Origin of the sequence: Bacillus sp. JJ675 (genome assembly GCF_036963165.1) — a bacterium.
Lineage (GTDB): Bacteria > Bacillota > Bacilli > Bacillales > Bacillaceae > Bacillus > Bacillus glycinifermentans.
In genome coordinates, this window is the sequence record NZ_JBALMR010000049.1 from 1 (window position 1) to 42,138 (window position 42,138).

Sequence of the window (42,138 nt, forward strand, 5' to 3'; positions counted from 1 at the left end):
CAAATGGATATCCATTTGGCCACCTATATCATCCGATAGTTGAAAACAGAGAAGTTCGTGTTCTTCCGGAAATTTTGACATTTCATTGGGGACTGACGGGAAGAACAGGGTCAGGGAAGTCAACGCTGCTGAATCAGATTTTTAAGAGTTTCACGGATGAATTTATCAATAAAGAAAAGGCACCGGGATTCTCTTTCATTGATCCAGCCTTAGAGACAGCAGAAATTATTTTGAATCACTTATTACTGGCAGAGAAGAATGGAAGTAAGATCAACTGGGATAAGGTTCACTGGATTAATTTTAAAGATTCAAAACATCCTCCTGCTATGAACCTTCTTCATCAAATGCCTGGGGAATCTGATGAATTTGTCAGCGATCAGATTATGCGCATTATTCGAGAAAATAATTTTTCGGTTGCGCCACAAGCAGAGCGCTTATTAAAGAAGTGCATTCAAACCTTGGTTGCTGACAAAAGCAAAAAACACACCATTTTAGGTGTCCGCCCGTTGTTACTTCGACCAAAATTTTTGAGAGCTGTATTAGCAAGATTAGAGCGCGATCCTAAAAATCAGGATTTAATTTCATTTTGGTACGATGAAGCTCCAGATTTAATTGATACGTCTAAACATGCCATTTTAAACAGACTAGATATTTTTTATTCAAATGATTTTTTGCGTCGGATATTCGGGCAAAGTTCATTTGCTTTCCCGGTTAGACAGTGGATGGATGAGGGTCATATAATTTTGTTCAACTTTTCTGGAATGAGCGAAGAGGAGATAGGGCTTATAGGTAGCTATTTGACTTACCTCTATTATCGTATAGCAGATAGGAGACCAGCAAAGCCCTTGATGCATCAGTTTTGTATAGATGAAGTTCAAAGAGTCCGAGCGTCCATCTTACCTGAAATTATAGCTGAAATGAGAAAAAAAGGGTTGTCACTTGGAGTTAGCACGCAAACAATGGATAAGTTAGATGTGCCACTGCAAAAAGCTTTAAAAAATATTGCGGGAAACATGTTTGTTTGTGAGCAAGGGCAAGAAGGAGCTAAAGTAGCAGCCGAGATTTTTAAAGTCGGTACACCTTCCGGAAAGGATGTCTACACTTTTTCAGAAGCTTTTCTAAAAAACTTGCCAGCTCGTAGAACAGCGATAAAAACTAAAGATATTATTGATGGTAGAGAGCAAACCGTTTTTGCCGTTGTAGATGTACCGCCGTTAGATCGTTATAAGCCGGATGGAACGGTAGCTCCATACGATGACCCTGCAGAGTTGGCGATTTCTACTAAATGGACAATGGGAAAAGCTAAGGAGTTAGAGAGCAAGAATGGTTTGTCCATTCCAGAAATCGATCGTCACATCCAATCGTATTTAAACGATGGTGGAGATGATGAAGATCAAAACGAATCCTTTATAGAAAACGATAATGAAGATTCAGAATTAAAAGAAAAAGAAGATGCAAGTCAGAAAGAAATATTCGATCTGTTCTCAGAAGAACAGGAAAGGATTTCAAAAACGGAGGAAACTCCGGAAAAGGATGCGGAGAGTGATAAGAACAAGTTGGATAAGGAATGGAGTTTCATGAATGAATAATAGGGATATGAACAATGCTCCTTTACCACCACAAGTAAAGAAAAAGGGGCGTAAAATGAGGTACGTTACACTTCGCGAAGAGGATCGTCAATTACTTTTGCACTTGCACAGTTTCATCTATCTGCATAGGGGATTTATCGAAAAATATATTTTTCAGACTTATGAGAATGTAGATAGCGTTTATAGAAGATTAAGGACTTTAGAGGAGGCTGGATATATTAAGTCGTTTATGCTGCCGATTAGTGATTTCGATCACCGGCCAAGTAAAGTATATACGCTTACTATGTTTGGAGCTGAAATCGTAGAGCAAATGCGGGGCGTTGTCCACTGGAATAGAAGGTGGACAACGCAAGTGCCCCCTTGGTATCAGCACCAACTAATGATAGCTGAAATTGTAAAGTCCTATGAGCTAAAAGCAGAGACCGCGGGCCTTGAATTTAAAGAGTGGGTGACTGAGGCCCGAGCCTTCTATGAATTTCGGGACATCAATGAAAGCAAAAAAAATCATAACAGCCGGATTCGTCCTGATGGAATTCTGGTAATCGGTAAGCCGAACAGCGATCAAAATTTAGGTATTATGATCGAAATGGAACGCAGCTATGCAACAAGAGAAAAAACATTGCGAAAAATGGAGCAGTTTAATGAGTTTTTCTCCAGAAAAGAAGAGTTGCTTCCCAAATACGACAAGAAAGTGGGGTTTGAACATCCTGTAAAGGCATGGAAGGTTCTGTTTATTGGAAGTAATGATGCAAAAGCAAAAAAAATTTTGCGAGACTTGAAAGGGGAAGAAAATCATGCTGAAGTATCTGTGATGGTTACAACCCGACAGGAAGCAAATATGGATCCATACGGTGATATATACCGTTACTTGTCAGACCCTGAGACGAAAAGAAAAATGTAGAAGGGGAGGGCTAAAATTCATTGCTATTTGTGATTCGAAGAATAATAGGAACCTTATTAGGAATTGTTGTTTTGATGTTTTTGGGTCGTTTCATTTTCGCGACATTCCCTGAATTGGTTCCGTTATGGGAAGAAGCAAAATCTTATGCTGTTTATCTATTCAATTTGTCAGTTTCCAAAATTGGTATTGTTGGTACGGTCATTCTGATTGTCGCTGCTGTGTCAGCTGCAGGTGTAGCTGGTGTAAGAAGATAAAAAGGGAGGTAGTGCCTTAGTGAAAGTGCAGCTTTCAAAAGAAGAAAAAAAGTTAAGGCGTCAAAAGAAAATTCAGGCCATAAAACAACGTCTGAGCAATTTGAAAACAAAGGATAAAAAAGAAAAAGCTGAAAAAGCTTATCGTCCTCCTGGATACATTGCTAGGAAAGCAGGGGCCAGCGTCTTTTGGATAATTTTTATTGGCATGTTTCTCTTTCTATTCGTTCTCGTTACAGTCAACACATCATCAAAGGCGCGTCAGGGGCAAGATATAGTAGAACAAACGGAGAACCCTTCTGTTAAACCGGAAGCCATTCAATTTGCTGAAAACTTTACAAAACAATATTTTACTTGGGAGAAGGGTGATCAGGCTAGTAAAGACCGCGAGGAACGTTTACAGAGTTATTTAGTGAAAGGGATAGATAAGCAAGCTGGACTTGATCTTGATTCAACAGAATATGGATCACAATTCAATAAAGCCGAAGTCTATAAAGTCCAAGATGTTGGTGATAACAAAGCTTATATCACCTTTAAAGTGGATGCTACCTTTATAAAGACATGGCAGGAGGAAATTGAGAAAAAGAAAAAAGATGGGAAAAAAGAAAAGAAGGTAAAGGAAAAGGTCAACAAGTCTGAGGAAAAACCTTTCTCTAAATATTTTGTTGTACCGGTTATGTATGACAACCAACGGTATGCAGTATTTGAGCTTCCTCAGTTTACTCAAATTGAAAATAATGGTCAGTTGGAAGTAAAGAAGACAGAAAAATTACAGTCTGTCTCAGATAGCAAGGTGGAAAAAAATATTCAGGAATTTTTAGGTACATTCTTTAGCAGTTATGCCTCTGATCCGAAGGACAAATTGTTTTATATCTTGGAAGACAAATCGGTTTCTAACGGGCTAAACGGCGCTTTGAACTATGTAGAGGTAGAAAGTGCAGATGTCTATAAAGGGGCGGACAAAGGCCAATATAGAGCTTTTGCTAATGTGGTTTTTGAAGATCCTGATACAAAAACAAAGTTCACAAGCGAATATGATTTGTTGATAGAACAGCGAGAAAACCGTTTTGTGGTTACTAAATTAAATAAACAATGAGGAGGTTCCTTATATGTTTGATCTCAATGGAGCATTTGAGTGGGTACAAGGGCAAGCAAAAATAGTGATTTACATCGTTCTGATTCTCGTGTTAGTTACAATGGTGTGGAAAAGAGCATGGATTGCAATGGTTCTATATATCATTGGAGTTAGCGCCGCAGTTATCTTTATCCTAGAGCCAGATCTTCTGGAAAATATAGCGAATTGGCTCGCGGAAACAACTAGTGTAGGAGGCTGATTTTTCAGCCTCTTTCTGAAAGGAGAAAACGAATGAACAACAAAATAAAATCGTTTGTCCTTAATGACTTTTTGAAATTTGAGAGAAAAATATATGGACTACCTGGGGTGAATTTTGGGCGGCCGATTCAGTTTAAAACAATTTTGTACTTTTTAGGTTTTGGCTTTGCTGAAGTTGTTTTATATTTCATACCGATTATAGGTATCCCTTTACGATCACTTCCTTTTGCAATTCTGTTAGTGATCCCAGGAGGTTTGGCATACTTGCTTTCTGACGTTGGGACAGAAAATCGGCAGCCGATTTCTTTTTTTCGATCGTACTTCTCTTATCAAATCAGGCGGTTGAAAAAAGTGACGTACTATCGAGGAAAAGAATTAAAGAAAATAAGAACTTATACATTTGGCCATTATTTAACTATAAAAGATTATGAAAACAACAAATATGAAGAAAAAAGAAAAAATAGTTTCAAATTTCGAAATCATCTAACTTATAAGTGACTAACAGGAGGGATAATGTGAAGCAACTGGCTGATTTTCCAACCAAACATATCGAAGGGAATTTAGCGTTTGGTCGTGATGATACAGTTTGGGCTTATTTTGAAGTTGAAGGATTTGGATACGATTTTCGTGACAATGAACAGAAAAAAGCTCCTTTTGTAAACCAGATGGCGTTTTTGACAAAAAATCAATTCGATTTGCATTTTTTAACTATTCCATTTCAAACAGATACAACTAAAATCATTGATCAGACTATCAAGGAAGTCAAAAGGAAAGATTTTGAGTTAAAACCTTATGGATTGAAATATTTAGAGGCCTTAAAAAAGGCGATTTTGCAAAGCTCAATAAAAAAAGATAGCAGTCAATACCATAGTTATATTGGTATTCAGCTTGATCCCAAAAAAAATAAGTATCAAGATGGAAATCAGGCAACACAAATGTTATCTACGATCAAGCGTTTTTTAGAAGGCCTGAACTCCCCGGTTTATAAAGCTGTTGGTTTAGATCCGTATGACATTTTAAAGAGTGAAATCGAGGCGTATATGGATCAAGCCAAAACCTTAGAAACTGAAATCAGCTCCACCTTTTCATCACCTGTTAGAGCATTAAGTGCTGCAGAAACCTTATTTTTGACTGAATATAGTTTCTCAATTTCCGGAAGTGAGATAGAGTTTAAAAACCGACAAACCGGTACGGAAGTAGAAGGAACAGATCATAATGGTAATTCGTATCAAGCAATCCGTCCGGATAAAAAAGCCTTTTATAATTTGCAGACAGCAGAAGTTGAGGAATACGATCATAAAACTTTGAGGCTGCGAAAGCTAGTGGATAATGAGATTAAGGAGCAATTTGTGCAATATCTTGTTATTGATAGCATGGATTCAGTTAATTATCACCCTGGATTTGAATGGCTTTATCGGATCCAAACAGATCTCAAATTCCCAGTGGCGGTGTCTATCAGGGCTTTTCATAAATCAAACAAATCAATCCGAAAAGACTTAAGCAATGTTCAATTAGAATATCAGGATCAAAAAAAGGAAGCTGCAAAAGTGAAGGCGCGAGTAGATAAAAGTGTAGAGTCATCTGAAAGAGGCGCTATTCAAATGGAAGAGGTTTTTAAGAAAAATGGTCATCCTGCTTATAATTGCTCATTTGTTTTACGAATTACAGCTGCAACTATTCAAGAACTAAAGGAACGGGTAGAAAAAGTACGGACAGAATTAGGAAAAAAAGGTATTACCCTTCAAACCCCTTATGGCGATTCAATTGCTTACTTCATGGAATTTATTCCAGGGGCGAGACGTTATACCACAGACTATTTCCAAACAGTCTCTCCAGGAGTTTTGGCATCCTTGATGTTTGGAGCAACAACAAATATTGGAGATAACCGCGGTTTCTTGATCGGATTCACTAAAAAATTAAAAAAACCCGTTTTTATTCAGCCTGACCTTGCGGCAAAGGCGTATGAAAACGTCAAAAATATCTTCGATTCTCTTTCTGTAATGGTGGCTGGGGAAACTGGAAAAGGAAAGTCAGTCTTCATGAACCTTTTTGCGGTTTTGAGTGCGTTAATCGTTGGTTCGCAAGTCTTGATTATAGATCCAAAAGGGGACAGAAAAGAATGGAAAAATGGTCTTCCTTTTATTCCGAAACAATTTATCTCTATATGGACGTTAGGAGAAAGTGAGGCTGACGCTGGTTGTCTTGATCCATTTAGAACTAGCACTGATATTGGGGAAGCAAAAGATATTTGCATGGATATTCTAACCTATCTTACAAATGTTGATTTAGATGATGATCGTTATTCTTTATTAAGTGATGCCATAGAAGTTGCCGGAGACCATCACGATCCTTGTATCGGTGTGGTAATTAATGAGCTGCGCAACATATATGAAAACAAACCGGACTATATGAGCGATGAAAGACATAGAGCGTTAGAAAGGTTGCTAGGTACACTTGAATCACTGAAGAAAGATCAACTTGCAGCACTTCTTTTTGGAGAGGTGGGGCAAGATTATAGAACATTGAGTGTCGATAAGCCTATACAAGTTTTAATGGTTCAAAATCTTCAGTTGCCGGAGGATAAAAAAGGAAAGATCAGAGCACCACAAAAAATATCTGAAGCATTGCTTATTTCAATCACTGCTTTCACAAAACAATATATGTTCAAACTTGATCGTAAAGGTAAGCATAAACTCATTTTACAAGATGAAGCCAAGGCTATTGAGAAAAGTGAAATGGGGGCAGAATTGATAGATTTTATTGAGCGTAAGGGCCGCCATTATAATACAACACTTTTAAAAGGTACCCAAAGAGCAACAGACTATGATGATGCCACAAATATTGGGATGAAACTTTGTTTCCAACTGTATCAAGGTACTGAAGCTGAAAATATGTTGAAATTTTACAATCTCCCTATTACCCCAAATAACGTAAATACACTTCAAACTTTACGTCGGGGGGAAGCGCTCTTTCAGGACATTTATGGGCGTTCAGCTGTTATTCAAGTCAACACCATTTTTGACGAGTTATTGAATGCTTTTGACAGCTCTACAGCCGATGAAAAGGAAAGAGAATGGGAAAGGGAGCGCGAGCGACAAACAACTACCGTGGGGGTATAAGGTATGAAAAAAGCATTCGTTTGTTTATGTTTACTGATCATGGGCATGGTCTTAGCTGCTTGCAGTTCTTCAGTCAACGGAGCAAATAAAGAAGAGTTAAAAAAGGCAGACCAGGCCGCCTATAATTTTATCGTGGCACAAGTTGAAGGTGATCATAAACTTTTCAAAAAAGTTTTAATAAAAGATGCCCAAGGAATTTTAGAAGCAGGGAGGCATGCTAATCCTGGTTTTGAAAAAGAAATGGGAGAGCGTTATCAGATTAAACGGTATAGCCGGCATTTTGACGAAAACAAGCTTTATTACTATTTGAGATTTTACCGACCGAATCATGGAGAGGACGATTATATGAACGTTCTTTTGGTCAAAGATGACGATGGTAACTGGAAGAGCACTGATATCAGGGGAATTGATGAATCGGAAATGAAAAAAGCGATGGGGGATGAAGAGCCGGTAACAGTGCACAAATATAAAGGGGATGGGGCGGATGAGTAAGAAAAAACTCATTCTCCTCATTTCCCTCATTTTTCTCCTTATCCCTATTACTGTTTCTGCAGCAGAGGATAATGAGAATAAAAAATCACAGTCTATTTCTGGAACCTTGGTGGAAAAAGACTATTCAAAACTAGAAGATGGTGAGGAAGCAAATTATTATCTGGATGTCAGCGCAAAAACAGGCGATGAAGAAGATAAAAATGCTGTTGAGAACTTCTTTGATACAGCAAAAAGTTGGGTAACAGGTGACGCGATTAAGGATGGCATCAGTGCTCAATTCTATGAATTTATTAATTTAACCGCAAATCTTATTTTTGAATGGAATAAGATGGCGACCAACATTATGATTGGGTTTCTAAATTTTGCATTTGAAACAGAAATAATTGATAACTGGATTGATGTATTAGATGACATGATGGGAAGCTTAACAGGCATAAACAATTTAAGATTTACGGAGAATGGGCTCTTTGGAAGTTTTATAGGCTTTATCACTGTATTTGCTGCGCTTGCGACAGTGTTTCAAATTGTTTTCAAAAGAGCGTTGATAGGAGCTTTTGGGACATTAGCCAAAACCGTTTTAGTTTTAGGGCTTTCTCTTATTTTGTTTACAAATTACGCACCATTCATGAAAGGAATGAATCTTCTTTCAAACACAATTAGTCAAAGTTTGTTAACAGGGTCATCAAATAGTGTCACTGAGGATCATCGTTCACCTGATGAGTTACGTGAGGATGTTTCTAAGAACCTTTGGGATATGTTTATCGTTCGCCCATATTTAATTATGCAGTATGGAGAAGAAGATATTGATAAAGTAGGGGTGGACCGTGTAAACAAACTTTTGAAAATGCCTAAAGGAGAAAAAAGACAAAAATATATAGAGCAAATGGAAATCAGTGAAAATGGGAACAAAATGATGACTTATGATAAAGTTCCCGACCGGTTCGTTTTTTCTTTTATCTATTCTCCAATCAATGCAATTGTTAGCATTCCGATTTACTTATTAGCATTAGCGTTAATCGTGTTTCAAATTTGGTTTTTATTAATGGGATTTGTTGCGCCGTTCGCTCTTGTTTGGGCTGCTTTTCCTGGACAGATTGGCGTACTTAAAAAATACGCGATTGAACTTTCTTTCCCATTGATCTGCAAGGTGTTTGCAACGGTGGCAACACTCTTTATCTTCGTTCTCGGCTTTATGGTTTATAATATCGGTTCGGCTGGGAACATCAGTCAGTATCTTATTATTGTATTCATGCAGTTTGTTATGCTGGTTCTACTTTTCTTACTTCGTAAACGTATATCCGGCATCTTCAAAGCTGGAAAGAACTTTGCCTTGGATAGATTACGAGAAGATGTGAATAGCTTAAAAGAGTCTATATCTGATCTTGGTAAAGGGCTTGTCAATGTAGGTGTTGCTGCAACAACTGGCGGTAGTTCTGCCGCGGCTACGGCAGCAGCAGGTGAAATCCTGGATAAATCAAGCAAAGTAGAAGTGGATGATAATAATGATTATGCTGATCAAGAAAACGATGGTTCTGTTCCTCTTACAACTATTGCTGGTTTGGCTGCTGGAAATACAGCAACGGCGGCAGATGCTGCAAAAGTGGCTACCGCAGCTGCTTCAAATGCAGAGGATAATAGTGAAGATGAGGATGAAGATGGATCAAAACCTTTAGCAAAGGCAACAGATATAGATCAACAAAAGGAAAATGAAGAAGAAAGTGAAAAACCTCATTTACGTCTCGTTCATAATGCAAATGAGGAGGACGAAGAAGAAATAGGTGAGGCGAATGAGGCAGACTTTTCAGAAGGTCCGGTAAATGATGAAACTATCCCATTAGTTAGTATGGACGATTACATGGACAGTTCATCTGCGGAAACGGCTGCAACTGCTGAAGATGAAGGAAAAGACCCTTCTGTCTCAAATTGGGAAGGGGACCAACCACTAGTCTCTATGTACGATTTCCTTGACGAAACTAATAAAAGTGAAGTAGAGGAATCTGAATTAGGGGTAGAAGCAGAAGAAGAGTCAAAATCTGAAGACGCATCAAAGCTGTTGGCTTCTATAAATCAAGAAGAATATAAATCAGCTGATGAGCCGGTTACAGAGCCCCCATCAGAAAATGCAGACAGTCATCAGTTAGAAGAAGATATGGGCGATGTTCGTTATAAAGGGGGAGCATCCCATTGATTTCAAAACTCAATGAAAAAACGAGGCGTATAATCGCGATATGCATGGTGATCACGATGCCTGTCATAATTATAACGGCTCTTGTCTTAGGAATCATGAGTGATGCAGACAAGAAAAAAAATAATGAAAATGCCACAGCAACCAACCAAAAAATTCACCAATATAAAGAAGAACGAGATAAAGCTGAAACAGAGAAGAGTCCCGATCAAACGGACTCTTCTTCACAAAGTAATCAGGAGATTTATATACCAACTGAGAAACAGAAAAAGGGTGCGCAGCGTGTGGCAGAGGACTTTTTAAGGGCTTATCATTCGTTCGATATAGATAATCCTGAAGAATATTTGGAGAAGGCTAAGCCATATATGACAGAAGAGTTATATTCTTTTTATAAACAATATCCTAAGCGCGGCACCTTGGAACAACAAAAAGTTAAGGTTAAAGAAGTGTCTGGGATGCCGGCAGATTTTCAAGAAAATGTTCAGGTTTGGAACATTGAAATTAAAAGCGAAAACACAGATTCTGATGGAAAAAAAACTGAACAACTTACTCCTTACACTGTTCAAGTTATTAAAGAGGAAGGTGAATGGAAGGTAAATGGGGTGAGGATTGATGGGTGACAGCGCTGACCTTCTATTAGAAGAGTCTATAGAAGAGCCTGTGAAAAAGAAATCGAAAAAGAAATATATTATCCTCGGATTCTTGTCTCTATCTCCTTTTATTTTTATTGCCATAATCCTGATGGGGTTCGCCTTAATGTTTTTGTTAATGATCGGCGGGGTTCAGGAAAAAGAAGAAGAGGGGATTATTGGGGGAAATATATCTGAAATTGGAGAGAAAGAGATCCCGGCAGAGTATATCCCTATTTATCAGGCTGCGGCTAAAAAGTATGGTGTACCATGGAACCTGTTAGCTGCTCATCATCGGGTGGAAACCCGATTTTCAACTATAAAAAAAATGGTTTCGCCCGTGGGTGCAGTCGGTCACATGCAATTTATGGTTTTGACGTGGATCGGCTGGGGATATGGTGGTGATAGACTGGGGAATGCAAATATACCCAAAGGAATTTTAACTGATCCAAAAATGATAAAAAAATATGGCGGTTACGGTGTTGATGCAAACGGTGACGGGAAAGCCGATCCCTGGGATTTAGAGGATGCTGTCTTTTCTGCCGCCAATTATTTAGCTAAAAACGGAGCAGCTGAAGGAAATTTAAGAAAAGCTGTATATGCTTATAACCATAGTGAACAATATGTTCAGGAGGTACTTAAATTTGCAAAAATGTATGCCGATGGAGATTATCAAAAAGTTTCTAAAATCACCGCGGGAAAAAGTGGATTTGCTCGCCCTTTAAACACTAAGGTTACTTCTGGATTTGGTCGTAGAGTTGATCCCATTACAGGTGCTGCAGGAGAATTTCATAAAGGAATAGACTTTGCTTGCACTAAAGGTCAAGCCATACCCGCCGCGAAAGATGGAAAAGTGGTCTATTCCGGATGGCAGAATCCGAACAATAAAAAAGAAGGATATGGATTATTTGTATGGGTTGATCATGGAGGGGGATATAAAACCACATATGCCCATATGTCTAAATCAAGTGTGAAAGTTGGAGATACTGTAAAAATGGGAGATAAAGTCGGAGAATGCGGGAGTACGGGAAGTTCTACTGGAAACCATTTGCACTTTGAAATCTTCCAAAATGGCAATAGGGTAGATCCCTCACCCTTTGTTGGTCTCAAGTGAGAGTTTTAAAGCAGAAGATGAACGAGAGCCGGTGCCGGGTGGCCGCCGGCTTTTTCGTGACCAGGAACGACCCTCCGCGGGCGACAGCTGCAGGAATCTGGCGGCAGATACCGGCGATCGATGAGAAAACGTTAGGCGTTTATGGTCCGCCTGCAAAAGCGAACAGCTGAAGATGAGAGAAAACGGCTCCGGCCGAAAGGCGGGCGCGTTGCAGATACGAACCTTCATTTTGCAGATTCAGGGATCGCGTCTCAGCAACCCGATCTGGCCGATCGGAGATCCGCCGGCTTTTTTGTGACCGGAATCGCCCTGCCGCGTGCGTCAGCAGCCAGAAATCTACGGTGGATCCCAGCAGTCGATTGGAGGAGTTCACAGCCTGCCTGTGGAAGCGTGGCGGTTAAAGAAGAACGGAAGCCGGTGCTGAGTGCGGCAGCCGACTTTTTTTCGTGGTCAGGAATACAGCCTGCCGTGGGAGTCAGTTGTAGGAATACCCTGTCGCTCCCCGTCAATTCAAAAACGATGACGGTTACGGATTTCTCACAAAAGAATAGCGTTGTATAGAAGCTCTCAGACGAAATTATCTTTTGTTTCGTGTACAAGTACCTGTGTAATTGCAAATTTCAGCTCTTGTATAACGTTTGAAAAAACGAAGGAGGGAAGGAGGAGAATTTTTTATAAAAACATTTGATTTATTAGTTTCTAAATGTTATAATACAATTGAGAGGAGGGATAGAAAAAGGTAGTTTGTCCGAAGTTTAAAGCGTAGCAATCAAAACTTCATTCAAAACCATAAGGGGGGATGTGAATTTGAGAATTTTAGCTGCTGACTTGTTCATTCAAGAAAATGACGATTTGAAGCTTTTGGAGTTTATTGAAGAGCCTAAAGATATTAATGAGCCGAATGATAGGGCCTATCAATTAAGAAAAGCTTATTGTTCATTGATAGTAGTTAGACTTCTCAGAATGAATCAACATGGGAAAGTAGAAAATGAATTTGTTCATTTTCCATTTAGATGGCACAACAAACTTGATATTTAGCTAAGCAGGGGGACTCCCCCTCTTGGCTATTAAAATGGGGTGGTGAAGATCGACACAATAATTTGTCCAAAGTGTAAAAAAGCAATGAGGTTGTGTGATCAAAAAAATAAAAAAGATGAAGATGGAAAAGAGGCTGTAATTTTCATTTTAGATTGTAAGTGTAATCATGTGGATGTAAGAATACATTACCTGTCAGTTTAAAAAGGGGGGAGCAATTATCACTGGAAAAACACATATGGCTGGCGGTTTGGTGGCTGGTATCACGCTCTCTTATATGACAAATTTGGATCCTGCTACATTGACAGCTGCAGGTGTTGTCGGAGGTCTTCTTCCGGACATTTGCCATAGTGGATCCAAAATAGGACGCAAGTTTCCTGTATTATCTCGTACTGTAAATTTAATGTTCGGGCATCGCACCTTTACCCATAGCTTATTGTTTTTGCTGATAATGGCGGTGGTCCTGATTAAATTTGTATCGAATGAGGCAATAACAGTCGGTATTCTCGCGGGAATGGTGAGTCATTTTATCTTAGATGCAGCAACGAAAAATGGTATTAAGTTGTTTTATCCATTCAAAATGACAGTACGCTTTCCTGTCACCACAACAACTGGAGGAATGGTTGAATATATCGTTTTAACGTTTTTAGTGCTTTTTATAGTCTGTTTTGGTCAAAGCGTTATTGCGCCTTATTTGTGATAAGGTGAAAAAAACAAATGAAGGCGGGGAAAGTCTGATGCGAATAGAATGGAGGTTTTTTCATGAAAAGTACTGGTATTGTTCGGCAAGTAGATGAATTGGGTAGAATTGTCATACCAAAAGAGTTGAGAAGGGTGCTGAATATTACTGACAAAGATCCTATGGAGATTTTCGTTGAAGACGAAAATCATTTTGCGTAAATTTAAGCAGAGCAAAGCTTGCGTTATAACTGGAGAGGTATCCGATCAAAATATGACTCTTTCAGGAGGAATCGTGTTAAGCATAGAAGGAGCAAAAATTTTGTTAGAGGATTTAATAGCTGTCGAGTTAAATAAAAAGCCTCTCAATAAAGATAGAAAAAAGTAATAATCTGCGTTTATGGCCATCTGTGGGATACGGCAGCCAAAGGTGAATTGAAGCAAACATTAAACGGAGGATAGATGGTGTTTCGTGGTCAGGAAGTGCTCGGGTGGGCGCCAACTGCAGACATCCGAAGGCGTCCCGCCGACGATGAGAATAGACACCCTTTATCAATAGAAGATGGAAAATTTGCACAATTTATTTATGTGTTAGTTTCAAAATGTTATATTTTAATTGGAAGGAGGTAAGGTATATAAAACAGCTGGAGAAAAAACTGAAAACAGCCAGCTCAGAACGCGTAGCGATCAAAATTTCACACAAAAGGAGAGAAAAGAATATGAGTCTTACCCTCAAAGACATCCTGACTTTTGAAAATATTAACGGTGAGAAATTAACGGATAAGGAATATAAGTTTATTGCTCGGCTTAGGGATTCTTCAATTAAAGAAGGAGACACCGAATTTGCAAATCTGCTTGATGATTTTTTAAGGATACAGGCTAAAAACAAATCAGGTGGCTATGCCATTGCTCAGAAAATTTTACGCTCAATTGATGAAGAGCCTCAACCTCTTTTAACTTTAGTTTAATTACCGCTAGAGAAAGCGTGCAATTATGCGCTTTCTCTTTAAAAACTATGGTTTGGTTTTGAATCCTGAAAAATGCGAGGGAAGTAAAGTGGGAAAATCAATTTTTCTTTCTGAAAAAGACAAGTTACAGCTGCAAATGTGGGGTATTGTTCAAAGAGAGATTGGCGATATTGACGATGCAGGATGCGATTGGTATACGAACGGTGATCATACGTATATCGGATCCCCAGATTGGCATGTTTCTGCAAATCCTGAAATCGCCAACCTGATTAATTCGATTTATGCACTTGATGGAAGAGATGCCAAATGGGTTGAGGAAGGTGATTCTAAATGATGCCTTTATCAGTTCGACTGAAGCATACCGTTAAATCTATGAGGGATGAAGCAATCAGTCTCGAGGATGCAGCGAAACATCTAAATGCATCAGTGGATGAAATTATTCTTTCAGTGAGTGAATCGGACGATTTAAAAATTATTGCTGGCGCTATAATTGCAAAACGGGATAAAACAAGTATTTGGACAGCGATTGGAGCAGTCGGAGTATTGATTACATTTCTTATGTTTCTGCCGGCTATGATGGGGTGAGTCTATGTCAGGGGGAGATAAGATGGAACAGACTGAAATTATTTCTGAATCTATGGTCGAGTACAGCTGCAATGAGTGCGGGAAGACAATTTTAGATATGAAAGTACGTGCTCAAGAGTGCTGCCCTGTCTGTGGGGTCCTCATGAGATGCGAAGAGGAATTTGTATGAATCGGTGGATGTTGTCCCGGGAATGGCCCGGCCGTGAGGCTGCTGGACACCGAAAACAGCATGGTTGATCGATGTGAAGGCCAAGCGTTCATGGTCCGTTTATTAGGGAAAGGGGATTGAAGATAAAATGAAGCCGGTGCTGATCTGAGAGCGACCGGCTTTTTCGTGTCCGGGATCCGTTCAGGCATAGGATAGCTGCTAGACAACTGACGGCGGGCTCCGGCGATCGGTACTAAAAAACGCTATGCGTTCACGGTCTTTTACACGTCTTCCAAGGCCACCCAAATGATCTCCTTAAACTGAATGACGATACCATCGATCAGTAATGTTCCATTGATCGGATCGACAGAGTCGATAACGCCGCAAGCTGAATCTGTCGTCCAGTTCCGCCAGTATCGAATCTCACAATCTAGGCCGGTCCTGTATGCATATTGTATTTTCGACTCAAAGTCTGACCACTGTTCTGCATCGATCGCCGGTTTCTGGACAAAGGCATAATCCATTTCGGATTTAAGCTGCTGGAGTTGCTCCGTATGCTCCGGTAAGAAGATTGACGTCCATTTCTTAGTTCCTCTATCGCGCGGTGTCATTTCATGATACCCTCCTTTGATCCTATTCGTCTGCTATGTCGAAAGTATATCACGAACGAATGTTCCCGTACAATCACTTCAAGGTTTATTTGAAGGCAGCAAAGCAGCGGAACCTTTTCCTTTCGTGTTTTCTTTTCTTCAAATGTTGGGTATAATAAAACTAGAAAAGATGTATAAATGAAAACCCCGTTAGTGTTCCAGCACTAACGGGGATGCAATAGACGGTTCCCTGCAAGGGGGATCGGTATAGGCAGAGAAATAATCCACCAGAGCCGTTAACTCAAGGGTGGATTATTTTTTTTGGTTATACGACAGTACCGCGACAAACAAACTTGCAAAAGCCACGGAGTACATTAATGCTTCAGCTACTGTCATACAGCACCACCCCCTTTCTGCTGGGAGTGTGCCGACCACCCTTGAGAAATCCATTCTATTGCCCTTTCATTATACTACTTGCATTGCTCTTACGTCTATATAGACGTATAATAAATGCTGATTAGGACAAGCCCAAAAAGGATGAATGAAAGATGAATGAACCTCGTTTTCCCCTTTCTGAAATTTTTACAGCAAGTACAGGATCTAAGTATAAAGGAATTCCTTATAGTACCTTAAAGGATGATTTAAACCGGTACCATAAATTTAAAGAGCAGATTGAAAAAGGACTGGTAAAGAAAGAAGGGAATGTGTGGTTAATAACCAAACAGGCTTTAGAAGAAGTATATGGGGATGATTGATAGTCTTCCAGGATCTTTTGTCACGGGCGCCAGTTGCCGGAAGTCTGGAGGGGCCTGGCGATCGATGAGAAAACGCCAAGCGTTCACAGTCCGCCCACGGAAGCGCGATAGCTGAAAATGAACAAGAGCTGGTGACGATCGGAGGGCAGCTATTTTTTCATACCCAATACCGTGCCGTTGCGTGCGCCAGCTACAGGGTGTTCCCCGCCGGTTTCAGATAAAAAATTTAAAAAAATCTATTTTAATATTAGTTTCTAATTGTTATAATTTAATTGAAGAAGGGAGGTAAGAACAAAACGATTAGCTTGGTAAATCAAACTACCGGCATACGCGTAGCGATCAAAATTTCACACAAAAGGAGAGAAATTTTTAAATGAAATATACAGAAAAACAAAAAGAGGTAATCGAAAGTATGGTAACGGGATTTAGGAGAGTACACAACAAAGAAAAACGACTTGAATTGCTATGGTGGTATGATTTTGCATCAGGTATCAAAAATATAGAAGTAACTAAACAGATTATGAAAGATTTAAATGCAATATAGTGTTGTAAGTTACAGCTGAAGAAGAACGGAAGCCGGCCGCTGATAAGAAGGCGACCGGCTTTTTTATGACTAGGAACGTCCCACGGTGGTATCCAACTGAAGGAAACCTGGCGGCGGTCCCCGCCAATTAGGACTAAAACAAGACAAGAAGCGTACAAAAAAACTTTCTGATAAAACATCTTCCCCTGTGAAAGTTCGTATGTATTAATACAAGCAAAGAGCACCCGTCTAATTATGCGGGTGCTCTTATTGAGTTTATTTCCGTTTGTGGTCGTATTTGCTTGCTAAAGTGATTTGAAACACACCGAAGATCAACGTAAGGACTAACACGGCCGTAAAGATGTGTTTAGCGGGCAACAGGAAGTAAGCAAGTACAAAAGAAATCAAAAGGATCACATAACCGATATTAAAGGCTTTTTTAAAAGTCAGTTAGATCTCCCCCCTTTTTAAAGCATATCACAGCCATTGGAATTTTATAACTATGGATGTGGGGAGAATAGACACTCAAAACAGGCACGAGAATATACATTCTCGTGCCTGTTTGATATACTTTTCAAAAGAGATCATTCGAAAACTGGCCAAATGAGGTTCGAAAACTCGCACGAGAAAATTTAGAGGTGGAAGTAATGAAAAATGTGATTCCGTTTCAGCCATCTAAAAGTCTCCTTGATGAATATGCTGAAGCGATATCTGGAAAAGCAGATAAGACGGTAGAGGATTATATTCGCGCTGTTCGTGAGTTTACTCAATGGATTGCTGAGCGGCCGGGGAGTGCAGGTGTGTTTCGTCCTGAACAATTTACAAAAACAGCAATGGAAATGTACTTGAGAGAGATGGAAGAGCAAGGATATAGTGTGCGCTATCGTAATAAAGTCAAATCGGCAGCTTCTAGCTTTGCCAATTGGCTTATAGAAGAAAAAGGACAGCTTCAGCGTAATCCTACTAAGGGCGTGTCCATTCCACCAGAACCTTTAATGGCTCCCCGGGAGCTCACTGAAGATCAGCGTTATGTGTTGCGTAATCTTGTGGAACGGCATGCTGACCTTCGAGGGCAAGCTATTTTTGCATTAGGGTATTGGGCGGGCCTACGGGTAAGTGATGTGTCATGGCAGCTGATGGAGGATACACATATCGGCCCCAAAATTGGATGGATACGAACTGGCCATAAAGGTCGTAAATACCGTGAAATTGATGTGGTAAATGAAGTTCGACGCTCCTTGGCAACATATATTGAAAATGGACGGAAACATACATCAAGCCCATATGTATTTACCTCTCAGCGTGCTGACCGGCTAACAGAATCCGGTATTGAACGTTGGTTTCGAAATTTAAAATCATTGGCTACCAAAGACGAATGGGAATTGATTAAAGATGTGGCTTTTCACGATTTACGGCACGATTTTGCGCATAGGGCTCGTGAATCCGGATGGACTCTTGAAGAAGTTGCATATTACCTGGGCCACATTACGAAAAAAGGAACTCCGGCTATTGCAACCACTGCGCGATATACTCAGGTAAGCCGAAAGCAACTAAAAGATAAGCTGCGACTTATTAAATAAATATATTTACGGTTTAAGTGTCGCAGCTGATAAAAAAAATAAGATCTTCCTTTATGGATCCCACATGACCACCTCCTATACTTATTAAAACAAAAGAACAGGCTGAAGGAGAACTGTTACGATGCTAATTGAAAGTCGTCCGTTTTTTTATAATCAACCCGCGGACGGGCGTCAGCTGAAGGGAATTTGTCGGTGGGCTCCCGGCGATCGATGAGAAAACGCGAGGCGTTCATGGCCCGCCTGCGGAAGCGTACAGCTGAAGATGAGAGAAAACAAAACGGATCCGGCCGAAAGACGGACGCAATTGCAGATACGAACCTTCATTTTGCAGATTCGGGGATCGCGCCTCAGCAACCCGATCTGGGCGATCGGAGATCCGCCGGCGGCCCGCGGTGATCGATGAGAAAACGCGAGGCGTTCACAGCTCGCCTACCATGGCCAACAGCTGAAGATGAACGAAAGCTGGTGTCGCTCGGAGGTCAGCCGGCCTTTTCGCGGCTAGGAACGCCCTGACGCGGGTGACAGCTGAAGGAATCGCCGGTAGCTTTGCCGTTCAATAAGAAAACGCCATGCGTTTACGGTCCGACTGCAGAAGCAGTTGCTGATCGAAGGATCACATTTCATGGACAAAATCAGCAATTTGAAAAAAATAGTATCCTTCTCGGTATCGATGTATATACTTATGTATATACGAAAGATCTAGGAGGTGTTATAATGGAGGAAAATAAACGAGAAGGAGTGGTGAGTGTGACAACAACGGTTCAAAAATGGGGGAACAGCCTTGCCGTTCGCATCCCTACTCGTATTGCTGAATCTATCTCCATGGAACAAGGCACAGAGATCGAATTAACTGTCGGAAAGACTGGGATTATGTTAAAACCTAAAAATAATAAACCAACATTAGATGACCTTTTAGCACGCGTAACACCCGAAAATCGGCATTCTGAAGTGGATTTTGGCCGTGAAGGGAATGAATTATTTTAATGTCAGTTGAACGTGGTGATCTTGTTTATTTAAACTTTAATCCACAGGCAGGACATGAACAAGCTGGAAGAAGGCCAGCTATTGTCTTATCTCCGAAAAATTTTAATCAAACCACTGGGTTTGCAGTGGTCTGTCCGATCACTAACCAACAGAAAAGTTATCCCTTTGAGGTAGCTTTGCCTGATGGCTTGGCTATCCAAGGGGTTATATTAACAGATCAGGTGAAAAGTTTGGATTGGAGAGCCCGCCGGTTCCAAGTTGTAGATCAAGCTCCCGAAATAATTGTTAGTGAATGCTTGGACTATATACATACTTTTCTATAACAAAAAATGCACTCTTTATGGGGTGCATTTTTATTTTCGAAAAAACCATGCTAATCGAAAGTCGCCCAGTTTTTCAAGAAAAAACGTCCGCTGTATTGCCAGCTGTAGTGGCACACGACGGATCTTGCCGATCGACGAGAAAACGCCTAGCGTTCAGGGCGGCCTGCATGGCTTGCGGAAGCGCGGCAGCAGAAGCTGTCCGGGATCTGGTGACCGACTCGGAGGTCAGCCGGCTTTTTCGTGGTCGGAAACGCTCCGTCATGAGCGACAGCTGAAGGAAATCCGCCGACGCTTCCCCGAATTCTGATCTTGAAAAACAAGGTTTTTGGTACTTCGGGATTCTTTTTTAGGAAATTAACTTCCAGTCTATTTAAAAAACTTCCAAAAATTGCGATAATAGAAACAAGTATGAAATTTATAGGAAGGACTGATGGGGGTTTGAGTACGATAGCATTTGAAGAAGTCGCACATGTCATAAACGATTGGTACAAAGTCATCAGACAGCATAACTTTTCCAAAGCCGCAGCCATGAGGGAAGAGATCGAAAACATGTTACCAAATATGGCAGAGAATCAGAATGTGTTACTATACTTCAACCTGATTGACTCGCGCTATAAGCTCATGACAGAAGATTATGACGAATCCGGAGAATTGTTGGACAAGGTGAAAGCGAAAGCCCTAGAAGACAGCACCGATGACATGATTCACTACTATTTTTATCTTTTCTCTGGCATGTACGAATTCCACCAAAAGCGCTATGTAAAAGCCATCATGTATTATAAAATCGCTGAAGAACGTTTGAAAAAGATACCCGATGAAATTGAAAAAGCTGAATTTCACTATCAGCTTGCGATTGCATATTATCAAATCGATCAAAATGTCTTCTCAATGACGCACGCTAAAATTGCATACGACGCCTTTAAAGCACATGACAGCTATAAAGAAAAAATGATCAACTGTGAAATGATACTAGGTGCAAATAAACTCGATTTATTGCTTCATGAACAAGCACAGACACATTACGAGAAAGCACATGCTATCGCCAAAGAAAACGGCTTCCGATATACCGAAGGTCTGTCACTTTTCAACCTCGGAATCTGTTTTGAACGACAAAAAATGTTCATCGAAGCTTCAAATTGCTTTAAACAAGCGATAAGGATTCCAGAGCACTTAGCATCTTATGTTGGTACACGCTCCACTTATATGTTGAGTAAAGTTCTATTTCAACTGGGAGCTTATGAAGCCGCCCAATCATGGTATGAAAAAGCTCTGAAAAGAGCCACGGATGAAGGAGAACAGGAGTATCTGGCGAAATTAAAACTTGTATACTCTTTGTATGCGGAGCAAAATGACCAAGAAGTGAGAAAAAATCTTCATGTCCTTGATGATATGAAACTTTGGACAGAAACAGCCGATCTTTCACTCGAAATTGCTGAATACTATAAGAGTAAGGCTGATCTTGAAAAAGCCGCGTATTACTTTGAACACGGTCATTTTGCCAAGGACAAAATCATTAAAATATCGGAGGCGTTATTATGAAGAAAAAAACACTTCTGCTCACTCTGCTAACTGTGTCAGCTTTGTTGCTGGTCTCTCCTACCTTTGCGAACGATACAACCCTTTCAAGTAAACCCATTCAAATTGCAGAAAAAGCAGTATTTATTTGAGGTCTGACATTCAACAAAAAAGGCGGACTCTTGAAAAAAGAGCCTGTCTTTTTTGTTTTTTCCTCGCTTCTACGCTTCAGCAAACAATCGTGAATGCCTGGCATTTTCGTTCCGATCGGCCGGACCGCCCCCCGAACCTGCAAAATGCAGGTTCGTATCTGCAATGCGCTCGCCTTTCGGCTGGAGCCGTTTTCTCTCATCTTCAGCTGTACGCTTCCGCAGGTGGACTGTGAACGCCTGGCGGTTTCTCATCAATCGCCAGGGGGGCTGCCAAGGTATTCCTGAGTTGACACCCACCGCAACCTACGACACATGGCCATGAAAAAAACGGACGTCTTCCCGCTGATCTGTGAAAAAATAGGATTGAACACTGACCGTTTAATTTTTGAAACGGTCGGAATGCTTTCGAAAGGATGGCACTTGGTCACGAAGAAGTGTTCTGGTATCCGAATGCCACCGGCTCCAGTTTATCTTCAGCTACCAACTTCTGCAGGCGGGCCGTGATCGCCCATGTTTTACTTATCGATCACCGGGGACGCCGGTGGATTTCCTGAATTGATACCGTGTGGGGCGTTCCTATCATGAAAAATCCGGTTGCTCTCCAATCGGGTCGGGATGCTGAGACGCGATCCCCGAATTTGCAAAATGCAGGTTCGTATCTGCAATGCGCCCGCCTTTCGGTCGTGTCCGGATTCTGTTCATCTCCAGATGCCGGCCGCCGCAGCCTACGACACATGGCCATGAAAAAAACGGACGCCTTCCCGCTGATCTGACTGAAAAAATAGGATTGAACACTGACCGTTTAATTTTTGAAACGGTCGGAATACTTTCGGAGGGCTGGCACGAGAAGTGTTCTGGGCTCCGAATGCCATCGGCTCCAGTTTATCTTCAGCTGCCGCGTCAGATGGTCACAAAGTGGATTTTATGCCTCTACACATAATGATTTTGCGGTTTGAACGAGGCTACTTATACCTCTGCTTTCCATTAGACGAAAAGGTTTTTTGTACTTCTTAGCAAATTCTTTGGCTTTTTCAGCTGCGGAATGATTGATATTTAATTTCATCGTGATTAACATATCACAGCTTTTTATCATGCTTTCAAGCCGTTTCGTATCCTCATTTCCGTAAGCATGGATAAGCTCTCCGCCAATACTTACTATCGCTTTTTCAAATTCTGCGGTCCTTCCCTCTCCACCTAATAATAAGACTTTTTTACCTTTTAATTCATTTGTTTCCTTGGTATCCGATTTAGGATTTTTGATTTTGTAGTTAGAAGAAGGCAAAGGGGGCACGTGAGGCGATCCTTCTGTATTATGCTTCCATATCACTTTGAACACATCTATATTATTACTATAATAAGCAATATCAACAATTGAACCTACTTCAAGGTCTTCCTTAATGCGCGCCTCGTTGTTGATAAGAAAAGTATGTGGAACATCATTATATTTAATCGATTTGATTTCCCCATCCTTATCTAAGTATTCAGAAGCAACTAGCATCGAATCTCGCTTTGACAAAATACAATAATTTAATTGAACTCTATTCGTTGGTCTTTGTTCTGCGACTTTTTCAACTAATTCAAAATGATACTTATCGTTACCTAAGTGGACTGCTGAAATGAAATCCCCATCTTCCAAACCCAGCTTCCGTATAATATGTTCAGGAACATATAAATCAATCTCTTCTAAATACCCTCCTTTTAACTGCCTTTTTAATTCATAGCGATTTTTACTCTTTGGTTTTGTTTCCTCTTCTGACGGAGCATTTTCCGGAACATCTTCCAAGCAAGATTCAAAGTCATCAGTACCTTTTAATCCATTTAAAATTTTTAAAAAGCGAAAATAAGATAACAAAACATCTTCTATTTCTTCCACATTGTCCAAGGTCAGTTTTTGAATTATTTTTCCCATCTCCGAAACGGCTTCTTGAGCCATAGCTTGTTTGTTCATAAACATCCCCTCTAATTGATTTATTATTATATTAAGAATACAGCATTGATTATTAGGTGCGATACCTTATTCAGGAATGAACAGAAAAGATATTTCTTTAAAAATATTGAATTATTAGTTCCTAAATGTTATAATTAAAATCAGAAGGAGGGAAACGTCCGGCATAAAAGCGTAGCAATAAAAATTTCACACAAAGGAGAGAAGGAATATCTCATGGAGATAAAATATAAAGTTTTACACCTTTTTTGCGGGATTGGCGGTGGCACATTAGGATTTGACAATGCAAAAGAAGAATATAGAGGGGTTAAGGGTAAATTTGAAACTATTTGTGGCATTGATGTAGATCCTGAAGCATGCGAAGATTTTCGAAATTTAACTGGGCGAAGAATTGAAAAAATGGATCTCTTCGATAGAGAACAATATATACAATTTCATGGACAGGAGCCCCCAGCTGGGTGGAAAGAGGTTACTCCAAAAATGTTGAGGGATACGGTGCGTGAGATACCGGATGTTGTGTTTACAAGTCCGCCGTGTAAAGGATTTAGTGGCCTGCTTCCTGAGAAATCCGCAAAAACACAAAAATACCAGGCGTTAAACAAATTAACAGTCAGAAGTATCAGGCTTACTCTAGAGGCTTTTCAGGACAATTTGCCGGCGCTTATCCTACTTGAAAATGTTCCCCGTATTGTGAGCCGAGGAAGAGCATTGCTGCGTGAAATTAAACAGCAACTAGAGTTTTTTGGCTATGTAATTAATGAAGACAAAGATAATTACCATGATTGCGGGGAAATCGGAGGACTGGCGCAACACAGAAAAAGATTCTTATTGATTGCCAGAAATCCAAATAAATTAGATTCATTTGTTTATCAGCCTCCCAAACAACCAATGAAAACAATAGGTGATGTAATTGGGCTGTTGCCTTTGCCTGGAGACAAACGATTTGGCAAGATTCACGCTTTGCCAAATTTGCAATGGAAAACATGGGTGCGTCTTGCCCTTATTCCGGCTGGCGGCGACTGGCGGGATTTAGAAAAAATAGATTGGAAAAAGTACCGAATTGGATATTTACCAAGGGCCGGATGTGGCAAAGTAGCTGAATGGGATAAACCATGCGGAACTATAACCGGGGCCGCGGGTGTAAGTCAAAGTAATAGCATAACTGCAATATCAGATCCGCGGACAGGGTTTAAGTCAGGGACTCATCAGGCAATATACAGGGTTCAAAAATGGGAAGATGCTGGCCGCACTGTTACCGGGGCTATGAGGCCCAATAATGGCGCTTTATGTGTAAATGATCCGCGGTTGCCTAAAAGAAAAAACCGGCATGCTGCCGTTTATCAAGTGGTTAAATGGGAGCAAACGGGGCCTTGTGTGACGGGAACAAGATTTGGGAGTGGAGCTCCCGCAATTTCCGATCCGCGGTTGGATTGTAAGCCCCGAGCCGGTACGATGGGGGTTCAACGATGGGATAAACCTTCAAAAACCGTTACCGGGGCAAACGATGTTCATTCAGGAACTTCAGCCGTCGCAGATCCGCGCATTCCGGAAGATAATGAGACGGGTGTATTTATTATCATATCTGAAGATGGAACGTGGCATAGGCCACTAACAACCTTAGAACTTGCTGTTTTACAAGGACTCCCTACGACCTTACCAGACGGAAGGCCTCTTATTCTTGCAGGGAAAAGTGATGCAAGATGGAGGGAAAGGATCGGGAATATGGTTCCGGTAGCTGCCGCACAAGCAATTGCAGAAACCATGCTTAGAACCATGCTTGCTCAAGAAGTAGGCGAATGGCTTATGTCAGCTGAAGATATTTGGGTTGTTCCTCTGAAAAGAGAAAATGAAGTTTCTTTTCGGCAATCTTAGAGGATAGTCAAAGCGAAATTTTTTAAAAAAACATATTGAATTATTAGTTTTCAATTGTTATAATGAAAACGAAAGGAGGAAAGAAAAAACTGGATCATCTGGTAAATAAAAATCAGCCGGCATAAAGCGTAGCGATCAAAATTTCATACAAAAGGAGATTTAAAATGGAAAAGGTCAAGGTGACAGAAATCCAGTTAACAAGGCTAGAAGGTAGCTTTGTTACAGAGGAAGATAAGGTGGCCGTAGATGCTTGGGAAAAGGCAGAACGAGTTCTAAGAGCGTGGGCTCTTACGGCTCCGAGAAATGGCGCTTATGACAAAGTGAATTTTCATATTAAGTGGGAAGATGGCCATGAATACTCAGGACGTTTTAATTTGAAAGCGCAGCATTACAATTTGCGTAAGATCCCGTATTTAGCCAACCATGTAAGGCGGGATCTCTGGTATTTATTTGAACAATTAGAGCTAGAAGAAGCGAAGGAAATGCTGGATAAAAGCCAAATTGGAGCATAAGAGGGATACCCCTCTTTGCTCTCCTCAATCTTTAAAAAGGTTAAAATAATTGGAGGGATTAAGATGGAAATGACAAACCAAGAAAAACTTGATTTAATTAACAGCCTGGAGATCGTTGACGTTGATATGGACTGTGAAGGACTTATATATGCTCATGTTGAATATTCTCCTGAAAACCTTGCTATATTGGGGAAAGTAGTTCCTAATGTAGAGGATTATTTGGACGATTATGGAGACCCGGAACATGAAGGGGAAGTATTTGATATTTCATGGGCCGCGTTCGAATATGCAAAAGCCGATATTTTTCAACGTGAGGAAGGAAAATTCGCGATTTTTTCAAAAGAGGAAGTCATGGATATGTATATGGAAGAACGAGAGAAGCGCCTGAATTTAGAAAGTCGATATCAAAAATTGAAGCATCAAATTGAGGCTGTTGGGTAAAAGTCTACCATCCGCGGATTATGGAGTTTTAATTTCATGTGAGGAGAAGCAAGAGTGACGATTTACCGTTCTGAGAGGTGTCAGGATGAAGCACATCATAAAGTCATTGGGGAAGACCTATAGGCTATACAAACAGCCGCATAAGATTGGTGATTTCATAGAGTTTCAACAAAAACAATGGATTATTATAGGTATTGAAGGTGTTTCGATTGACTTAAATAAATTGAAGGTTATTTATACAATCCAAAACGTCGAAGAAGCATACGTGTATCAGCCGCCTATTTCAGACAGCGGGAAAACAGTCGAGATAATAGCTCGAATTAGAACCGGAAAAGAGGCTATTTTAGAAAAAATACAGGTTGGTCGCTTAGTTTGGATTGACAATAAGCCATATCAATCGGTTGGGTTTATAGACATAGATATTGAATTCACTGATGTTGTCATTACGTTGATAGGGCGACCAGTTCGCCCTATTCCGATAAAGGAAGTAAGGGCAAAGGTAATAAACGAGCGAAAGAAAAAGCTGAATTTACAAGTCTTGTAGGGATGGGCGGTCGAAATGCAGGGGACTTCAATTGGTTGATCGTTTGAAATATGAGAGTTACTATGTCAGATCAGGAGGAAATTTATGGCCAGGTTTGCTTTACATCCTAAAACAAATGAAAAAATATCTATTGAGGATTGGGAGTTATATCATAAAGAGGAGACACCTATATGCATTATTTGTGGACACAATTTATATGTTAGAGCAAACAGTTCCCCTGGTTCTTCAGCTCACTTTGCTCACTATCCTGGATCTAATTGTCCATCAATTCAATATAATCGAGAAAAATATGATAGTCTCCAGCCGGTTGAAAAAGACTATCAGAATGCTAAAAAGTTAAAAAAGCATTTGATCAATAACATGTGGCCGGTTTATCAAAAATGCAAAAGCATATTTGGTAAAGGGTTTAGACAAAAAGATTTTCAAAAAATGATTTTCAAAGCGTCTGAAAGAAATATTTGGTTCTATAAAGGTATGACACTAAAATATTTACCGTATGTTCTGTTAGTAAACTATGGTGTTTTTCAAAAAGAGGAGCATCGAAAAAATAAAGTCTATTTTGTATTTGATTCTAAACTATCAAACTATGAAGATCTGTGGATTAAGCCTAAAATAAAACAAAAAATGTGGAAGGTATACCCAGATGAAGGTCAAATTGAGGAAGTCGAGATTGATTTTGATACTTCTTCTTTGTCACCTGAATATTTTATGTTTTGGGCCACAGGTTTACAAGGAAAAAAAGAAAATGAATTCTTAGATTGGTAGCTGAGAAGATAAAAAATGTTAGTTAGTAAATATATCAGATTTTTAGAAAAAACCAAAGAAAATGCACATGGAATGAGTGCTTATCGGATATTCAGCGATTTAAAAATGGCCAAAGAACTGCAATCCAAAGGACAAAAGGAGCTTCTAGTGATTGATCAAAAAAAAGAAATCGCGGCGTGCTTTTCTCCGATGAGCAAAAATCCATAACACTCTGCATTTACGGCCGACTGACTATAAGAGCGTAATAGAAGATGGATTGAAGCCGTCCCCGCGGCGTGCGTCAACTGCAGGAACACCCTGGTAGGCTCTCCCGGCAATCGATGAGAAAACGCGATGCGTTCACGACCGTCTGCGGAAACGTGCAGCTGAAGATGAATGGAAGCCGGTGCCGGGTGGCAGCCAGCTTTTTCGTGGCCAGGATCGCCCGCGGCGTGCGTCAACTGCAGGAACACCTTGGCGGACTCCCGGCGATCGATGAGAAAACACCAGGCGTTCACGTTCCGCTGCGTGTGCCAGATGCAGGGGGTTCTCCGTCATTTCAGAGAAAAGATTTTTAAAAAAACCTATTGAAATATTAGTTTCTAATTGTTATAATGTAATCAAGGAAGGGAGGTAAGAACAAAAACGGTTAGCTTGGTAAATCAAACTACCGGCATACGCGTAGCGATCAAAATTTCACACAAAAGGAGACATGTCGAATGGAACCTATTTTCGAAATTATCAGCCTCAAACAAGAAAAAAAAGAATCAGATTTGATAGGAGCTTTTGAACAGGTTGTAGATGCTGAAGCCCTTGCGAACGTGGTTAAATACTACATCCAGAATGAAGATCGTGAGGTTTTCTTAGTTATCATTTATAACAACAAGTTGAGAATAACAGCAATTCATCGATGCAGCATTGGGGCGCTAAATGCGGCGATTGTTACTCCGAGAGAAGTGTTTAAAGCAGCGATATTGAACAATGCGGCAGCGATTGCAGTAGCTCACAACCACCCCAGTTCTGATCCTACAGCAAGCAAGGAGGATATCGAAGTAACAAAGCGGCTTCACCAAGCCGGGGACATCCTCGGCATTGAATTGCTGGATCATATCATTGTAGCTGCACACACTGACCGATACGTAAGCCTTAGAGAAAAAGGGATAATATAAAAGAAGGGGGGCTCCCCCCCTTCTGCAAAAGAAAAAAATGATAAAGAGCAGCAAAATTGAATTTCGTTTCCTGAATTCGAATAAGAAAACCTTTTGAATAGGGGCTACTTCCTGTATAATTGATATGCACCTTCGTTTTGTGTGAACGATGGTTGCTACGCGAAGGCCCCGACTGATCCTCGGGGCTGTTTTTTTGTCCTCATATTGAAAAATGTGCTTTTTAAAACAAAAAAAGGGAGATGTTTTTAAATGGAATTTCAATATTTGAGTCGAGAGCATAAGCAGGATTTTCTTGAAATGAGGCGGAATATTCCTGAATATTACCGTTTTAATAAGGAGTTTCTATCGGTGCTTTATTTAATCTCAGGAAATGAGGAATTAAAACAGAAAGTTGAGCCTTATTTTAATGGGAACAGCGGTATGTTTGATACGGAAAAAATGTTTGAAGAGCAAGATTTTTCAGCGGGATTAAGCATATTGGCAAAACTGGCCGTCAATCTATTCAATGCAAATGAAAAAATTAATCCGTTGCAGCTTATGATTCTGGATGATGAAAATTTTGAGTTAGCTATGAATGCGATTATATTAAGAAGACAAGGAATTTCAACAGAATATAAATTAAGTCAAAAAAATTAGTGTAGGTGAATGATTTGAAAGGCATCTTTTTATTATCCGTTTCTTTATTTGAAGGGCAGCTTCAGGAGGCCCAAAATGTAGCACAATCATCCGGAGGTCTGGGCGCAGATCTTAGCCACTTCATCATGTTTGAATACAAGTTACCTAGTTCATTGGAGCCGATCCTTTCAAAATCGGATAATGATGTGTTATCAGCTGAACAACTTAGAATCAGTATAGAAGCGAGGGATCACCTTGACTCTATAATTGATAAACTCAAAAAGGAATATCCAAGATCGAGGGAAAGCTATGGTTTGAATCGCTCTTCTCTTATGAGGGATATTCTCAAGCAATTTATTTTAAAGCGACAAGATCTCGAAAAGAGGGAGGTTCACCATTCGTCTTTTTCGTTCGAAGCAGATAAGATTTCGTTTTTGCAAAGTGTTCTCCCATTCAAGGAGAGAGATCGGACTATTGAGCACTTTATTCTTAATTCTTATGCCCCCTCTGAAACAGAACCTCCAGAGTCTCACAAGCCAAAGAACATGAGCCAGATAAGAATAAAAATGGATGTGAGAGCATTTGAAAAGCTGGATAATATTGTTGACCAGTTTAAAGGAAAAGGTCTGACGAGAGCAGATGTAATGCGTCATGTTGTTGATCAACTTATAAAAGAATTATCTACTACGGACAATGTTAAAGCCTTTACGGAGGAAAAATTAGATGAGGCTGTCCGGAACTTCAGAGAGGTACACGGGGCAGATAGACTAAAGGAAAAATTAACTGAATATGACAGACGGCAATAAGTAAGCAGCTTTCCGGATCCAGCTATGGAAAGGAGCCTTTTATGAATATGTGTGGAATAACTGACTGGGGAAGTGCATTTTATGCTTTCGTTGAGACGACTCAAAAGCATAATTTACCCTTCCCGGAGGATGCAGCTGATTGGAGTACGGCCAAGTTGATAGCCGAAATAGAGAGGATAAACAAGGGGGAGATGGGGTTGTTAAAGAGATCCAGGCGACTGAGGCAATCCAACAGGAAGGAGAGAAAAGCATAAAATGAAAAAGTTACTTACTGCTGTATGCACTCTTCTTCTAATTTCAATTGGAGCTTATGTAACTGGAAATTCGCCAATAGATTTACTATCGCATCACCAAAACACAACTGCAGCTGAAGAAAATTCAACCTCATATGATCAAAAGATCTATTTTCCTGCTGATAAGTACCCTGAAACCGCTAAACACATAAAAACGGCCATTAAAGAAGGCCATTCGAAAATCTGTACAATTGATCGAGATGGTGCCGATGAAAACCGCGAGGAATCTTTGAAGGATGTCCCAACCAAAAAAGGGTATGATCGTGATGAATGGCCAATGGCAATGTGTCAGGAGGGCGGAGCCGGTGCCGATATTGAATACATAGAGCCATCAGATAACCGCGGGGCGGGATCCTGGGTTTCTCATCAGTTAGATGATTTTCCAGACGGAACTAGAGTATTATTTGTTGTGAAATAGATGGAAGAGCAGCTGCTGGCATTTTATTTCGTTCGTGAGTGATCAAAGATCGGAAGATGGCCATAATTTCTTGTTCGTGTTTGTTGAATCCAGAATCACTAAAAACAAAGGAGATGCTTATGGAATTTATAAAGAGCCTCTTATTCATCGTCTATGCGATCTTGCTACATGTGTATTCAAAAGATTCAGCCAGCAAACTTCAACGGCATGTCTATAATTTTTTCATCCTTGTCGCTATTGTATGGTTGATTACCTTTAGTTTTTTTCCGTATTGGAAAATGGTTATTACTTTTAGTTTTTTGGTCGTTAATATCTATGCAGTCAAGACAATATTAACAAAAATCAAAACTGGGAAATTTGTTGCCCCACCGGCTTGGATTCCCTTGATGACAGTCGCTGGCATTTGTACAGCAGGCATCATTATTCCAAGTTGGGAATCAACGCTAGTCACTGTGGCGTTTGGTGTTTTTCTATTCAGCATTCTTATCGTTTTAGAAAAGGTGCAGCAGCAGAATGAGATTTACGAAAATCGAAAATCCACTTCCGAGCTAAATGACCGGGAAAAAATAGTAGAACGGATTAAAAAAGAAAACATCATCCTTGAGCAAAAAAATTCTCATTCACCTAATCTTTATACTTTTGTTCATGAAATAAATGTGGCTGACAACAGTGTACTTCGCAACTATATTATTGAGCCCCTTCATCCAGAAACCAGCATCAATAGACAAGCACATTCCTTAGCGCATGAGTTAGGGCATTATTATAACTCCATCGAGAGAAAACGTTCCTTCCATAGTTTTATTTTAGATTGTCGTAAAGCGAAAAGACTGAAACCGATTTGCGGATTATTTGTTTTATACGATGAATGGAGTGCCTGGAATCGCGCAAAGCAAATCTGCCTTGAAGAAGGTGTAGACATTAGCTTTTTTCATTTTTCGAGAAAAACAGCTTTTTCAACTTATGTTAAAGCATACTGGGAGTCCATCATAAGGCCATTTAAAACATTGATAGGTACGTATATTTTTAGCGTGGCAATCGTGCTGTTTTCTGTGTTGCTAACTGACGCAGACATTCACCTTCCTTTTAAATTAGATGCTTTGACAAATTCTATTGCAATTACAACTGATAGGACAGGAGCAGTAAATTTCATTTTCTTCATCATCATGCAGATTCGCTTTTTGAGATGGGTGTTTGGACTGTTTTTTAAAAAATCTGTTACAGACTATCAATATGCACCAGAAGATGGTTTTGTAACAACGGGAAATGCAAAAAAGATTAAGGACTAAGAGCAATTCCTCATGATAACATAAAGGAGAATCGGACAGTCGAAAGGCAGCCGTTTTTCTTAGCCATAGGTCGCTTGCTGCGGGCGCCAGTTAAATGATTGAGAAACCTGGACATAATTAGAGGAGTTTGCACTTAGCAAGGCCTAAGATTGAATGACAGCCTTTGGGCTGGACCTTGAAAGGAGGTGGTTATTTGCGTATCTCCAGTGAAATTTATGTAGGTGAACCTAAAATACCGATATGGGTTAAATTCGTTATTATTTGGAATATCATTATGATTACAGTTGGCGTGATTGTATATCAGATTGCACCTTTTAATCTTGGCCGATATATTCTGATCTATATTCTTCTTTGGTGGTTTACTGGGTTCCCATTTGTCGCTGAAAAATTTATGCATGGTTTCTCTAAAGAAGAAACACGCATTGACTCGATGTATAAGAAGAAGCTGATTAAACGTCATATCGGTGGTGAAGTTCTTTCATATGATCGGAAAGAAAAAACATATAAGGTACTAGACAGAGGGAAATTTCTGAAGGTGAAATATTATAAAGGACACTTGCTTGTGGAAGAAGATTAAGTAAGGGTGATCCGTCGTCTTTCTTTGAATCAATTACTAATAACAAAGGAGAATATCATGGAATTCACAATTTCAGAGCGTCCAAATAATATCTTTTACGGCGATATATGTAAGATTAACGGACAAGGTTGCCTGATCTTTGGTTTTGGCAAGTCAAAGGCTGCCCAAATAGCTTCCTCCGACAATATGATTGCTTATGATATGGCATGTCTTACAAAAGATGATGAGGGAACTTTATATGGTCACTTTGAAACCGAAATTCGAGCCAAAGGAATTAGTGATCCAATAAAAGAAAGAATTGAGATTAAACACTTTTTAAGAATGCTTGATCAGGAAGAAACAAACAAATTGCTTTGGATCAACCCTCATTTAAAGGAACTTGATAGACTAATTGAAATACCTTATGAGAACTTCATTGAAATTTCTCAATTCAATATTACTTTTACAGCCCCAGCTGATTTTCCATTTAGACCCGAAGGATTGCCTGAAATTGAAAGAGATCCTCAAAAGAGAATAGAACACTTTATCAAGCTGTCAAAGGATTCAAATGTCCGTACTTTTGTGGTACCGTGGAGAGAAACTGTTGAGGAAAAAGCTGTAATGATTAAAGAGGCTTTTGGTTTGCAGCCTTAAAGGATTGGAGGGATTCTGTCGCTTGTCCAAAAAAAGTAAGAACGCCCCAGACTCCGACATCTAGGCGTTCCTACCGTTGATTGGAATAAAAGCCGACTCCCTTACAGGAGCTATTCTATTGCCGATCGGAGATGTTAGCAGCATCTTCGATCTTTTTGTATTACAGTATACTCTTATTGTATCAACGAACCTTTAAGCATGTCTATATTTATTACAGGTGTTTTCTGCTGATTGATGAGAAAATGCTGTACGTTCATAGCCGTCTATGGAAGCGTGGTAGGAGTTGATTTCCTTAGAAATGTGTTACTATCTTGGGTGAAGGTGAGGATTATGAAACAAGTAAATTTATATATAAGGACTCATCAAGTAAGGAATTTAGAAAATGTAAGAATAAAATACATAGGCTGTCTGTTACTAGAATATAAGGGGAAACGTAAGTACGTGTTCATTGATAATGTGGGGGAACGTGATCAAAGGGCTTCAATGTTGAGGTTGGTATGTAGTGGACTGAAAATGTTGAAAGAACCTTGTGAGATACTGGTTTTGACGCTAAATGATATTGAAAAGAAGTGGAAGAAATATAGTGACTTATGGAATGAAGTAAATGAGCGTGTAGTTGCTGGAGGGCATGATTTAAGTTTTAAGGTCTGTAAAAATTCTGATGAGGATACAGGAGAAGTATTCAAAATATTTAAGAGTAAGTTAGATCGTTATAAGAGGTCATATAAAAACAGGCTCAAGCTTCATTTGATGCATAGGAAATAAATTCTATGTTAAGATAAAAAAAACAAAAGAGTTAAGTTTTCCATGGAAGAAGAGATGTTTTTTCATCTTGCCGATTCTATTTTTTTGTGAGGTGATTTTATGGCGACTGCAGAAAGGCAAGCAAAGCAATCAGAAGTAAAAAAGAAACCTTCTCAACATCGTGTTCAGAATACATATTTACAAAGGCATGTGGGTCATACGCTTGTATGCTTGTTAAATTCTAAAACTAAAGTGAAAGGAAAGCTTCTGGAATATGATACATACACACTGTTACTGGAAACGCCAGAAGGTGAAGAGTTTTTAGTGTTTAAACACCATATTGAGCTTATTAAAAAGATCAAGGCGGAATAAAAGCCGTTTTTTTATAGTTAGTAAATGGCTCTCCGCGGGCGACAGCTCCAGGAGTCTGCCGGTGGCCACCGGCCATCGATGAAAAAACGCCAGGCGTTCACGGTCCGCCTTGTGGAAGCGTGGCAGCTGAATATGAAGAACAGCCGGCTTTTTTTGTGGCCAGGAAGGGCTCTCTTCGGGCGACAGTTGCAGGAATTCCGCCGGTGCCCCCGGTGATCGATGAGAAAACGCGGGGCGTTTACGGTTGCCTGCGAAGTTCAGCAGCTGAAGGTGAAAGGAAGACGGGAATACCCCGCTAGAGGCCGCCGCCAGTAAGGAAAGACCCCTGCCTCACATGAGACAGGGGTCTTAAATTTCCTCAGCCGGCTGGTTTTTAGGTTCCTCGTTTTGTTCTTCTATTGGTACACTTTTTGGGGTGATTTTTGGAACATCAAATACGTCTAGCTTCTGGACATGCTGTGATTTTGTTGATACAATCAATGTGTAAATGAATACAATGTATGTAAATGAGTATAATGTATACAAAAGAGACTATAATAAAGAAAAAGATCGAAGATGCGGCTAACATCTCCGATCGGCAATAGGAGGCTCCGGTAAGGGAGTTCGGCTTTTTCCAAAGTTTAATTTAAAGTGAGAACGTCATGATTGGTAGTCGGGGCGTCTTACTTTTTTTGTTCGAGAAACTATGGGCAAGCGTCAAAATCCCAACAATCAGGATTCCAAATTGAAACATCAATCCAAGTGCGCTTTCTACTGCCATATTCTCACTTCCCCTCTTTCTGGAGGTGACTCCTATCCTTTTAGGTGGGGGTTATCAATGCTCGCCAGATGAAGGAACTGACGGCGCCCTTGGCGATTGATGAGAAAACACTAGGCGTTCAGGGCCTGCCTGCAGAAGAGAACAGCTGAATGTGAACGAGAGCCGGTGCCCGTTGAAGGGCAGCCGGCTTTTTTATGGCCAAGAACGCCCTGCCGCGGTCGCCTGCTGAAGGAATCTGCCGGTGCCCCCGGTGATCGATGAGAAAACGCGGGGGGTTCAAAGTCCGTCTGTAGAAGCGAATAGCTGAATATGAACGAGAGCCGGTGCCCGCTGGAGGGCAGCCGGCTTTTTTGTGGCCAGGAACGCCTCGCCGTGGTCGCCAGCAGCCAGAAATCTGCTCGGTATATGCGTGTCAATAGGTGCGGGGGTGACTCACATCGCTTGCCCCGTATCTATTGGATAAGTCGACTAATCATAATGTTTGTAAAAAAAGAGCGAATGACGGGGATTCACCTTTGATAATGTCAACTGAAAATAAAAGGTAAAGTGTCTTTACCATTGAATTATAAAATGAGGTGATGAACGCAATGATAAACGATAAGGAACATATGAATGAGTACGGCTATTTTGCTAAGGATGTTGCAGCCGATTTGAGTGTGACATCTTCAACACTAAGGCGGTGGTCCCTGGAGTTAGAGAAGCATGGATATGTATTTGAAAGAAATGAAAAGGAGCAGAGGATTTATTTTGAACGCGATTTTAAAACGTTCAGAGAACTTAAAAGACTTTTATCAAACTCTGTCCCGTTTGTAGACGCAATAAAAGCTGTTGCAGTAACCAAAACTGACGAGACAAACGCGTCAAGAACGCAAGGCGTTTTTTTCGATAGGCGTTTATCAGAGCAACAATTTAGAGAGATTATAAACGAAGAAGTACAGGCAGCTATGGCGGAAGAGAGAGAAATGATGTTTCGAGCATTTGAAAAGAAGTTAGATAACATTATCGAACGTCGGGACCGTTCCCTAATGCATGAGATTCGAAAAAATAGAGAAAGGCAGCTTCTTGAAACGGCAGCTACTGTGGAGACTCCAAGTAAGTCTGCAGAGAAAAAGTCTTTTTGGAGGCGTATATTTTACAAATAAGAGTATGGTCAAGAAAAAAAGCCCCAGAGGGCTTTTAATCTTCAGTGAAATTTTTAGATGAGAATGCTTGCCCGAATTGTGGCAACTTCTTTTTGGGTGATTTCTTTTGATTCTTTGTTGTTTTTGATGATTTTTTATTTACTTGGTTATCAGTTGTTTTAGTTTTTGGAGAGGAAGACTCCATACCAGCATTTTTTACGTATTCATGCAGTACGTGGCGTACAAAGCCAGCTCTAGTTGTAGCGTATTTGTCCATGTATTCAATGATTGCTGCATCTTTTTCTTTATCAAGAAAGAGTTCAATTCGCTCTTTCTCTTTTTTATTGTATTTTGGCATGTTTATTCCTCCGCGGTTGCAGCAGCTTCCTCGTCTTCACTGTTCATAACAGCCATACCATATTTAAAGAATCCCATTGAGTTAGCGATTTCGCTATTTTCAACAAATAATACAAACTCAAAACGGTTCTTGATCTCATCTTTCTCAACTAAGTTTGCGCCACCACCAGTAATAAGCATGGTGTCGGTGCTGCTGGTGCTTTTCTTTGTTTTGTTAATTTTGTTGATCAGTTCTTTTGTATATCGTTTGCGAACATTTTGTACGATCTGTGTAATATCAAGAGATACATTTTTATTTGGTTTAAAGAAATAACCCTCTGTGTCATCGCCTTCTCTTAGAATTACTTCTACATCATATGCTGTCAGACTAGAATACTCGCTTCCCTTTGCCTTAGCTCTCTCTATAACCATGTCATACAGCGTGTAAATACCTGTTGTAAACTGGGTTTTGGTAGCTAAATTCATGTTTTTTAAAGTATCAATGAGGATTGTTCCGCCTCCAATATCAACTACTGTAATCTCTTCTTCGAGGTAGTGTTCTTTCTCTGGGTTAATTTCGCCTTGGTTGTTCAGCAATTCATTGTAAACAGTGCCAACACTTTGCGGGATTACCTGAACCTCTTTCACATCGATAGTATAGGAAATATCATCAATCGTAATAGTATGGCGTCCATCTAATACGTTGATCAGATCCTTAACAGAGCTTTCATTAAAATCATCTGACGGCACGCCCGTAACCACTTTAACAGTCAAGAAATTATTCTTAGCATCATAATCCTTTGCTAATTCGCCTAGAGCAAAGTTAGCCAATAGTTTGAATTCATGGGTTGAATATCTTTTCTCAAAACCAATGGTGTCTAAGAAATTTTCGTTGTTGTGAACCTTATGTAGATCAGGTCCCCAAGCGTACTCTTCTTCATCAAATTCAGTCTTATATTTGCTAATGTTTAATTTGTTCCCAAAAATTGCAGTGTCAGCATTCCCGAGATTGTCATAGTAGAGGAAATGGGAAGGCAAAACTTTCCCTTCAACTTTATTTTCTTCATTAGAGAGAGTCTTATTCGAAAAAAGTTTTGTTTGTTTGTTCCCTAAGTCTAAACCAAAAATAATCATTTTGAATCCTCCTAGCTCGTTATTACCGGTAAATAACCGGTTGTTACTCTTATAATACCGGTAAATAACCGGTTTGTCAATAGAGGAAAACAAAAAATACCGGTTTTATACCGGTGATAACAATGCTTAGATATAAAAAAATACCGGTATTAAACCGGTGTTTTTGTTGACATCCGTTTTATTTAACCGGTATAATACCGGTATAAAGATGATTTCGAATTAAGCTAGACAAATATTTTGATAGGGTTTATGATAGAAAACAAGAAGATTTGATTGAAAATTTTTAAAGATTTACATAAAAAAACAAAATTAAAGAGAGCATGCGCCAACATGCTCTCGGGTTCTCAAGCTCCAGACCGTCCAAAGCCATGAGCTTGAAAGTAGTTAATGTATACTGAATGTATACATATATATTAACAGCAGTTACCCTGAATTGCAACCAAATTAAACCCCTATATTTGCGCATTTTACGCGGGAATTTTAGGTAAAACGACAGTCATAGATACACATCGACAGACTCACAGTTTTTATCGGTTTAATTTGCTGCTTTTCCAACTTACTTTCAAGGAATAAAAGGCTGTTTTCAGGCGGTGAGCTTGAGAACAGCCTTTTTGTTTTATCCTTGAAAGGAGTTGAAAAGAAGTGAATGCAATCGCGCTTAAAAACCTCTATGGAGATCAGTTAACGGAAGCTCCAAAAGTCAAGAGAGAACGGAAAACATCTGGATATGCTAATCATTTGGGTTGGGTCTTTATGACAAACCATCTTCACCATAAACCCAAGGCGGCGCGGACATATAAAACTCTCTTTGCGATAGGGAACGACTATACATATTTCACTCCAAATACATTTTTTCAAAAACAATCACGCGAAGTGGCTTCTTTGCGCTGGATTAATGCATTTAGTGTTGATATTGATATAAAGCATACGTCAGGCACAACTCTCAATGTAGCTGAATTGCTGGATTCGATTGATTCAGTTGGTTTGCCAGAGCCGGCTTTGATTGTCAGAACTCCGTCAGGAGGGGTTCATGTCCATTGGTACTTAGATAAGCCAAAGCGCGCCTTTAAACGCGTTTGTGAGCATTATAAACGTATCACAGGACTTATCATTGAGGAATTATCTGAAATAGGCGCAGATGGCCAAGCGAATGGCCCTGAACGCTTTTTTCGTACACCTACAGAGGAAAATACAATCTATCAGTCTCAAAATCGTGTGTCTTTTGATGATTTGTGTGACTGGTTTTCAATTGAGCAAGAACGACGGAATGAAGAACGAAAAGAGCTCCGTGCGTCTTTGGTGAATCCTGGCCAAGCATTATTACATCATCCAGCTGTTAAGAAGCTACTTGCCGGCGTGTGTGAAGGCCAGAGAGACAACACATGTTACACACTTGCTTTGGCCTTCAAGGCTGCAGGATATGATGCTAAACAGACGGAAAAACGCTTACATGATTGGAATAAGAAGAATGATCCACCTCTTACGAAAATCGAAATTAAACGTAAAGTAAAAAGTGCTTTTAAACCGTCTGCGCCTGCCGGTCCGGCTGCCAAATATATATCTATGCTTTCAGGAATGAAGTTTTCTTATCAAGTTTGGGAAGAAGCAAAGCCTCGCCATGAAAGAAAATATAGCCACCTTGAAGAGTGGGCGGAGGATGTATTAGCTCACATTCGTTTTAGAGGCGGTAAAATTTCCGGATCACAACGCTCTTTAGCTGAAGAAATCACATCGTCGGCAGATCGCTCTAAAAAAATAGCGTATTCAACGTTTAAGAGAGTACTAAAGCATTTAATAGATACTCATAAAATCGCGGTAGAGACCACAGGAAAAGGCCGGGGGGGTGTTACGTACATTAGAGTCCTGGAGGATGTAAAACCGCTTAGAAAGAAATCTGGCGCTTCTCAGAAGCCTGAAAAAGCAGCTACTAATAGAAATGGGCTCAATTCAAATACAATTTTAGACCAGGCGGTTGGTGGGTCGGTTCTTCCGCTGACTCCAGGGTTGGATGTTGTTCCTGCAACCTCCTTTATCCCTGATTCTACTACTGCGATTTCTCCGGTCGGGCCTGCGCCTGTTCCAGGTAACGTCCCAGATCGTTTTGTCAGTGCGTTATTTAACCGTGGTTTTACTGACGGCCGTTTTATTTTTTCAGCATGGGGCCGTGTTCAGCTTGCTTTTAAAGCTTTTAATATACCGTTCTCGTTGATTTCCGCATCTCCGGACTTTTTAACTTTGGCGATTGAGGCGGTTTATTCCGTTGTGGGCGAAAAAGGGGCGCCGGTCTTAGGTTATTTCGCTGGTCAGGATGCGTTTATGAAATACCTATATGGCACTGTCAAGGGCATGCTTACGGATTATCGCGAGCAGCAGCTACAAGATTTCATTAGGTCCGTTGAAGAAATGCCGGATTTAAAGCTTTATTGTCTGCGACAAGTTTACTTTGATCGTCTTGAAGAAAACGACTGCGTAGATCATGAATTGGCCAAAGCATTTTTAGACGAAATCGAATCCGAAATATCTGCTCGTGAACGGAGAAAAGCACGAAAAAAATCGAGAGAAAAATTGTCCTGGGAAACAACAATTTCAGACCATCTTCTGGGTTATTTTAAGACAATTTTTTAGTCTTAATTGACAGTTTGGTTTGACTATGTATTTGCAATTTGGAAGGCCATAGAAAACACTTCTCTATGGCCCGATATGAACAATGCAGGAAATGCTTTTCCACCACGAAAAGCACCCCCTTGTCTATAATAAATAATATGGCAAATCTAATCCTAAATAAGTGGTCAAATAATATACAAATAATATGTAAAATAACTGAAAACAAACTGACATATTATTTTACATAAAATATGCCTTTTAAACATTGATTTAACAGTATGTGAAGAGTATAATAATACATGTAAACATTTTCTCGATTCTTCCCTCTGATTCATATTTCAAATATGAATACAGATGGGAAGCGAATGTTTCAACTACTACTACAGCGGCGGCGCGACCATCAATCTTTCGCGTTTCAACTTCCGAGCTTCGCGCTTCACGCCTTCGTAGTGCAGCTCTTTGACAACTCCATACTTTTTCACTATTTTCATCTATACAAAAACCACTATAAACCTACACCACGAATCCACAATACTGCCTAAATATAGGGGAGGAAGCTGCTTGCATCTGTACTTCTTTGCTCGTTGAATTATCTAAAATTTGAGGTGATTTAATGAGTGTCAACAGGAGTAAAGCAGATGAAAAACTTGAAGAAGCAATTGAAAGTTTTCTAACGAATTGGAGAGTTTCCCTTCCGGTTTTAGGAGCCGGTCTTGTTGCTTTGGCTTATTGGCAGCGTGATAAGCTCTTGTCCTATATCCCTGTTCAAAAAATAACAACCATAATGCAAATATGGATGCACAGATTATTGCTTTTCCTTTTGATCATCGCCGTTTTATTGATAGTGAGAGCTGTTTTTGTTCATTACTGGAACAAAAATCGCTTCGCATATTTGCAGGTTCTTCCGCATGCTGATGATGGGGTTAAACCTGACACTTTGGGAGAAATGATTCGGCGCTTGCACGGTACAAAGCGGAAACCTTTAGAACGACTTGTGTTCGGAAAGGAATGGTACACCTTCCTTGTTCACTACGAGAGACACGAATCAAAAGGACCGCGATATGTTTTTTATGTCGGTGCAGACAGAGATAAACTACGTTCTTTAAAACACCATATATCTTCCCTCTACTCACGAGCGGAATTTTTCGAGCCGGAAAGTATACGGTTCCCCTCGCCAAAAGGTGTAGGGGGGCGAATGAAAATAAGACGAAAAAAGCTAGAAGCAAATTTGTCTCTTGCGCGCTATCAATTTGATCAACTCCCAGGAATTTTAAATGTTATGGAGCCCGAAACTTGGATGCAGATTACTTTTTCTGCAAATGATGGTTGGAAGTTGCGCAAACAAATTGTTAAAGCGGAGCGGTCGATAAAGGGTGATAAATCCTATCGAGAGCGAACAGCATTTGATCAAGAGGAGATGAAGTCATATCATTCTCGATTCTCAGGAAATGAGGTTGCTTTTGATGTATTGGTCTCTTTCGCATCCGAATATGAACGCGGCGTTCCCGTAATTAAAGATGTGGGAAATGCTGTGGCATCTGTTATGGCAGATGTCAACGAATTACGTTATAAGCGATGGAGACACTCAATCTCGTTTTTTCCGCAAAGATACCCTTATCGGATGGTTTGGACAGGATCTGAATTGGCAAACTTGCTCCATTTACCACATTTTAACTCTAGTGGATTGATTGAAAAGCTAAGCGATAAGATTCCTCACGGATCCAGAAGCTCTCAATTGCTCCCAAGCAATGTATTATCAAATC

General features: G+C 40.1%; 48 protein-coding genes and 3 pseudogenes. 45 read left to right on the forward strand and 6 right to left on the reverse strand.

Features of this window, described 5'->3' with window-relative positions; translation table 11 throughout:
* From V7126_RS13600 to V7126_RS13680, 17 genes and pseudogenes are all read left to right on the forward strand, one after another.
* Nucleotides 1–1,589: pseudogene (locus tag V7126_RS13600) on the forward strand (hypothetical protein); the annotation flags it as partial.
* Nucleotides 1,582–2,490 carry a replication-relaxation family protein gene (locus tag V7126_RS13605; RefSeq protein WP_017474150.1) on the forward strand — a complete coding sequence of 303 codons (909 nt, stop codon included), beginning with the start codon at nt 1,582–1,584 and terminating at the stop codon, nt 2,488–2,490. The pseudogene V7126_RS13600 and the gene V7126_RS13605, both read left to right, overlap by 8 nt.
* 20 nt (nt 2,491–2,510) lie before the next feature.
* The gene (locus V7126_RS13610) at nt 2,511–2,744 is read left to right on the forward strand and encodes a hypothetical protein (protein WP_017474149.1); all 234 of its coding nucleotides are present in this window, start codon (nt 2,511–2,513) and stop codon (nt 2,742–2,744) included.
* A 19-nt stretch (nt 2,745–2,763) separates the two neighbouring features.
* Nucleotides 2,764–3,837 carry a conjugal transfer protein gene (locus tag V7126_RS13615; RefSeq protein ID WP_017474148.1) on the forward strand — a complete coding sequence of 358 codons (1,074 nt, stop codon included), beginning with the start codon at nt 2,764–2,766 and terminating at the stop codon, nt 3,835–3,837.
* Nucleotides 3,838–3,850: 13 nt separating this feature from the next.
* Nucleotides 3,851–4,075: a hypothetical protein gene (locus V7126_RS13620; protein WP_335497649.1), complete on the forward strand. Its 225-nt coding sequence runs from the start codon at nt 3,851–3,853 to the stop codon at nt 4,073–4,075.
* Between the two features lie 32 nt (nt 4,076–4,107).
* On the forward strand, nt 4,108–4,572 hold the full coding sequence (locus V7126_RS13625) for a TcpE family conjugal transfer membrane protein (RefSeq protein WP_017474146.1): 465 nt from the start codon (nt 4,108–4,110) through the stop codon (nt 4,570–4,572).
* Between the two features lie 17 nt (nt 4,573–4,589).
* A complete protein-coding gene (locus V7126_RS13630) occupies nt 4,590–7,193 on the forward strand; it encodes an ATP-binding protein (RefSeq protein ID WP_017474145.1) in 2,604 nt (867 codons plus the stop codon).
* A gap of 3 nt (nt 7,194–7,196) precedes the next feature.
* On the forward strand, nt 7,197–7,685 hold the full coding sequence (locus V7126_RS13635; RefSeq protein WP_017474144.1) for a hypothetical protein: 489 nt from the start codon (nt 7,197–7,199) through the stop codon (nt 7,683–7,685).
* Entirely contained in the window at nt 7,678–9,873 is a 2,196-nt protein-coding gene (locus V7126_RS13640; RefSeq protein WP_119953970.1) for a CD3337/EF1877 family mobilome membrane protein, read from the forward strand. Before V7126_RS13635 ends, V7126_RS13640 begins: the two co-directional genes overlap by 8 nt.
* Complete coding sequence (locus V7126_RS13645) at nt 9,870–10,490, forward strand: hypothetical protein (RefSeq protein WP_017474142.1); 621 nt, start codon at nt 9,870–9,872, stop codon at nt 10,488–10,490. Before V7126_RS13640 ends, V7126_RS13645 begins: the two co-directional genes overlap by 4 nt.
* Nucleotides 10,483–11,613, forward strand: coding sequence for a peptidoglycan DD-metalloendopeptidase family protein (locus V7126_RS13650; protein ID WP_017474141.1), 1,131 nt, complete (start codon nt 10,483–10,485; stop codon nt 11,611–11,613). Before V7126_RS13645 ends, V7126_RS13650 begins: the two co-directional genes overlap by 8 nt.
* Before the next feature lie 807 nt (nt 11,614–12,420).
* On the forward strand, nt 12,421–12,651 hold the full coding sequence (locus tag V7126_RS13655; protein ID WP_017474134.1) for a hypothetical protein: 231 nt from the start codon (nt 12,421–12,423) through the stop codon (nt 12,649–12,651).
* Nucleotides 12,652–12,868: 217 nt separating this feature from the next.
* Entirely contained in the window at nt 12,869–13,348 is a 480-nt protein-coding gene (locus V7126_RS13660) for a metal-dependent hydrolase (protein WP_026080790.1), read from the forward strand.
* 62 nt (nt 13,349–13,410) lie between these two features.
* A pseudogene (locus V7126_RS13665) lies at nt 13,411–13,714 on the forward strand (AbrB/MazE/SpoVT family DNA-binding domain-containing protein).
* 331 nt (nt 13,715–14,045) lie between these two features.
* The gene (locus V7126_RS13670) at nt 14,046–14,294 is read left to right on the forward strand and encodes a hypothetical protein (protein WP_048406507.1); all 249 of its coding nucleotides are present in this window, start codon (nt 14,046–14,048) and stop codon (nt 14,292–14,294) included.
* 25 nt (nt 14,295–14,319) lie between these two features.
* Complete coding sequence (locus V7126_RS13675; protein ID WP_017474131.1) at nt 14,320–14,628, forward strand: hypothetical protein; 309 nt, start codon at nt 14,320–14,322, stop codon at nt 14,626–14,628.
* Entirely contained in the window at nt 14,625–14,879 is a 255-nt protein-coding gene (locus tag V7126_RS13680) for a hypothetical protein (RefSeq protein ID WP_017474130.1), read from the forward strand. Before V7126_RS13675 ends, V7126_RS13680 begins: the two co-directional genes overlap by 4 nt.
* A 429-nt stretch (nt 14,880–15,308) precedes the next feature.
* On the opposite strand, the gene V7126_RS13685 is transcribed toward V7126_RS13680, so the two are convergent.
* Nucleotides 15,309–15,638: a YolD-like family protein gene (locus V7126_RS13685; RefSeq protein WP_119953974.1), complete on the reverse strand. Its 330-nt coding sequence runs from the start codon at nt 15,636–15,638 to the stop codon at nt 15,309–15,311.
* A 527-nt stretch (nt 15,639–16,165) separates the two neighbouring features.
* Between V7126_RS13685 and V7126_RS13690 the strand changes: the two genes are divergently transcribed.
* From V7126_RS13690 to V7126_RS13725, 8 genes are all read left to right on the forward strand, one after another.
* Nucleotides 16,166–16,372 (forward strand): helix-turn-helix domain-containing protein, encoded by a 207-nt coding sequence (locus V7126_RS13690; RefSeq protein ID WP_048406504.1) that lies wholly within the window; start codon nt 16,166–16,168, stop codon nt 16,370–16,372.
* A 373-nt stretch (nt 16,373–16,745) separates the two neighbouring features.
* On the forward strand, nt 16,746–16,916 hold the full coding sequence (locus tag V7126_RS13695) for a hypothetical protein (protein WP_164504587.1): 171 nt from the start codon (nt 16,746–16,748) through the stop codon (nt 16,914–16,916).
* Between the two features lie 626 nt (nt 16,917–17,542).
* Complete coding sequence (locus V7126_RS13700; protein WP_119953976.1) at nt 17,543–18,475, forward strand: tyrosine-type recombinase/integrase; 933 nt, start codon at nt 17,543–17,545, stop codon at nt 18,473–18,475.
* Nucleotides 18,476–18,685: 210 nt separating this feature from the next.
* Nucleotides 18,686–18,871, forward strand: coding sequence for a hypothetical protein (locus V7126_RS13705; RefSeq protein WP_119953978.1), 186 nt, complete (start codon nt 18,686–18,688; stop codon nt 18,869–18,871).
* A 318-nt stretch (nt 18,872–19,189) separates the two neighbouring features.
* Nucleotides 19,190–19,459, forward strand: coding sequence for an AbrB/MazE/SpoVT family DNA-binding domain-containing protein (locus V7126_RS13710; RefSeq protein ID WP_048406251.1), 270 nt, complete (start codon nt 19,190–19,192; stop codon nt 19,457–19,459).
* Nucleotides 19,459–19,782, forward strand: a complete 324-nt coding sequence (locus V7126_RS13715) for a type II toxin-antitoxin system PemK/MazF family toxin (RefSeq protein WP_119953980.1) — start codon at nt 19,459–19,461, stop codon at nt 19,780–19,782. Before V7126_RS13710 ends, V7126_RS13715 begins: the two co-directional genes overlap by 1 nt.
* A 438-nt stretch (nt 19,783–20,220) precedes the next feature.
* On the forward strand, nt 20,221–21,321 hold the full coding sequence (locus V7126_RS13720) for a Rap family tetratricopeptide repeat protein (protein WP_119953982.1): 1,101 nt from the start codon (nt 20,221–20,223) through the stop codon (nt 21,319–21,321).
* On the forward strand, nt 21,318–21,449 hold the full coding sequence (locus V7126_RS13725; RefSeq protein WP_260665604.1) for a hypothetical protein: 132 nt from the start codon (nt 21,318–21,320) through the stop codon (nt 21,447–21,449). The genes V7126_RS13720 and V7126_RS13725 overlap by 4 nt, the downstream gene beginning before the upstream one ends.
* A gap of 69 nt (nt 21,450–21,518) precedes the next feature.
* Here V7126_RS13725 and V7126_RS13730 read toward each other — a convergent pair whose 3' ends face one another.
* Complete coding sequence (locus V7126_RS13730) at nt 21,519–21,704, reverse strand: hypothetical protein (protein WP_238810551.1); 186 nt, start codon at nt 21,702–21,704, stop codon at nt 21,519–21,521.
* 667 nt (nt 21,705–22,371) lie between these two features.
* Nucleotides 22,372–23,397: a DUF2325 domain-containing protein gene (locus V7126_RS13735; RefSeq protein WP_017474177.1), complete on the reverse strand. Its 1,026-nt coding sequence runs from the start codon at nt 23,395–23,397 to the stop codon at nt 22,372–22,374.
* Nucleotides 23,398–23,610: 213 nt separating this feature from the next.
* Here V7126_RS13735 and V7126_RS13740 point away from each other — a divergent pair, with 213 nt between their 5' ends.
* The 17 genes from V7126_RS13740 (at nt 23,611) to V7126_RS13820 (ending at nt 34,420) form a co-directional block, all read left to right on the forward strand.
* Nucleotides 23,611–25,266 carry a DNA cytosine methyltransferase gene (locus V7126_RS13740; protein WP_017474176.1) on the forward strand — a complete coding sequence of 552 codons (1,656 nt, stop codon included), beginning with the start codon at nt 23,611–23,613 and terminating at the stop codon, nt 25,264–25,266.
* 164 nt (nt 25,267–25,430) lie between these two features.
* A complete protein-coding gene (locus tag V7126_RS13745) occupies nt 25,431–25,778 on the forward strand; it encodes a hypothetical protein (protein WP_017474175.1) in 348 nt (115 codons plus the stop codon).
* 63 nt (nt 25,779–25,841) lie between these two features.
* On the forward strand, nt 25,842–26,219 hold the full coding sequence (locus V7126_RS13750) for a hypothetical protein (RefSeq protein WP_017474174.1): 378 nt from the start codon (nt 25,842–25,844) through the stop codon (nt 26,217–26,219).
* 85 nt (nt 26,220–26,304) lie between these two features.
* Complete coding sequence (locus V7126_RS13755) at nt 26,305–26,763, forward strand: hypothetical protein (RefSeq protein ID WP_017474173.1); 459 nt, start codon at nt 26,305–26,307, stop codon at nt 26,761–26,763.
* A gap of 84 nt (nt 26,764–26,847) precedes the next feature.
* Nucleotides 26,848–27,528, forward strand: a complete 681-nt coding sequence (locus tag V7126_RS13760) for a hypothetical protein (protein WP_017474172.1) — start codon at nt 26,848–26,850, stop codon at nt 27,526–27,528.
* A gap of 15 nt (nt 27,529–27,543) precedes the next feature.
* Nucleotides 27,544–27,735: a hypothetical protein gene (locus tag V7126_RS13765; protein ID WP_017474171.1), complete on the forward strand. Its 192-nt coding sequence runs from the start codon at nt 27,544–27,546 to the stop codon at nt 27,733–27,735.
* Nucleotides 27,736–27,848: 113 nt separating this feature from the next.
* Entirely contained in the window at nt 27,849–28,085 is a 237-nt protein-coding gene (locus V7126_RS13770) for a hypothetical protein (protein ID WP_017474170.1), read from the forward strand.
* A gap of 141 nt (nt 28,086–28,226) precedes the next feature.
* A complete protein-coding gene (locus tag V7126_RS13775) occupies nt 28,227–28,676 on the forward strand; it encodes a JAB domain-containing protein (RefSeq protein ID WP_017474169.1) in 450 nt (149 codons plus the stop codon).
* Nucleotides 28,677–28,925: 249 nt separating this feature from the next.
* On the forward strand, nt 28,926–29,312 hold the full coding sequence (locus V7126_RS13780) for a DUF6075 family protein (RefSeq protein ID WP_017474168.1): 387 nt from the start codon (nt 28,926–28,928) through the stop codon (nt 29,310–29,312).
* Between the two features lie 14 nt (nt 29,313–29,326).
* A complete protein-coding gene (locus V7126_RS13785) occupies nt 29,327–30,097 on the forward strand; it encodes a hypothetical protein (protein WP_017474167.1) in 771 nt (256 codons plus the stop codon).
* Between the two features lie 41 nt (nt 30,098–30,138).
* Nucleotides 30,139–30,351, forward strand: coding sequence for a hypothetical protein (locus V7126_RS13790; protein ID WP_042885407.1), 213 nt, complete (start codon nt 30,139–30,141; stop codon nt 30,349–30,351).
* Between the two features lies 1 nt (nt 30,352).
* Nucleotides 30,353–30,808, forward strand: coding sequence for a NucA/NucB deoxyribonuclease domain-containing protein (locus V7126_RS13795; RefSeq protein WP_017474165.1), 456 nt, complete (start codon nt 30,353–30,355; stop codon nt 30,806–30,808).
* A gap of 119 nt (nt 30,809–30,927) precedes the next feature.
* The gene (locus V7126_RS13800; protein ID WP_017474164.1) at nt 30,928–32,094 is read left to right on the forward strand and encodes a hypothetical protein; all 1,167 of its coding nucleotides are present in this window, start codon (nt 30,928–30,930) and stop codon (nt 32,092–32,094) included.
* Between the two features lie 193 nt (nt 32,095–32,287).
* Nucleotides 32,288–32,671, forward strand: a complete 384-nt coding sequence (locus V7126_RS13805; protein WP_017474163.1) for a hypothetical protein — start codon at nt 32,288–32,290, stop codon at nt 32,669–32,671.
* Nucleotides 32,672–32,728: 57 nt separating this feature from the next.
* Complete coding sequence (locus tag V7126_RS13810) at nt 32,729–33,304, forward strand: hypothetical protein (protein ID WP_017474162.1); 576 nt, start codon at nt 32,729–32,731, stop codon at nt 33,302–33,304.
* 330 nt (nt 33,305–33,634) lie between these two features.
* Nucleotides 33,635–34,069: a hypothetical protein gene (locus V7126_RS13815; RefSeq protein WP_119953988.1), complete on the forward strand. Its 435-nt coding sequence runs from the start codon at nt 33,635–33,637 to the stop codon at nt 34,067–34,069.
* 99 nt (nt 34,070–34,168) lie between these two features.
* Nucleotides 34,169–34,420 carry an RNA chaperone Hfq gene (locus tag V7126_RS13820; RefSeq protein WP_048406267.1) on the forward strand — a complete coding sequence of 84 codons (252 nt, stop codon included), beginning with the start codon at nt 34,169–34,171 and terminating at the stop codon, nt 34,418–34,420.
* A 625-nt stretch (nt 34,421–35,045) separates the two neighbouring features.
* Here the strand turns inward: V7126_RS13820 and V7126_RS24100 are convergent.
* Nucleotides 35,046–35,180, reverse strand: a complete 135-nt coding sequence (locus V7126_RS24100; RefSeq protein ID WP_017474158.1) for a putative holin-like toxin — start codon at nt 35,178–35,180, stop codon at nt 35,046–35,048.
* Between the two features lie 587 nt (nt 35,181–35,767).
* Between V7126_RS24100 and V7126_RS13825 the strand changes: the two genes are divergently transcribed.
* On the forward strand, nt 35,768–36,322 hold the full coding sequence (locus V7126_RS13825; RefSeq protein WP_017474156.1) for a MerR family transcriptional regulator: 555 nt from the start codon (nt 35,768–35,770) through the stop codon (nt 36,320–36,322).
* Between the two features lie 34 nt (nt 36,323–36,356).
* Here the strand turns inward: V7126_RS13825 and V7126_RS13830 are convergent, their stop codons facing one another.
* Nucleotides 36,357–36,659: a hypothetical protein gene (locus tag V7126_RS13830; protein ID WP_048406270.1), complete on the reverse strand. Its 303-nt coding sequence runs from the start codon at nt 36,657–36,659 to the stop codon at nt 36,357–36,359.
* Between the two features lie 2 nt (nt 36,660–36,661).
* Nucleotides 36,662–37,771 (reverse strand): Alp7A family actin-like protein, encoded by a 1,110-nt coding sequence (locus tag V7126_RS13835; protein ID WP_017474154.1) that lies wholly within the window; start codon nt 37,769–37,771, stop codon nt 36,662–36,664.
* Nucleotides 37,772–38,413: 642 nt separating this feature from the next.
* Here V7126_RS13835 and V7126_RS13840 point away from each other — a divergent pair.
* Nucleotides 38,414–40,396, forward strand: coding sequence for a primase C-terminal domain-containing protein (locus V7126_RS13840; RefSeq protein ID WP_017474153.1), 1,983 nt, complete (start codon nt 38,414–38,416; stop codon nt 40,394–40,396).
* Nucleotides 40,397–40,988: 592 nt separating this feature from the next.
* A pseudogene (locus tag V7126_RS13845) lies at nt 40,989–42,138 on the forward strand (ATP-binding protein); the annotation flags it as partial.

Bases quoted from the DNA above. Each gene is read 5' to 3' on its own strand.
- V7126_RS13605 (WP_017474150.1), top strand. From the start codon at position 1,582: ATGAATAATAGGGATATGAACAATGCTCCTTTACCACCACAAGTAAAG.
- V7126_RS13620 (WP_335497649.1), top strand. From the start codon at position 3,851: ATGTTTGATCTCAATGGAGCATTTGAGTGGGTACAAGGGCAAGCAAAA.
- V7126_RS13625 (WP_017474146.1), top strand. From the start codon at position 4,108: ATGAACAACAAAATAAAATCGTTTGTCCTTAATGACTTTTTGAAATTT.
- V7126_RS13635 (WP_017474144.1), top strand. From the start codon at position 7,197: ATGAAAAAAGCATTCGTTTGTTTATGTTTACTGATCATGGGCATGGTC.
- V7126_RS13640 (WP_119953970.1), top strand. From the start codon at position 7,678: ATGAGTAAGAAAAAACTCATTCTCCTCATTTCCCTCATTTTTCTCCTT.
- V7126_RS13650 (WP_017474141.1), top strand. From the start codon at position 10,483: ATGGGTGACAGCGCTGACCTTCTATTAGAAGAGTCTATAGAAGAGCCT.
- V7126_RS13670 (WP_048406507.1), top strand. From the start codon at position 14,046: ATGAGTCTTACCCTCAAAGACATCCTGACTTTTGAAAATATTAACGGT.
- V7126_RS13675 (WP_017474131.1), top strand. From the start codon at position 14,320: ATGCGCTTTCTCTTTAAAAACTATGGTTTGGTTTTGAATCCTGAAAAA.
- V7126_RS13680 (WP_017474130.1), top strand. From the start codon at position 14,625: ATGATGCCTTTATCAGTTCGACTGAAGCATACCGTTAAATCTATGAGG.
- V7126_RS13685 (WP_119953974.1), bottom strand. From the start codon at position 15,638: ATGACACCGCGCGATAGAGGAACTAAGAAATGGACGTCAATCTTCTTA.
- V7126_RS13690 (WP_048406504.1), top strand. From the start codon at position 16,166: ATGAATGAACCTCGTTTTCCCCTTTCTGAAATTTTTACAGCAAGTACA.
- V7126_RS13695 (WP_164504587.1), top strand. From the start codon at position 16,746: ATGAAATATACAGAAAAACAAAAAGAGGTAATCGAAAGTATGGTAACG.
- V7126_RS13700 (WP_119953976.1), top strand. From the start codon at position 17,543: ATGAAAAATGTGATTCCGTTTCAGCCATCTAAAAGTCTCCTTGATGAA.
- V7126_RS13705 (WP_119953978.1), top strand. From the start codon at position 18,686: ATGAGAAAACGCGAGGCGTTCATGGCCCGCCTGCGGAAGCGTACAGCT.
- V7126_RS13710 (WP_048406251.1), top strand. From the start codon at position 19,190: ATGGAGGAAAATAAACGAGAAGGAGTGGTGAGTGTGACAACAACGGTT.
- V7126_RS13715 (WP_119953980.1), top strand. From the start codon at position 19,459: ATGTCAGTTGAACGTGGTGATCTTGTTTATTTAAACTTTAATCCACAG.
- V7126_RS13725 (WP_260665604.1), top strand. From the start codon at position 21,318: ATGAAGAAAAAAACACTTCTGCTCACTCTGCTAACTGTGTCAGCTTTG.
- V7126_RS13735 (WP_017474177.1), bottom strand. From the start codon at position 23,397: ATGAACAAACAAGCTATGGCTCAAGAAGCCGTTTCGGAGATGGGAAAA.
- V7126_RS13740 (WP_017474176.1), top strand. From the start codon at position 23,611: ATGGAGATAAAATATAAAGTTTTACACCTTTTTTGCGGGATTGGCGGT.
- V7126_RS13745 (WP_017474175.1), top strand. From the start codon at position 25,431: ATGGAAAAGGTCAAGGTGACAGAAATCCAGTTAACAAGGCTAGAAGGT.
- V7126_RS13750 (WP_017474174.1), top strand. From the start codon at position 25,842: ATGGAAATGACAAACCAAGAAAAACTTGATTTAATTAACAGCCTGGAG.
- V7126_RS13755 (WP_017474173.1), top strand. From the start codon at position 26,305: ATGAAGCACATCATAAAGTCATTGGGGAAGACCTATAGGCTATACAAA.
- V7126_RS13760 (WP_017474172.1), top strand. From the start codon at position 26,848: ATGGCCAGGTTTGCTTTACATCCTAAAACAAATGAAAAAATATCTATT.
- V7126_RS13765 (WP_017474171.1), top strand. From the start codon at position 27,544: ATGTTAGTTAGTAAATATATCAGATTTTTAGAAAAAACCAAAGAAAAT.
- V7126_RS13770 (WP_017474170.1), top strand. From the start codon at position 27,849: ATGAGAAAACGCGATGCGTTCACGACCGTCTGCGGAAACGTGCAGCTG.
- V7126_RS13775 (WP_017474169.1), top strand. From the start codon at position 28,227: ATGGAACCTATTTTCGAAATTATCAGCCTCAAACAAGAAAAAAAAGAA.
- V7126_RS13780 (WP_017474168.1), top strand. From the start codon at position 28,926: ATGGAATTTCAATATTTGAGTCGAGAGCATAAGCAGGATTTTCTTGAA.
- V7126_RS13790 (WP_042885407.1), top strand. From the start codon at position 30,139: ATGAATATGTGTGGAATAACTGACTGGGGAAGTGCATTTTATGCTTTC.
- V7126_RS13795 (WP_017474165.1), top strand. From the start codon at position 30,353: ATGAAAAAGTTACTTACTGCTGTATGCACTCTTCTTCTAATTTCAATT.
- V7126_RS13800 (WP_017474164.1), top strand. From the start codon at position 30,928: ATGGAATTTATAAAGAGCCTCTTATTCATCGTCTATGCGATCTTGCTA.
- V7126_RS13810 (WP_017474162.1), top strand. From the start codon at position 32,729: ATGGAATTCACAATTTCAGAGCGTCCAAATAATATCTTTTACGGCGAT.
- V7126_RS13815 (WP_119953988.1), top strand. From the start codon at position 33,635: ATGAAACAAGTAAATTTATATATAAGGACTCATCAAGTAAGGAATTTA.
- V7126_RS13820 (WP_048406267.1), top strand. From the start codon at position 34,169: ATGGCGACTGCAGAAAGGCAAGCAAAGCAATCAGAAGTAAAAAAGAAA.
- V7126_RS24100 (WP_017474158.1), bottom strand. From the start codon at position 35,180: ATGGCAGTAGAAAGCGCACTTGGATTGATGTTTCAATTTGGAATCCTG.
- V7126_RS13825 (WP_017474156.1), top strand. From the start codon at position 35,768: ATGATAAACGATAAGGAACATATGAATGAGTACGGCTATTTTGCTAAG.
- V7126_RS13830 (WP_048406270.1), bottom strand. From the start codon at position 36,659: ATGCCAAAATACAATAAAAAAGAGAAAGAGCGAATTGAACTCTTTCTT.
- V7126_RS13835 (WP_017474154.1), bottom strand. From the start codon at position 37,771: ATGATTATTTTTGGTTTAGACTTAGGGAACAAACAAACAAAACTTTTT.